Origin of the sequence: Nonomuraea sp. NPDC048916 (genome assembly GCF_040649575.1) — a bacterium.
Taxonomy (GTDB): domain Bacteria; phylum Actinomycetota; class Actinomycetes; order Streptosporangiales; family Streptosporangiaceae; genus Nonomuraea.
In genome coordinates, this window is record NZ_JBEZFS010000035.1 from 1 (window position 1) to 56674 (window position 56674).

The 56674-nt window shown below is 71.4% G+C and carries 55 protein-coding genes (1 of these 55 cut by a window edge); 24 read left to right on the forward strand and 31 right to left on the reverse strand.

The features are described from left to right. A partial coding sequence (locus AB0C16_RS30365; RefSeq protein WP_357687765.1) for a copper-translocating P-type ATPase occupies positions 1–1702 on the forward strand: 1702 nt, incomplete at its 5' end. 197 nt (positions 1703–1899) lie between these two features. On the opposite strand, the gene AB0C16_RS30370 is transcribed toward AB0C16_RS30365, so the two are convergent. Next, complete coding sequence (locus AB0C16_RS30370; protein WP_357687767.1) at positions 1900–3117, reverse strand: amidohydrolase family protein; 1218 nt, start codon at positions 3115–3117, stop codon at positions 1900–1902. 152 nt (positions 3118–3269) lie between these two features. Between AB0C16_RS30370 and AB0C16_RS30375 the strand changes: the two genes are divergently transcribed. From AB0C16_RS30375 to AB0C16_RS30445, 15 genes are all read left to right on the forward strand, one after another. After that, positions 3270–4631, forward strand: a complete 1362-nt coding sequence (locus AB0C16_RS30375) for an amidohydrolase family protein (RefSeq protein ID WP_357687769.1) — start codon at positions 3270–3272, stop codon at positions 4629–4631. Next, positions 4628–5308 carry a hypothetical protein gene (locus AB0C16_RS30380; RefSeq protein ID WP_357687771.1) on the forward strand — a complete coding sequence of 227 codons (681 nt, stop codon included), beginning with the start codon at positions 4628–4630 and terminating at the stop codon, positions 5306–5308. The genes AB0C16_RS30375 and AB0C16_RS30380 overlap by 4 nt, the downstream gene beginning before the upstream one ends. Next, positions 5305–6690, forward strand: coding sequence for a Zn-dependent hydrolase (locus tag AB0C16_RS30385; RefSeq protein ID WP_357687773.1), 1386 nt, complete (start codon positions 5305–5307; stop codon positions 6688–6690). The genes AB0C16_RS30380 and AB0C16_RS30385 overlap by 4 nt, the downstream gene beginning before the upstream one ends. Continuing rightward, positions 6687–8090 (forward strand): dihydroorotase family protein, encoded by a 1404-nt coding sequence (locus AB0C16_RS30390; RefSeq protein WP_357687775.1) that lies wholly within the window; start codon positions 6687–6689, stop codon positions 8088–8090. Before AB0C16_RS30385 ends, AB0C16_RS30390 begins: the two co-directional genes overlap by 4 nt. Continuing rightward, positions 8087–9403 (forward strand): MmgE/PrpD family protein, encoded by a 1317-nt coding sequence (locus AB0C16_RS30395; RefSeq protein WP_357687777.1) that lies wholly within the window; start codon positions 8087–8089, stop codon positions 9401–9403. Before AB0C16_RS30390 ends, AB0C16_RS30395 begins: the two co-directional genes overlap by 4 nt. 89 nt (positions 9404–9492) lie before the next feature. Next, on the forward strand, positions 9493–10059 hold the full coding sequence (locus tag AB0C16_RS30400; RefSeq protein WP_357687779.1) for a hypothetical protein: 567 nt from the start codon (positions 9493–9495) through the stop codon (positions 10057–10059). Continuing rightward, positions 10056–10979 (forward strand): DUF1028 domain-containing protein, encoded by a 924-nt coding sequence (locus AB0C16_RS30405; protein ID WP_357687781.1) that lies wholly within the window; start codon positions 10056–10058, stop codon positions 10977–10979. The genes AB0C16_RS30400 and AB0C16_RS30405 overlap by 4 nt, the downstream gene beginning before the upstream one ends. After that, positions 10976–11941, forward strand: coding sequence for an LLM class flavin-dependent oxidoreductase (locus tag AB0C16_RS30410; protein WP_357687783.1), 966 nt, complete (start codon positions 10976–10978; stop codon positions 11939–11941). Before AB0C16_RS30405 ends, AB0C16_RS30410 begins: the two co-directional genes overlap by 4 nt. Positions 11942–11962: 21 nt before the next feature. Further along, complete coding sequence (locus tag AB0C16_RS30415) at positions 11963–13573, forward strand: ABC transporter substrate-binding protein (protein WP_357687785.1); 1611 nt, start codon at positions 11963–11965, stop codon at positions 13571–13573. 12 nt (positions 13574–13585) lie between these two features. Continuing rightward, positions 13586–14608 (forward strand): ABC transporter permease, encoded by a 1023-nt coding sequence (locus AB0C16_RS30420; RefSeq protein ID WP_357687787.1) that lies wholly within the window; start codon positions 13586–13588, stop codon positions 14606–14608. Further along, on the forward strand, positions 14605–15453 hold the full coding sequence (locus AB0C16_RS30425; RefSeq protein WP_357687789.1) for an ABC transporter permease: 849 nt from the start codon (positions 14605–14607) through the stop codon (positions 15451–15453). The genes AB0C16_RS30420 and AB0C16_RS30425 overlap by 4 nt, the downstream gene beginning before the upstream one ends. Then, the gene (locus AB0C16_RS30430; protein WP_357687792.1) at positions 15450–16232 is read left to right on the forward strand and encodes an ABC transporter ATP-binding protein; all 783 of its coding nucleotides are present in this window, start codon (positions 15450–15452) and stop codon (positions 16230–16232) included. The genes AB0C16_RS30425 and AB0C16_RS30430 overlap by 4 nt, the downstream gene beginning before the upstream one ends. Further along, positions 16213–17127: an ABC transporter ATP-binding protein gene (locus tag AB0C16_RS30435; protein ID WP_357687793.1), complete on the forward strand. Its 915-nt coding sequence runs from the start codon at positions 16213–16215 to the stop codon at positions 17125–17127. The genes AB0C16_RS30430 and AB0C16_RS30435 overlap by 20 nt, the downstream gene beginning before the upstream one ends. Positions 17128–17152: 25 nt before the next feature. Next, a complete protein-coding gene (locus tag AB0C16_RS30440; RefSeq protein ID WP_357687795.1) occupies positions 17153–18328 on the forward strand; it encodes a M20 family metallopeptidase in 1176 nt (391 codons plus the stop codon). A gap of 14 nt (positions 18329–18342) precedes the next feature. Then, a complete protein-coding gene (locus tag AB0C16_RS30445) occupies positions 18343–18927 on the forward strand; it encodes a TetR/AcrR family transcriptional regulator (protein ID WP_357687797.1) in 585 nt (194 codons plus the stop codon). Positions 18928–18964: 37 nt separating this feature from the next. Here AB0C16_RS30445 and AB0C16_RS30450 read toward each other — a convergent pair whose 3' ends face one another. Beyond that, on the reverse strand, positions 18965–20080 hold the full coding sequence (locus tag AB0C16_RS30450) for a serine hydrolase domain-containing protein (RefSeq protein ID WP_357687800.1): 1116 nt from the start codon (positions 20078–20080) through the stop codon (positions 18965–18967). A 198-nt stretch (positions 20081–20278) separates the two neighbouring features. Here AB0C16_RS30450 and AB0C16_RS30455 point away from each other — a divergent pair, with 198 nt between their 5' ends. Both AB0C16_RS30455 and AB0C16_RS30460 read left to right on the forward strand, forming a co-directional pair. Continuing rightward, positions 20279–20836 carry a hypothetical protein gene (locus AB0C16_RS30455; RefSeq protein ID WP_357687802.1) on the forward strand — a complete coding sequence of 186 codons (558 nt, stop codon included), beginning with the start codon at positions 20279–20281 and terminating at the stop codon, positions 20834–20836. 11 nt (positions 20837–20847) lie between these two features. Beyond that, a complete protein-coding gene (locus AB0C16_RS30460; RefSeq protein ID WP_357687804.1) occupies positions 20848–21696 on the forward strand; it encodes an alpha/beta hydrolase in 849 nt (282 codons plus the stop codon). A 69-nt stretch (positions 21697–21765) separates the two neighbouring features. Here the strand turns inward: AB0C16_RS30460 and AB0C16_RS30465 are convergent, their stop codons facing one another. Genes AB0C16_RS30465 through AB0C16_RS30480 form a run of 4 tightly spaced genes read right to left on the reverse strand, consistent with a single transcriptional unit; the run spans position 21766 to position 24615 of the window. Beyond that, the gene (locus AB0C16_RS30465; protein ID WP_357687806.1) at positions 21766–22176 is read right to left on the reverse strand and encodes a hypothetical protein; all 411 of its coding nucleotides are present in this window, start codon (positions 22174–22176) and stop codon (positions 21766–21768) included. Beyond that, positions 22176–22961 (reverse strand): enoyl-CoA hydratase/isomerase family protein, encoded by a 786-nt coding sequence (locus tag AB0C16_RS30470; protein ID WP_357687808.1) that lies wholly within the window; start codon positions 22959–22961, stop codon positions 22176–22178. Before AB0C16_RS30470 ends, AB0C16_RS30465 begins: the two co-directional genes overlap by 1 nt. Beyond that, complete coding sequence (locus AB0C16_RS30475; RefSeq protein WP_357687809.1) at positions 22958–23779, reverse strand: alpha/beta hydrolase; 822 nt, start codon at positions 23777–23779, stop codon at positions 22958–22960. The genes AB0C16_RS30470 and AB0C16_RS30475 overlap by 4 nt, the downstream gene beginning before the upstream one ends. Further along, the gene (locus AB0C16_RS30480) at positions 23776–24615 is read right to left on the reverse strand and encodes a hypothetical protein (RefSeq protein WP_357687811.1); all 840 of its coding nucleotides are present in this window, start codon (positions 24613–24615) and stop codon (positions 23776–23778) included. Before AB0C16_RS30480 ends, AB0C16_RS30475 begins: the two co-directional genes overlap by 4 nt. 189 nt (positions 24616–24804) lie before the next feature. On the opposite strand from AB0C16_RS30480, the gene AB0C16_RS30485 reads away from it, so the two are divergent. Both AB0C16_RS30485 and AB0C16_RS30490 read left to right on the forward strand, forming a co-directional pair. Further along, positions 24805–25971 (forward strand): acyl-CoA dehydrogenase family protein, encoded by a 1167-nt coding sequence (locus tag AB0C16_RS30485; protein WP_357687813.1) that lies wholly within the window; start codon positions 24805–24807, stop codon positions 25969–25971. Positions 25972–25996: 25 nt separating this feature from the next. Further along, entirely contained in the window at positions 25997–26620 is a 624-nt protein-coding gene (locus tag AB0C16_RS30490) for an isochorismatase family cysteine hydrolase (protein WP_357687815.1), read from the forward strand. A gap of 47 nt (positions 26621–26667) precedes the next feature. Here the strand turns inward: AB0C16_RS30490 and AB0C16_RS30495 are convergent, their stop codons facing one another. From AB0C16_RS30495 to AB0C16_RS30570, 16 genes are all read right to left on the reverse strand, one after another. Further along, a complete protein-coding gene (locus AB0C16_RS30495) occupies positions 26668–27570 on the reverse strand; it encodes a TIGR03564 family F420-dependent LLM class oxidoreductase (protein ID WP_357687818.1) in 903 nt (300 codons plus the stop codon). 12 nt (positions 27571–27582) lie between these two features. Next, entirely contained in the window at positions 27583–28386 is an 804-nt protein-coding gene (locus tag AB0C16_RS30500) for an enoyl-CoA hydratase/isomerase family protein (protein ID WP_357687820.1), read from the reverse strand. Then, positions 28383–28877 (reverse strand): MaoC/PaaZ C-terminal domain-containing protein, encoded by a 495-nt coding sequence (locus AB0C16_RS30505; protein WP_357687822.1) that lies wholly within the window; start codon positions 28875–28877, stop codon positions 28383–28385. The genes AB0C16_RS30500 and AB0C16_RS30505 overlap by 4 nt, the downstream gene beginning before the upstream one ends. A gap of 36 nt (positions 28878–28913) precedes the next feature. Next, entirely contained in the window at positions 28914–30422 is a 1509-nt protein-coding gene (locus AB0C16_RS30510) for an AMP-binding protein (protein ID WP_357687825.1), read from the reverse strand. Positions 30423–30593: 171 nt separating this feature from the next. Next, the gene (locus AB0C16_RS30515; RefSeq protein WP_357687827.1) at positions 30594–31454 is read right to left on the reverse strand and encodes a CoA ester lyase; all 861 of its coding nucleotides are present in this window, start codon (positions 31452–31454) and stop codon (positions 30594–30596) included. Next, on the reverse strand, positions 31451–32611 hold the full coding sequence (locus AB0C16_RS30520) for an acyl-CoA dehydrogenase family protein (RefSeq protein ID WP_357687829.1): 1161 nt from the start codon (positions 32609–32611) through the stop codon (positions 31451–31453). Before AB0C16_RS30520 ends, AB0C16_RS30515 begins: the two co-directional genes overlap by 4 nt. Beyond that, positions 32612–33058, reverse strand: coding sequence for a Zn-ribbon domain-containing OB-fold protein (locus tag AB0C16_RS30525; protein WP_357687830.1), 447 nt, complete (start codon positions 33056–33058; stop codon positions 32612–32614). Next, the gene (locus AB0C16_RS30530; protein WP_357687831.1) at positions 33055–34203 is read right to left on the reverse strand and encodes an acetyl-CoA acetyltransferase; all 1149 of its coding nucleotides are present in this window, start codon (positions 34201–34203) and stop codon (positions 33055–33057) included. Before AB0C16_RS30530 ends, AB0C16_RS30525 begins: the two co-directional genes overlap by 4 nt. Beyond that, complete coding sequence (locus tag AB0C16_RS30535) at positions 34200–34676, reverse strand: MaoC/PaaZ C-terminal domain-containing protein (protein ID WP_357687833.1); 477 nt, start codon at positions 34674–34676, stop codon at positions 34200–34202. Before AB0C16_RS30535 ends, AB0C16_RS30530 begins: the two co-directional genes overlap by 4 nt. After that, positions 34673–35173: a MaoC family dehydratase N-terminal domain-containing protein gene (locus AB0C16_RS30540; protein ID WP_357687835.1), complete on the reverse strand. Its 501-nt coding sequence runs from the start codon at positions 35171–35173 to the stop codon at positions 34673–34675. Before AB0C16_RS30540 ends, AB0C16_RS30535 begins: the two co-directional genes overlap by 4 nt. Continuing rightward, positions 35170–36384, reverse strand: a complete 1215-nt coding sequence (locus tag AB0C16_RS30545) for a Rid family hydrolase (RefSeq protein ID WP_357687837.1) — start codon at positions 36382–36384, stop codon at positions 35170–35172. The genes AB0C16_RS30540 and AB0C16_RS30545 overlap by 4 nt, the downstream gene beginning before the upstream one ends. Then, the gene (locus AB0C16_RS30550; protein WP_357687839.1) at positions 36381–37754 is read right to left on the reverse strand and encodes an MmgE/PrpD family protein; all 1374 of its coding nucleotides are present in this window, start codon (positions 37752–37754) and stop codon (positions 36381–36383) included. Before AB0C16_RS30550 ends, AB0C16_RS30545 begins: the two co-directional genes overlap by 4 nt. Beyond that, positions 37751–38992, reverse strand: coding sequence for a CoA transferase (locus AB0C16_RS30555; protein ID WP_357687841.1), 1242 nt, complete (start codon positions 38990–38992; stop codon positions 37751–37753). Before AB0C16_RS30555 ends, AB0C16_RS30550 begins: the two co-directional genes overlap by 4 nt. Beyond that, a complete protein-coding gene (locus tag AB0C16_RS30560; RefSeq protein WP_357687843.1) occupies positions 38989–40023 on the reverse strand; it encodes an LLM class flavin-dependent oxidoreductase in 1035 nt (344 codons plus the stop codon). Before AB0C16_RS30560 ends, AB0C16_RS30555 begins: the two co-directional genes overlap by 4 nt. Then, the gene (locus AB0C16_RS30565; protein ID WP_357687845.1) at positions 40020–40547 is read right to left on the reverse strand and encodes a MaoC family dehydratase; all 528 of its coding nucleotides are present in this window, start codon (positions 40545–40547) and stop codon (positions 40020–40022) included. Before AB0C16_RS30565 ends, AB0C16_RS30560 begins: the two co-directional genes overlap by 4 nt. 155 nt (positions 40548–40702) lie before the next feature. Then, a complete protein-coding gene (locus tag AB0C16_RS30570) occupies positions 40703–43138 on the reverse strand; it encodes a pyruvate dehydrogenase (protein ID WP_357687847.1) in 2436 nt (811 codons plus the stop codon). Positions 43139–43337: 199 nt separating this feature from the next. Between AB0C16_RS30570 and AB0C16_RS30575 the strand changes: the two genes are divergently transcribed. Continuing rightward, positions 43338–44126 carry an enoyl-CoA hydratase/isomerase family protein gene (locus AB0C16_RS30575; protein WP_357687849.1) on the forward strand — a complete coding sequence of 263 codons (789 nt, stop codon included), beginning with the start codon at positions 43338–43340 and terminating at the stop codon, positions 44124–44126. Positions 44127–44147: 21 nt separating this feature from the next. On the opposite strand, the gene AB0C16_RS30580 is transcribed toward AB0C16_RS30575, so the two are convergent. Then, positions 44148–44900: a FadR/GntR family transcriptional regulator gene (locus AB0C16_RS30580; RefSeq protein ID WP_357687851.1), complete on the reverse strand. Its 753-nt coding sequence runs from the start codon at positions 44898–44900 to the stop codon at positions 44148–44150. 43 nt (positions 44901–44943) lie between these two features. Then, positions 44944–45636, reverse strand: a complete 693-nt coding sequence (locus AB0C16_RS30585) for a FadR/GntR family transcriptional regulator (RefSeq protein WP_357687853.1) — start codon at positions 45634–45636, stop codon at positions 44944–44946. A gap of 764 nt (positions 45637–46400) precedes the next feature. Between AB0C16_RS30585 and AB0C16_RS30590 the strand changes: the two genes are divergently transcribed. Continuing rightward, positions 46401–47312: a hypothetical protein gene (locus tag AB0C16_RS30590; RefSeq protein ID WP_357687855.1), complete on the forward strand. Its 912-nt coding sequence runs from the start codon at positions 46401–46403 to the stop codon at positions 47310–47312. Between the two features lie 23 nt (positions 47313–47335). Here the strand turns inward: AB0C16_RS30590 and AB0C16_RS30595 are convergent, their stop codons facing one another. From AB0C16_RS30595 to AB0C16_RS30625, 7 genes are all read right to left on the reverse strand, one after another. Beyond that, on the reverse strand, positions 47336–48517 hold the full coding sequence (locus AB0C16_RS30595) for an acyl-CoA dehydrogenase family protein (RefSeq protein WP_357687857.1): 1182 nt from the start codon (positions 48515–48517) through the stop codon (positions 47336–47338). Beyond that, positions 48507–50300: an amidase gene (locus AB0C16_RS30600; protein ID WP_357687859.1), complete on the reverse strand. Its 1794-nt coding sequence runs from the start codon at positions 50298–50300 to the stop codon at positions 48507–48509. Before AB0C16_RS30600 ends, AB0C16_RS30595 begins: the two co-directional genes overlap by 11 nt. Further along, positions 50300–51031, reverse strand: coding sequence for an ABC transporter ATP-binding protein (locus AB0C16_RS30605; protein ID WP_357687861.1), 732 nt, complete (start codon positions 51029–51031; stop codon positions 50300–50302). Before AB0C16_RS30605 ends, AB0C16_RS30600 begins: the two co-directional genes overlap by 1 nt. Beyond that, positions 51028–51813, reverse strand: a complete 786-nt coding sequence (locus AB0C16_RS30610) for an ABC transporter ATP-binding protein (RefSeq protein WP_357687862.1) — start codon at positions 51811–51813, stop codon at positions 51028–51030. The genes AB0C16_RS30605 and AB0C16_RS30610 overlap by 4 nt, the downstream gene beginning before the upstream one ends. Next, positions 51810–52814 (reverse strand): branched-chain amino acid ABC transporter permease, encoded by a 1005-nt coding sequence (locus AB0C16_RS30615; protein WP_357687864.1) that lies wholly within the window; start codon positions 52812–52814, stop codon positions 51810–51812. Before AB0C16_RS30615 ends, AB0C16_RS30610 begins: the two co-directional genes overlap by 4 nt. Next, positions 52807–53676: a branched-chain amino acid ABC transporter permease gene (locus AB0C16_RS30620; RefSeq protein ID WP_357687866.1), complete on the reverse strand. Its 870-nt coding sequence runs from the start codon at positions 53674–53676 to the stop codon at positions 52807–52809. Before AB0C16_RS30620 ends, AB0C16_RS30615 begins: the two co-directional genes overlap by 8 nt. Before the next feature lie 73 nt (positions 53677–53749). Then, the gene (locus AB0C16_RS30625) at positions 53750–54919 is read right to left on the reverse strand and encodes an ABC transporter substrate-binding protein (RefSeq protein WP_357687869.1); all 1170 of its coding nucleotides are present in this window, start codon (positions 54917–54919) and stop codon (positions 53750–53752) included. A 487-nt stretch (positions 54920–55406) separates the two neighbouring features. Between AB0C16_RS30625 and AB0C16_RS30630 the strand changes: the two genes are divergently transcribed. Together AB0C16_RS30630 and AB0C16_RS30635 are read left to right on the forward strand one after the other, a co-directional pair. Next, positions 55407–56549, forward strand: coding sequence for an acyl-CoA dehydrogenase family protein (locus AB0C16_RS30630; protein ID WP_357687871.1), 1143 nt, complete (start codon positions 55407–55409; stop codon positions 56547–56549). After that, positions 56549–56674 carry the start of an enoyl-CoA hydratase-related protein gene (locus AB0C16_RS30635; protein ID WP_357687873.1) on the forward strand. It continues 558 nt past the right edge of the window, so only the first 126 of its 684 coding nucleotides appear in the window; its start codon is at positions 56549–56551; the stop codon falls past the right edge of the window. Before AB0C16_RS30630 ends, AB0C16_RS30635 begins: the two co-directional genes overlap by 1 nt.

The window sequence follows — 56674 nt, forward strand, 5'->3', positions numbered from 1 at the left end:
CGGCACGGCCGGGGTGCCGGGCATGACGCATCCGTTCGAGCTGACGATCCAGCGTGCCGACGGGTCGGGCAACATCTATCTGGAGGCCGCGGCGGGGGTGACGGCGTTCATCTTGGCCGGGCGTTATTTCGAGGTGCGTGCCAAGCGGCGGGCGGGCGCGGCGCTGCGGGCGCTGATGGAGCTGGGCGCCAAGGACGTCGCGGTGCTGCGGGACGGGGCGGAGGTTCGCATCCCCAGCGACCAGCTCAAGGTGGGGGAGAGGTTCGTCGTCCGGCCGGGCGAGAAGATCGCCACCGACGGCTTGATCGAAGAAGGCACCTCCGCCGTCGACACCTCGATGCTCACCGGCGAGTCGGTGCCGGTGGAGGTGCGCCCGGGCGATGCGGTGACCGGCGCGACCGTGAACGCGGGCGGGCGGCTCATCGTGACGGCCACCCGGATCGGCGCCGACACCCAGCTCGCCCAGATGGCCAAGCTGGTGGAGGAGGCCCAGACGGGCAAGGCGCAGGTCCAGCGGCTGGCCGACCGGATCTCCGGCATCTTCGTGCCGATCGTGATCGCGCTCGCCCTGGGGACGCTCGGCTTCTGGCTGGGCACCGGGAGCGGTGCGGGCGCGGCCTTCACCGCGGCCGTCGCGGTGCTGATCATCGCCTGCCCGTGCGCGCTCGGCCTGGCCACCCCGACCGCCCTGCTGGTCGGCACCGGCAGGGGCGCCCAGCTCGGCATCCTGATCAAGGGCCCCGAGGTGCTGGAGTCCACCCGCAAGATCGACACCGTGGTGCTGGACAAGACCGGCACCGTCACCGAGGGCAAGATGACCCTCACCGGTGTCCATGTCGCCGACGGCGAGGACGAGGCCGAGGTCTTGCGTCTGAGCGGTGCCCTGGAACACGCCTCCGAGCACCCCATCGCGCAGGCCATCGCCAAGGGCGCCACCGCTCGTGTCGGCGAGCTTCCCACGCCGGAGGACTTCACCAACGTCGAAGGGCTCGGCGTCCAGGGCATCGTGGACGGGCACGCCGTCCTGGTCGGCCGCCCCCGGCTGCTGGAGGAGTGGTCGCAGTACCTCACGCCGGAGCTGGAGCGGTCTCTCCGGGAAGCTCAGGCGCTGGGCCGTACGGCGGTCGCGGTCGGCTGGGACGGCAAGGCACGTGCCGTGCTGGTGGTCGCCGACGTGGTCAAGCCGACCAGCGAGGAGGCCGTCCAGCGGCTGCGCGCGCTCGGTCTCACCCCGGTCCTGCTGACCGGCGACAACGAGGCCGTGGCCAAGTCCGTGGCGGCCGAGGTCGGCATCGAGGAGGTCATCGCCGAGGTGCTGCCCACCGACAAGGTGGACGTGGTCAAGCGGCTGCAGGCCGAGGGCAAGGTCGTGGCCATGGTCGGCGACGGCGTCAACGACGCCGCCGCGCTCGCCCAGGCCGACCTGGGGCTGGCCATGGGCACCGGCACCGACGCCGCCATCGAGGCCTCGGACCTGACGCTGGTCCGCGGCGACCTCCGGGTGGCGGCCGACGCCATCAGGCTCTCGCGCAGGACGCTCGGCACGATCAAGGGCAACCTGTTCTGGGCCTTCGCCTACAACGTGGCCGCCCTGCCACTGGCCGCGGCCGGCCTGCTCAACCCGATGATCGCGGGAGCCGCGATGGCGTTCTCCAGCGTCTTCGTGGTCAGCAACAGCCTGCGCCTGCGCCGCTTCAGGTGATCCCGGCCGGCCCGTAGGCGTACCGGCTGTGCCAGGACAGGGGCTGGCGCAGCGTGATCAGAGCGCCCGGAGGTGGTGGCCCACCGCTTCCGGGCGCTCTGCGCCGTCACGCCTCGGGGTCATGCGATGGGGCCGCCTGAGGGCGTCGCCCCAGGGTCAGGGGTGGACGGCCGGCTCTCGCCGGACCGGTGAGTCGATCATTCGCCGGTCCCGATGAGGCCCCTCGGCGCGTCGTGCGGTGCCCGGCCGGGCTCGTAGAGCGACATGACCGTCGGGCGGCCATCGTCGACCATGTGCCTGCCGCGAGCGATGACGTGGGCGATGTTCATGTCAGGTCCGATCACCAGGAGGTCCGCGTCTCCGCCCACGCGGATCCGTCCCTTGCGCGCCTCGAGTCCGAGGGCGCGCGCCGGGTTGACGGTCACGAACGACAGGGCTTGCGTCAGCGGCAGCCCACCCTCGTGGACCAGCTCGACCACGGCCTCCCACAGCCAGGTGAGGCTCTTCTCGTACGTGCCGGGAGTCCCGTCCGGCAAGGTGATCGGGACGCTCGCGTTTCCGTCGGTGGTCATGGTCACCAGGTCGCTGTCGACTCCGGCCTCGAGACTCTGGAGGATCGCCCGCGCCACCGGGACGGCGCGGGGATGCCCGAACGCGGGCGTCAGGATCGGGTTGAAGTCCACGAAGCCGCCGCTCCGGGCGACCTCCTGTGCGGCCCGCATCGTGTCGGGTGTGTAGTTGCAGTGGGTCGCCTGGAACCGCCGCGGTGGGACGCCGGACGCGCGCATGGTGTGGAGCAGCTGGCCCGCCGGGTCCTCCGACTCGCCCAGGTGGGCGTGCATGACGCAGGCCTTGCCGGTGGCCCCGTGCAGCCATTGGAGCTGGGCGGCCAGCTCGATCAGCTCGTGCTCCTGGAAGCGTGACGCGCGGGTCTCTCCCAGCGCGATCTTGACTCCCAGGATCCGCTCGATGGTGAAGATGTCACGAAGCATGGATCCGGTGAAGGTGCGGAACGGCCGCTGGAAGCCTCCCACCATCATGTACGCCGTCACGCCTTCGCTCTGCAGGGCGTAGGTCTTCGCGAGGATTGCCTCGAGGTTCTTGGCCACCATGTCGATGCCGGGTGGAGCCACGACCGTGGTGATGCCCGCCGACGCGAGCTCCCCCACCCAGAGCTCGGGGATCCGGGACGCGTACCCCTCGTTGCCTCCGCCTCCGATGACGTGCAGGTGTCCGTCGACCATTCCCGGGACGGCGCGTCGTCCCGATGCGTTGATCTCCGTCGCGCGCAGTCGTCCCAGGTCCAGGCGCGGTTCGATCGCGACGATCTTCTCGCCCGCGATGAGGACGTCGCGCACGCCCAGGTCCTCCGGGGCGAAGACGTGCGCGTTGCGCACAACGGACAGTTCACTCACTGCAGCCTCCAGATGTGGTAGCGCGGCCCGGTCGACAGGGTTGACGTGACCGCCATGGCGAGTACGGTGCAATGTAATCCGATTACATTTCTTCTGCAACGAGGATCGCGATGTCTTCTCCTGTCACTGCATTGAGAGCTCGCTGGACCGTCGTGCCAGGCTCAGGCGACGGCCTCGACGTCGTTGAGGGCGCGACCGTCCTCGTCCAAGGCAGGCACATCCTTGACGTCGTACGGGGATCGGCCGGCGTGGACGCCCGCCGGGTGGAGCTCGGTGAGGGGATCCTGTTTCCCGGCTTCGTCAACCTGCACAACCACTCGATCAACGGGCCGATCTTCCGCGGGATCGTCGATGACGTCGGGCCCGAGGCGACAGCCGACGACCTGGTCTACAGCATGTTGATGCCGCTCGGAGACCATGCCGGCACGGTGTTGGCCGAGGACGAGATCCGGGCCGTCTACCGCCTCGCCCTGATGGAGGTCCTTCGCAGCGGGACCACCACCGTCCTCGAGATGCCGCGCGCGGTGCACAGGTCGTTCTTCGCCGTGGCCAAGGAACTGGGCCTGCGCGTGTTCGGCGCGCCGTACATCTTCTCCAGGCCCACCCGCGGTGTGGACGCCGCCGGGAACCCGGTCTACGTCGAGATCGACGAGAACCGGTCGCTGAGCGACGCGCTGGAGATCGCCGACGAGTACGACGAGGGGCCCGAAGGTCTCATCCGGGTCGGGTTCGGACCGCACGCCACCGACACGTGCTCACCCGACCTGCTGCGGCGTATCGGCCACGAGGCGAGGGACCGGGACACGATCGTCAGCATCCACGTGGCGCAGAGCCGCATCGAGGTCAACTCGGTCAGAGAGCGCTACGGGCGGACTCCGGTCGAGTTCCTGCACGACACCGGGCTTCTCGGCCCCAACGTCGTCGCCGCCCACTGCGTCCACGCCGAGGCGGGCGATCTCGACCTCCTCCGGGAGAGCGGCACCACCGTCGCCCATTGCCCGCTCACCTTCGCCCGAAGCGGCGTCACGGTGTCGTTCGACCGTTTCCACCGGCACGGAGTGCGGACCGGCATCGGCACGGACGCCTACAACTTCGACTACTTCGCCGAAATGCGCGCCGCGGGGTTCATCTCCAAGCTGACCAGCGGAGACTCCGACACCGGGAACGCGTCGACCTTGCTTCGCGCCGCGACCGACGTCGGCGCCTCCGCGTTGGCGCGGCCCGGGCTCGGACGCATCGAAGCCGGGTGCATCGCCGATCTCGTGGCCGTCGACCTGAGCGGCGCGCATCTGCAGCCGGTCCGGGATCCGCTGAAGAACCTGGTGTGGAATGCCACGCCCGCCGACGTCTCCCTCGTGATGATCGACGGGAAGGTCGTCGTAGAAGGCGGCGCGATCCTCGGATGTGACGAGTCCGGCGCCATCCGATCCGCGACGGCCGCGGTTCACAAGCTCTGGGAGTCGGCGGAGCGTGAGGGAATCCTGGCCGCGCGCGGATGTGGGCTCCGGGCATGACCACGACTCCGGCGTCCCAAGGCGCCACGACCGACTCCCCGACGACCGACCTACGGACGGCTGACTTCCCGATGGCCGACCTACGGACGGCCGATCTCCGGGCGGCCGACTTTTGGAGCGTCCTCGCCAGGGATGAGATGCGGGCGTTCCAGACGGACGAGGAGCGTCGTGCCGAGCTGCTCGCGGACGTCGTGGCGGCCGCCTGGGGGAGCGACGGCCAGTTCGTCGACGCCGACCAGTTTCTGACCAAGCCGACCGTGCTGCGCCGTCTGGCCTCGATCCTCGCGGACCGGGTGCCATCGGACGCCGATCGCCTGATCGGCCGCGAGCCCCATTCGCTCGTGCTGGGCACGGCGCTGGCTCTCGAGACCGGACTGCCCCTGGTGGTGGCGCGCATCGCGGGGTCGCCGACCGGGAAGGAGCTGGTGTGCTCCGGAGAGCTTCATCCGGGTGAGCGGGTGCTCGTGGTCGAAGGGGTGACCGGCACCGGCGCCTCGGCCGTGCAGGCGGTCCGGTTGGCGCGGCGTCGCGGCGCGACGGTCGTGGGGGTGCTCGCAGCCGTCGATCGCGACGCCGGCGCCGCGGCACGCCTCGGTGGCCTCGCGGTCATGCTGGACAACCTGTTCGACGACGTGGAGCTGCGCGCGGCCGCGAGCCGAGGGCGGGAGTCCAGATGACGCAGCCGATCGCCACCCGCAAGGCCGATGCCGACCGCCTGTGGTCGACCCTGCGGAGCATGGCCGCGTTGAGCGAGGATGGCCCCGGCGTCAGCCGCCTCGCCTACACCCGGCTGGAGCGCCGTGCGCACGATCTCTTCGGCCAGTGGATGACGGAGGCCGGCTGCTCCGTGCGTGTCGACCCGGCTGGCAACACCATCGCGACGCGGCCGGGGCGGGCGGACGGCCCTGCCGTCGGCACGGGCAGCCACCTCGACTCCGTCTACAACGGCGGTCGCTTCGACGGCATCGCGGGCACCATGGCGGCGGTCGAGGTCGCGCGCCTGCTGCGCGAGGCCGAGGTAGAGACGGAGTTGCCGCTGCGGTTCGTGGCCTTCGCGGGTGAGGAAGGCGCTCGGTTCGGGCAGGCCTGTTGCGGCTCGAAGCTGGCGGCCGGGCTCTCGTCGCGTCGCGAACTGGACGAGCGGTGTGACAGGGACGGCATCTCGCTGGCCGAGGCGATGGAGAGCGTGGGTCTCGACCCGGACCTGGCCGCCTCGACGCCGTGGTGTCCGGCGGACTGGTCCGCCTTCGTCGAGCTCCACGTCGAGCAGGGCTCCGTGCTCGACAGCGCGAAGATCGATGTGGGTGTCGTCGATCTCATCTCCGGTTCGACCCGGCTCGAACTCGTCGTCACGGGGCGGGCCTCGCACAGCGGAGGAACCCCCATGCGCGGACGCGCGGACGCCTTGGCGGCCGCGGCCGAAGCCGTGCTGGTCGCCGAGCGGCTCGCCCTCGATCCACGCCACCGCGGCACCCGGGCGACCGTCGGCCGCCTGACGGTCGAGCCGGGATCGATCACCACCATCCCCGGCGCGGTGACCTTCTCACTCGATGTACGCGACATCGACGCCGATCGCCAACGCCGTGCGGCGACCGAGATCGTGGGCCGGATGCGGGCCGTGTGCCTGCGACGTGGCACGCGGCTGGCCGTGCGGCTGCTGGCCGACACGTCGGCCGTCGTGCTGCCGGACTGGGTTCGCGACGAGGTGACGGACAGCGCGAACGAGCTGGGGATCCCGTACCGGGTGCTGACCTCCGGAGCCAGTCACGACGCACAGATGATCAACCGCGTGACTCCCACGGCGATGATCTTCGTCCCCAGCAGGGGAGGCCTGTCCCATGTCCCGGAGGAGTGGACCGATCCCGCGAAACTCGCCGTGGGCACCGACCTCCTCGTCGCGTCGATGCTGCGGCTCGACGCCCGCGCCGCGGCGGCCACCCGGCAAGCCACAACCCGGCAAGCCACCACCCCACGAGCGGCCACCCCACGAGCGGCCGGCACGCGCGCGAGTCAAGCGAGTCACGCGGGTGGCTCGGAGTCGAGAGGAGATCAGGCGTGAGGCTTCTGGTCCGCAATGGCACCCTGGTCACGGAGCAGGGCTTGATCGCCGCCGACCTGCTGTGCGCCGATGGCAGGATCCGGGCGCTCGTCGACCGCGGCGAGCCGCAGCCGGCCGACGAGCACGTCGACGCCACCGGGCAGCTCGTCTTCCCCGGCTTCATCGACCCGCACGTCCACTCCCGCGATCCCGGCTCGACGCACAAGGAGACGTTCGCTCACTCGACGCTCGGAGCGCTCTGCGGCGGCACGACGACCGTGCTGGAGATGCCCAACGCGATCCCGGCGGTCACCGACGTCGCGACCTTCGAGAGCCGGCGCCGGGAGCACGCCGGCCGGGCGTGGGTCGACTTCGGCCTGTGGGGGATGGCGCTGGGACCGGCCAACCTGCACGAGGTCGTCCGGCTCCACCGCGCCGGCGCGGTCGCGGTGAAGTTCTTCTGGGGCTACGCGCTGGACAAGGAGACGAAGGGCCTGGTCTACGACTTCGCGGCCGCGCCGCCGGACTCGTTGCTGCTGCCGCCGGAGAACGGCGAGGTCCTGGAGATGTTCCGGGAGGTCGCGTCGTACGGCGGGGTGCTGGCCGCCCACTGCGAGGACCGCCACATCCTGGCCCGGTCCGCCGAACTGCTCGGGCACCCGATCGAGACCTACGACGACCTGCTCCTCGCCCGCCCGGCCGTCGCCGAGGCGACCTCGATCGCGGTCGGAGCGCAGTTCGCCCGGGTGACCGGATGCCGCTTCCACGTCGTGCACATGGCCTCGGCGGCGGGGGCGCGGGTGGTGCGGGAGGCCCGCGCGGCCGGGGCGCCGGTCACCGCCGAGACCTGCCCGCAGTACCTCACGCTGACCGACCGGGACGCCGAGAGGCTGGGACCGGCGATCAAGGTCTACCCGCCGGTGCGTTCCCAGGCCGACCAGGACGCGCTGTGGGCGGCCGTCAACGACGGCACGATCTCGTCGGTGGGCTCCGACCACGCGCCGCACCTCGTCGAGGAGAAGATGCTCGGCTTCGGGAGCGCCCCGGCCGGAGGGCTCGGCGTCGAGACCCTGGCCCCGCTGATGGTGGACGCGATGGCACGCGGCAGGATCTCGGCGACCCGGCTGGCCGAGGTGCTCTCGACCTCGACGGCGAAGCTGTACGGCCTCTGGCCGCGTAAGGGCACGATCCGGCCGGGCGCCGACGCCGACCTGACACTCGTGGATCCGTCGGGAAGCTGCCACATCTCCAACGACCGCATGCACGCCCTCAACCCGGTCACCACATGGGACGGCTGGAACCTCAGGGGCCGGGTGACGGCGAGCGTGCTCGGAGGAGCGCCGGCCATGAAGGACTCCGAGCCGGTGGGCGAGCGCCGGGGGCGGTTCGTCGCCGCGGACCATGACGGGAGGCGGACGTGACCGCCACCCTGGTGACGCGGGTCGAGGCGCTCGTCGCACAGGCGGCCGCGCTGACGCCGTCCGACCTGCCCGGCGAACTCGTCGATCACGTGGGGCTGGTCTTCGCCGACAGTGTCGGGGTCATGTCCGCGGGCGCCCGCTCACCCGAGGTCGTCGCCCTGGCCACCGACCCGTCGCTCGGGCTGACGATCGCACCGGCGCGGTCGTCCTCCGCGCGGGCGCTGGTCCCGGCCGGCGCCTTCGGTGACCCGGCGACCGTCGCCTGGCTCAACGGGACGGCCGGCACCTTCCTCGAACTCGACGAGGGCTTCCGGCCGACCGGCCATCCGGCGATGCACGTGGTGCCCGCCGCGCTGGCGGTGGCGGAGGCGACCGGCGCGCCGGGGGCGGAACTGGTCGCCTCGATCGTGGCCGGTTACGAGGTGGCCGCCCGGCTCTTCGAGTCCTTCGTACTGCCTCGCGCCATGCACCCGCACGGGCACTTCGGCGCGATCGCGGCGGCGGTCGCCGTCGCCAGGCTCACCCGCGCCGACCCCGTGGCCGTGGCGCGGATCGCCGCCACCCAGCCGCTGCTGACCGGGTGGGAGGCCTGCTACGAGGGGGCGACCGCCCGGAACACGTGGAGCGGTCACGCCAACCGGGTCGGGGTGCTGGCCGGCACGCTGCACCGGGCCGGTTTCACCGGGTCGCTGGCGTCGCACCTCTCCGTGATCGAGCCGTACGCCGTGGACACGCCCGCGCTCGCCGAACCCGTCAGGAGCGAAACGCTGCGCATCCGGCGCAACTATTTCAAGTTCCACTCCGCCTGCGCCCTGAACCACAGTGCCCTCGACGCCCTGCGCGCGGCCTGGGCGGGGCTGGCCGTGCGGGATCCTCTGAGTGTCCGCCAGGTCGAGGTGACAACAGTGTCGGCCAATCTCCGGATCGACCGGCCGCCCGAGCCGAACTCGCTGTCCACCCGGTTCTCGTTGCCGTACGCCGTCGCCGCCGCCCTGCTCACCGGCTCGACCGGACCGGCGTCCTTCGCATGGGACGAGCGGATCGCCGACTTCGCGAAGCGTGTCATCGTCACCGCCGATCCCTCCATGGACGCGCGCTGGCCCTTCGGCGCGCCCGCGCGTGTCCTGATCCGGACCTCGGCCGAGACCAGCGAGGCGACGGTGGACAACCCTCACGGCCACCACGCCCACCCGGCCACCCGGGAGGAGCTCCGGGACAAGTTCGTGTCGCTGGCCGGCGACGCGAGCGTGTTCGACGCCCTGGCGGGCCTGGCGGCGGTGGCCGACTGTTCCGAACTACCCCTCCCTCGATAAAGGATCGGAACTTTTCATTATTGAGGTCTAGCCACAACTGGTCAGTCTATGTAATTTGATTACATCACCTCCCGAGAAGGGCCTCTCCGATGACCGCACAGACATCCGACGAGGAAGAGATCCTGCGGCTCCACCGCGATTGGTACTACGCGAACTTCAACATCGACATCCCGCTGATGAGGACGGTGTTCCCCGTCGGCGACGAGAACTTCCTGATGTTCAACCTCAACGACCACCCGTATTTCGGGGTCGATGACCTGGCGAATCTCTGGTCCTTCTACGCCAGGACCGATCGCTGGGGGCTCTGCGAGGACTACGTGCTGAGGGTCGACGTGTCCGGCGACATGGCGTACGTGGTCTCCGAGGGAAACTTTCCCGCCTGGGTGGTCAGGGACGAAGAGGGAAATGCCCTTCCCGAGGACCAGATCATCGACAGGCCGGCCTATTACCGCTCGACGGAGATTTACCGACGTGACGACGGCAATGGCCGGGCGGAGTGGAAGATGTGGCACTTCCACTGCTCGACGCGCCCCGCCGACGACGAGGCGCCCGCGGCCAAGACGGAGAAGGACTCCGCCGCGGTCCGCGGCCTCGGCAACACCCCGTACAGCACCGGGATCCGCACGGAATACGACCAGGCGCTGGAGACGTCGTGACCTTCTCCATCGTCGCCAGAGATGACGCGACCGGCCGGCTCGGCGTCGCGACCGCGACGCACGCCTACGGCGTCGGCATCGTCGCGAACCACGCGCGCGCCGGTGTGGGCGCCATCGCGACCCAGTCGTTCGTCGAGGTCTCGTACGGTCCGCGCGGCCTGGCCCTGCTCGAGATGGGTATCGGGGCGGAGGAGGCCCTGGCCGCGCTGCTGTCGGCGGACCCCGACCGCGACATCCGGCAGGTGGCCTTCGTCGACTCGTCGGGCGCGATCGCGCACCACACCGGATCGCGATGCGTGCCCTCGTGCGGGAGCGTCGCCTCCGGCACGGCGATCGCGATCGGCAACATGCTCGACAACGACCGGGTGCTGCCCGCGATCTCGGACGCCTTCCACGGGGCCGAGGGCGAGTTCGCCGAGCGCCTCCTCATCGCGCTCGAAGCCGGGCAGAAGGCCGGGGGTGACGTGCGTGGGCGGATGTCGGCCTCGCTTCGGGTCGTCGCGGCCGAGCCGGCGGAGCACCCGTGGGAGGGCGGCGTCTACGACCTGCGCGCCGACTTCGATCCCGACCCGCTGGAGACGCTGAGCACGAGCCTGCGGATGAGCAGGGCGTACGACGTCTTCTTCGAGTCCGTCTTCGCGCCCGGACTGGTCACCGGCGCCGAGCCGGTGGTGGGCGACGAGCTGGAGGCCGCGCTCGCCGGACTGCGGGCGACGCAGCGGGAGCTGGGAGACGATCCGGAGCCGACCGCCTGGCAGGGCGTGCTGCTGCTGCGCGCCGGACAGACCGAGCGGGGACGCGAGCTGCTCGCGCGGGCCATCGCCGCCCGCCCCCAGCTCGCGCGGTTCGTCGACGGTCTCGCGCAGGTCGGGACCATCCCCCTGACGTCGGACCACATCCTCGGAAAGGTGGAGAAGTGAGCGGCGACACCCCGTCCGTCGGGTTCGTCCTGGGCAGCGGCTTCCACACCGCGGAGCTCAGCGCCGTGGCGCGAGCGGTCGAGGCGAACGGCTTCGACAGCGTCTGGTCGACGGAGGACTACTTCGCGACGGGCGGCATCGCCGGCGCGGCCGTGATCCTCGGGGCCACCGAACGGCTGCGGGTCGGCACCGGCATCCTCTCGGCCTACGCCCGCCACCCCGCGTTGACGGCGATGGAGGCCGCGACCCTGGCGTCCGCCTATCCCGGCCGGTTCCGGTTGGGGCTCGGCGCGGGCGGGCTCGGCTGGCTCGACCAGCAGGGAATCGGGCACCCTCGGCCGCTGGCCGCCGTACGCGGGAACGTCGAGACGATCCGGTCCCTGCTCGCCGGGGAGGAGGTCTCGGGAGAGTACGGCGGATTCCAGTTCGACGGCGTCCGTCTCGAATTCCCGCCGGAGCAGGCGCCTCCGATCTACATAGGAGCCACGGGCCCCAGGATGACGGCGTTGACCGGTGAGCTGGCCGACGGCCTGCTGCTGTCGGTCTTCAGCTCACCGGAGTTCGTCCGTACCCAGCGCGACCTCATGGGCGGGGCCGGAAAGCCGATCATCACGTTCGCCTTCTTCGTGCTCGCCGAGTCCGTGGAGCTGGCGCGGGCCAAGGCCCGCCCGATCCTGGCCGACTACCTGGCGGACGGCGAGAGCACGGTCATGACGGACGCCATCGGCATCACCGGAGACTTGCGCGCCCTCGCCGCCAAGGGCGGCGCGGCGGCGCTCGCCGCGGACATGCCGGACAGCTGGATCGACCAGCTGTCCGTCTGCGGTGACCTCGACACCTGCGTCGCACGGGTCCATGCGCTCGCCGAGGCCGGCTCCCACGAGGTCGCGCTCGCGCCGATCGCCGCCGACTCCCTGCGAAGCGACATCGAGCAGCTCGGCCTGGCTTTACGAGCCGGTTGAAACAGTAAGAGGAGACCTGCCGTGAAGCACACCCCCCGAATTCTCACCGCGATGACCGCCTCGCTGCTCCTCCTGGCCACGGCCGCCTGCGGAGGCCCACCGCCTCCGCAGGGCGGGAGCGGCGCGGGGGACGTCATCGTCGCGTTCTCGTCGGACGTCGACACCCTCGACCCGCACCAGTTCCGGTCGGTGGCCGCCTACGGCGTCGTGGGCAACATCTACGGAACCCTCCTGCAGGAGGACTACGCGGCACCGGCCGACGGCGTACTCGAATACACCGGGAAGAGCGCCCCCTCCCTCGCGGAATCCGCCACCTGGAACGACGAGCGCACCACGCTGACCTTCAAGCTCCGCGCGGGCGTGACGTTCGCGGACGGCAGCCCGATCACCTCGGGCGACGTCGTCTACTCGCTGCGCCGGGCCCTGTCCGACGTCGGCTACGTGGCCGCGGTCGGCGCTTGGCTCAACATCCCCGACGTGGAGAAGGGCATCGTCGCGGTGGACGAATCCACCGTCGCGCTGCACGTCACCCACTACTCGCCACTGATCGAGCAGTTCCTCGCCTTCCAGATCTTCCCCATCCTCGACGAGTCCGCCGCGGCGAAGACCGCCGACGATCCCTGGTCGGCCGCGTTCTTCGCCAAGGAGGCCACCGAGTCCGGCCCGTACGTCGTCGAGTCGCAGGTCAAGGGGCAGAGCCTCACCCTGAGGAAGAACGACAGATTCACCGCGATGGACATCTCCGAAGCCCCCGGCAGCGTCGTGGTGCAGAACCTGCCCGACCCGCAGCAGGCGTTCCTGGCCCTGCAGAACGGCGCGGTCGATCTCGTCGTCGGGCTGACGCCGGACATCGCGCAGGCCGTCGAGCAGGACTCTCGGCTGAAGCTGTACGAACTGGCCTACAGCGACGTCGTCTATGTCGGCTTCAACAACGAGGACCCGGCCCTGAAGGACGTGCGGGTACGGCAGGCGATCTCGCACCTCATCCCGTACGACACGCTCAGGAAAGACGTGATGAAGGGCTACGCCGGCGCCGCCTACGGCGCGGTGCCGTACCCGATGACGGACGCGCTGGACGAGAAGGGCGACCGGACCGCCTACCCCACGGATGTGGCGGCCGCGAAGAAGCTGCTCGCACAGGCGGGCATCGGCCCCGGCGAGCTCTCGCTGACGCTCTCGGTCCCGGCCACGGAGGTGACGCTCCGGCAGTCCGCGGTGTTCATCCAGAGCGCACTCGGACAGGCCGGGATCACGGTCAAGGTCAACGAGATGAGCGACGCCGAGTTCAACGCGAACCTCGGCAAGATGCAGATGTACGTCGACTCCTGGTACTCCTGGGGTCAGGACTCGGTCTACCAGCTCTACTTCCTGCTGAAGACCGGCCTGTTCACCAACTACACGAACTTCGCCAACAAGGACGTCGACCGGCTCATCGAGAAGGCGATGGCCACGACCGACGTCAACGAACGCCGCGAGTTGTCCCGGCAGGCCCAGCAGATCGTCATCGAGCAGGCGCCGTGGGCGTTCCTGTTCACCCGAGACGTGCTCATCGGCGCCCGCGACGGCGTCTCCGGAATCACCCACTCCAACGACGCCAACCTGCGCTTCGAGCGGTTGCGGGTCGCGAAGTAGGAGGTGAATCCCATGCTCGGCTCGATCCGCAGACGGCTCGGGGTCGCCGCCATCAGCATCGCCGGCGTGGCCGTGCTGATCTTCTTCATCACGCAGTTGCTCCCCGGCGACCCCGCGCGTATCGCGGCAGGCCAGTACGCGTCCGAGGAGCAGGTCGAGCAGATCCGCGCGAGGTACGGACTTGACCAGCCCGTCCTGGCGCAGTTCGGCGGCTACCTGGCCGACTTCGTCCGGTTCGACCTCGGCACGTCGATCCGCACCGACCAGCCGGTGCGGGACGAGCTGCTGGAGCGCCTCCCGGCCACGCTCGAACTGGGCCTGCTCTCCCTCCTGATCGCGATCGTCCTGGGCGTCGTCCTCGGTGTGACGGCGGCCGTGTGCCGCCACCGCGCCGGAGACAAGATCATTCAGGTCTTCGTCATCCTCGCCTCGGCCACGGCGGTGTTCTGGGTGGCCCTGGTGGCGATCTCCCTGTTCGTCAACCAGTGGGGCGTCTTCACCAGCCCGATCGGCCGCCTGCCACGGGGCTATCCGCCTCCGTCCCACGTCACCGGGTTCTACGTGGTGGACGCCCTGCTGGCGGGCGACCCGGCCACGGCGGGCGCGGCGCTGCGCACCCTGCTGCTCCCCGCTCTGCTCCTGGGAACGCTCGCCGCGCCGTCCATCGTCAAGATCGTGCGGTCGTCGACGATCCGCGCGCTGGAGTCGGACTATGCCAGGACATCGCGGTCCTTCGGCTATCCGACCGGCTCGATCCTCTTCCGCGACGGCCTGCGCAACGCGTTGCTGCCCGTCATCACCAACGTCGGTCTCGTGGCCGGGTTCGTGCTGGCGGGTGGCAACGTGCTCATCGAGCAGCTCTTCGCCTGGCCCGGCATCGGCGGGTACGCCTACCGGTCGCTGCAGGAGAACGACCTGTTCGCGCTCCGCGGATACGTGATCTTCATCGGCGTGGCCTACGTCCTCATCAACACGCTTCTCGAGTTCGCCTACCGCTGGGCCGATCCCCGCGTGGCGATCGCGGAGGAAACATGACGGTGATCGGCTCTCCCGTAGCCCTCCGGGGCAATCTCGCCGGGCGGATGAAGCTCGGCGACCCGATGGCGTACGTCGCCTTCGTCACCCTCGGCCTCATCATCGCGCTGGGCGCCGTCGTGCCCCTGATCTTCGGCGACGGCGACGTGGCCCAGGACAACGAGGGGCTCCTGCCTCCGTCGTGGAGCCACCCCTTCGGCACGGACCGCTACGGACGGGACATCCTGCTGCGCAGCCTGGCCGCGGTCCGCATCGACATCTCCCTCGGCGTCGCCGTGGCGCTGTCGGTCCTCGTGATCGGATCGACGGTCGGGGCGCTGAGCGCGACCTTCGGTGGCATGGTGGATGCGGTGATCATGCGGATGACCGACATCCTCCTGGCGCTCCCCGGCGTCGTGCTCGCGCTGATCATCACCGCCTCGCTCGGCAAGAACACCTGGTTCGCGGCGGTCGCCGTCATCATCGCCTTCATCCCGCTGCTGGTCAGACTGGCCCGAGCCAAGGCGCTGGAGGTCAGATCGGCGGACTACATCGCGGCCGCCCGGCTCAGCGGCGCGTCGACCCTGCAGGTCGCGTTCCAGCACGTGCTCCCGAACGCGATCAAATACCCCTTCGTACAATCCACCCTCGTCGCGTCCCTGGCGATCCTCGACTTCGCCGCGCTGTCGTTCCTCGGCGTGGGGGTGCAGCCGCCGACGCCGGAATGGGGCGCGATGATCGCCGAAGGTGTCGGCGACAACCTGCTCGGGGCGTGGTGGCCCTCGTTCTTCCCCGGCCTGATGATCCTGCTCTCGGCCGCCTCCTTCCAGATCATCGGCGACTGGCTCGACAGGAGGCTGCGATGACCCTGCTGAACGTGGAAGGGCTGGCCGTCGACACGCGGGGCGGGCACTCCCTGGTGCGCGACTTCGCCATCGAGGTCGCCCCCGGCGAGGTCGTGGGCATCGTCGGCGAATCCGGCTCCGGTAAGACGATGACCGCGCTGTCGCTGCTCGGCCTGCTGCCCGAGGGCGTCTCCGTCGTAAGCGGGGAGGCGAGCCTGGCGGGCATGCCGTTCCTGCGCGACGGGCGGGTGCTGCGACGGCCGAACGCCACGATGATCTTCCAGAACCCGACGGCCGCGCTGAATCCGACGATGAGGATCGGCGCCCAGCTGGACCGCCTGCTCGCCTTCCTGGGCAAGAAGGGGCGCGGCCGAGCGGAGGAGCTCCTGGAGTCGGTGGGGATCGGCGAACCGCGAGCGGTCATGGGCCGCCACCCGCACCAGCTGTCCGGCGGCATGAACCAACGGGTCGTGATCGCCATGGCGATCGCCGCCGAGCCGAGCCTCCTGATCGCGGACGAGCCAACGACGGGCCTCGACGTCACGGTGCAGGCGCAGATCCTGGAGCTGATCCGCTCCACGGTCGCGACCCGGGAGATCGGAGTGCTCTTCGTCTCGCACGACATGGGGGTGATCGCGCAGATGTGCCGCCGGGTCGCGGTGATGTACCAGGGGGAGGTCCGCGAGTTCGCGGACGTGGATGACATTTTCCACGCCCCCGGCGACTCCTACACCAAAGAACTGCTGGCTTCGGCCGCGGAACAACCTCGGAAGGTCGGCGATGGAACTCGCACTGGATAACGTCACGGTCGTCTACCGCCGCCGCGGCGTCGAGACCCGCGCGGTCCGTGGCGTGAGCCTCCACGTCCGCAAGGGGGAGACGCTCGCGGTCGTCGGCGAGTCCGGGAGCGGCAAGACGACGATCGCCAAGGTCGCCGCGGGACTGCGGAAGGCGACGTCGGGGACACTGTCCTGGCGGACCGCGGCGGGCCTCGACCCGCCACCGGGCGACTCCCGCGGCGGTCGGCGGGTGCAGATGGTCTTCCAGCATCCGGTGCAGTCGCTGGACCCGCTGTGGAGGATCCGGAGAGCGGTGCGGGAGCCGCTGACCCGTGGCGGTCTCCCGCGCGGCGAGGCGGACCGCCTCGCCGCGGAGATGATCACGCGGGTCGGCCTGGATCCGTCCGTCCTCGACCGCTATCCCCGGGAGGTGTCGGGTGGTCAGGCGCAGCGCGTCGCCATCGCCCGCGCGCTCGTCTCGAATCCGGAGATCGTCATCCTCGACGAACCGACCGCCAGCCTGGACCAGACGGTCCGGGCCCGGATCCTCACCCTGCTGTCCGAACTGCAGCGGAGCACCGGCGTCGGCTACCTGATGATCACCCACGACATCTCCAGCGTGCGCCGGCTGGCGACGCGGATCGCGGTCATGTACCGGGGGCTGATCGTGGAGAGCGGACCCGCCGCCACGATTCTGGAGCACGCCCGGCATCCCTACACCCGTGCCCTGATCGCCGCCGTGCCGGTCGCCGATCCGCGCGTCCCGTGGGACGCCACCGCCCACATGGCCCGCAGCCGGGACGGGACGTCGTGGGAAGACCCCTGCCCCGCCGGCGGCGCGCCGTGCGACGAGCACGGCGCGGGGCTGCACCCCGTCGGTCCCCAGCACCTAGTCGCCTGCACAGCGCGGGCCTAACCACCGAGAAAGCAGCGAACAACACGTGATCGACCTCATTGCCCTCCGCCGGCGGTTGCACCGGCATCCCGAGCTGGCCCTGCACCTTCCCGAGACCCGGGAGACGCTCTTGGAGGCCATCTCGTCCCTCGGGCTGCGCGTGGAGACCAGCACTTCGTCCTCGTCGCTCGCGGTCGTCGTGCCCGGAGCCGGACCGGGTCCCACGGTGCTCCTGCGCGCGGACATGGACGGCCTGCCGGTGACCGAGGAGTCCGGAGTGGGCTTCTCCTCGTCGAACGGGAACATGCACGCCTGCGGCCACGACCTGCACATGGCCGCGCTCGTCGGGGCGGTCCACGAGCTGACCCGGCGCCGCGAGGAGTTCGAGGGCGACGTGCTCGCCATCTTCCAGCCCGGAGAGGAGGGAGCCGGGGGAGCCGAGCTCATGATCGCCGAGAAGGTGCTGCTCACTACGGGGCGCAAACCCCTCGCGTCCTTCGGCGTGCACGTGCTGTCGTTCGCCGAGGCCGGCATGTTCTACTGTCGAGAGGGGGCGGTGATGGGCGCCACGATCAACTTCGAGCTCAAGGTCCTGGGGCGCGGCGGGCATGCCGCCCGGCCGCACACCGCTCTGGATCCCATCTCGACGGCCGCGCTGATCGTGCAGGGCATCCAGACCTTCGTCGCCCAGAACAGCTCGCCGGCCGATCCCATCGTCATCACGGTCGGGTCGCTTCGCGCGGGGACGGCCGCCAACGTCATTCCCAACACCGCGCTGCTCAAGGTGAGTCTGCGGGCCACCAGTTCGCAGACCGCGCGCGACGCGTACCGGAAGATCGCCGGGCTCGGCGCCGCGATCGCGGAGGCCTACGGACTGCGGATGACGAGCGAGGTGGGTCCCGACCTCGGCCCCACGGTCAGCGACAAGGAGGGGGTCGAGCTCGTCCGGCAGACCGTCGGTGACCTGTACGGCGCCGGGCGCTACAAGGAGCTGACCGTGCCCGAGATGATCTCGGAGGACTTCTCCCTCTTCCTCGAAGAGACCGGAGGGGCGTTCGTCCTGGTGGGCGCGGCGGTCGACGGGACCCCGCACCAGCTCCCGACCAATCACTCGTCGGAGGCGCGATTCGACGACTCCGTGGTGCCCGAGATCGCTAACCTACTCGCGGAACTGGCCATCAGACGACTGAACATCGCGTCGGAGACGAATAGGTGGGCATGACACCGGATTCGAAGATGCCCAAGGAGCCTGTCAACAAGGCAGACGACTTGCTCGGCCGGATCATCGAGATCGTACGAAGGACCGGCCTCGCCGGATTCTCGCTCGACACCCTGGCTCCCCAGCTGGGGACGAGCAGCCGGATGCTCGTCTACTACTTCGGCAGCAAGGACGAGCTGCTGGGCCGCATCGTCTACGCGCTCCGCGACGACATCGTCGCGGCCCTGGAGAGCCGGCCCGTCGGCACCATCGGCGAGGCCATCGACCTGTGGTGGAACCACTATCGAGCCAACCTGACGGACATGCAGTTCTTCTTCCACCTGACGTCGAGGAGCTTCGAGGAACCCGACAAGTTCAAGGAGTTCTCCAGCACCGCGGTCGACCTGTGGGCGTCGTACTTCTACCGGAGTCTGCAGGACAACACGCGATCTGACGCGGAAGCCCGTTCGATCGCCCGGCTGGTGCTGGCGACCCTTCGAGGACTGACCGTCGACCTGCTGATCACGGCGGACGCGCGGCACGTGGAACAGGCGCTCACGGAGTTCAAGTCACTTCTGCGGGAGAGATACGGCGAAAGGAGCCCGAGCTCCAGCGCGACCTGAACAGGTCGCATCGGAGCCCGGTCCCGGAGGTCGCCGGCTACTCGCCGGTGACCTCCATGTTGATGTCGTCGTCCAGCGCGAACGCTATCTCGGCGACCCGCGCGTGATCGTGCAACCGGCGGGTCACGTAGGCGACCGCGTGGTCGTGCCGGAACGACCACCAGGCGGCGGACCCGCCGAGCCCGCCCAGGCCGATGAACGAGTCGGTGCGCAGGAATCCCGGCGTCCAGTTGACCCTCTTGCCGACGATCTCGTCGTGGTCGCACACCTGGGTCTTGAGGTACTCGGCATGGAGCTCCTGCCCGAGCAGTCGGCGCACCGGCCCGTCCGGGCTGGTCAGGCTCGCGTAGAAGCCGGCGAGGGCGGTGGCGGACGCGTGCAGGTTGATCGCGCCGAAGACGGCCTGGCGCCATTCCGTGGTGTTGAGCCGGGCCGGGTCCAGCAGGCCGGCCGGAACGGCCAGCACCCGGTCGTACGTCGGGCAGACCTCGGCCACGAACTGCTCCGCGCCGCCCGGGAGCGCGTACTCGAGCTCGGCCACCCGGCCCAGGTCGGCCTCCGGCACGCCGAACCAGGCGTCGATGCCCAGCGCCGGCCGGACGACCTCGGCATACACCTGCCCCAGTGAGCGGCCGGTGCCGGCCCGGAGCACGCCGTCGATCAGATGGCCGTAGGTCACGGCGTGCTCGGCGAGCGTGGACCCCGGCTCGGACTCCGGTGGGGACGACGCCAGGGACCGCCGAAGTCCCTCGTCGTCCAGGAGGTCGAGCGACCCGGCCGAGGACGGGAACGCCGGAAGCCCCGCCCGATGGGTGAGGATCTGGCGCAACGTCGTGTCGTCCTTGCCGTGGCAGGCGTACTCCTTCCAGTATTTCCCGACTGGCTCGTCCAGGCCGGGCGCCCCGTCGGCCACGGCCGTCAGGGCGGCCAGAGCGGCGAACGGCTTCGACGTCGAATAGGTGTGGACCAGCGTGTCACTGCTCCAAGGGAGGGTTCGCGCGGTGTCGAGCCATCCCCCGGCAAGCCCGACCACCTCCTTGCCCCCGTGCCACACCGACAGGGCTGCCCCGCTTTCCCGGCCCTCGTCGAACAGACGGGCGAAGATGTCGCGGATCGGCTCATAGCCACTGGTGACGAACCCGCTGACGTTCATACGTGTGCCTCCCGGGGAGAGGTTGTAATCAGATTACGTCGAAACTTCGCACGTCTCCGTGGCCACGTCAAGACTGTGTCGGACCTTTCTGGGGCCGGGGGCTGGCCCCGGCCCGGAACCGTATGTAATCTGATTACATTCCATCGGCTCGGGACGGCGATGCCGCCGATGACACCGGCTCGAACAGAAGGGTTCCCGATGACGAACCAGGCATCCGACGAGGAACAGATTCTCCGGCTCCACCGCGATTGGTACTACTCGAACTTCAACATCAACATCCCGCTGATGAGGACGGTGTTCCCCGTCGGCGACGAGAACTTCCTGATGTTCAACCTCAACGACCACCCGTACTTCGGGGTCGACGACCTGGCGAACCTGTGGTCCTTCTACGCCAGGACCGACCGGTGGGGGCTCTGCGAGGACTACGTGGTCAGAGTCGATGTGGCCGGCGACATGGGATACGTGGTCTCCGAAGGCGTCTACCCGTCATGGGTGGTCAGGGACGACGAGGGGAACCCGCTCCCCGAGGAGATCCCGGTGGTCTTCAACTACCGCTCGACCGAGATCTACAAGCGTGACGACGGCGAAGGCCGGGCGGAGTGGAGGATGTGGCACTTCCACTGCTCGACGCGCCCCGCCGACGACGAGGCGCCCGCGGCCAAGACGGAGAAGGACTCCGCCGCGGTGCGCGGTCTCGGCAACACGCCGTACAGCACCGGAGCGCGGACCGACTACTCCGAATACACCGCGAGTTAGGCGCCGCGACGATGCTTCGCTATGGGACCGTCCGCACGCGCCGGGGGAACGACATCGCCTTCGCGGCCATCGGTCCCGATGCCGTGGACGGCGGGGCGCCGGTCTTCCTGGTGCATCCGATCAACATGCGGAAGGAGAGCTGGCTCGGCATCGTGCCGTCCCTCGCCCGTGACCGGCTCTGCGTCGCGGTGGACCTCGCGGGCCACGGAGAGTCGGGCGACGACGAGGAGTTCACTCTCGAGGGCTGGGCGTCCGACTGCGCCGAGGTTGCCGGCTCGCTGGGTCTGGACCGATTCCACCTCGTCGGCGGCTCGCTCGGCGGCACCATCGCGCTGTGCCTGGCGGGCGAGTTGCCGTCGAAGGTCCTGTCGGTGACGGCGATGGGCAGCTCCATCGGTGGCGAGCCGGACACGGCCGGCGAGCTCGACCCGGCCGGCGCCCAGGGCTCTGACGTCACGGAGATGCTCGCCTCCGGCACGGTCGAGGACCTGTTCGCCATCCTGGCCGTCGAGGCGGTGGCTCCCGGTTCCCCCGCCTCGCTCGTGACGACGGTTCGCCGGCTTACCAACACGCACGGCGCGCCGATCGTCCGCCGTATCCTGCGGGCCGCCCAGACCGCGGACGCGACAGCGCGGGTGCCCGATGTCCGTTGCCCGGTGCTCGTCCTCACGGGCGAGTTCGACACGACCTGCACGCCGCGCATGGGCAGGCGGATGGCCGAGAACGTCGGCGGGCGCCACCATCTGCTGAGCGACGTCGGCCACCTGCCGATGCTCGAAGACGCGGCCGCCGTGTTGCGGCTGCTCCTTCCGCACCTGGAAGCCGCGGAGCCGCCACCGGCGGAACGAGCTCACGCCTGAGACCGGTGGCAAGCGGGTGCGTAGAGGCCGTCCGCGGTCATCGGAGCCTCCTGTGTAGCGATCCGAAGGTCAGGGGCGAGCGGGACGCATCAGCATGACGGCGGTGGCCTCGAGGATCTGGTCGCCGTAGCCGTCGACCGCCGACCACCGGTAGTGCTGGAGGATCTTCCCACTGCCGGTCCGGCTGGACGTGCCGGGCGTCAGGTCGACGCGCAGAGTCGTGCCCGCCTTGAGCATCTTCAGGAAGCGCACCTCGCGCAGCTCGACCAGGGCGATCGCGTCGTCCAGCAGGCCCGACTGCTCGACCAGCCCGCCCGCCAGGAGCAGCACGCCCTGGCCGGGCATCGGGGCGCGGACGCCCTCGGCCAGCTCGTTCGTGGCCGGGTTGAACAGGGGATGGGTGTAGCCGCCGAGGCCGACGAGCCCGTCGATGAGGGGCTGGGTCACCTCGACGGACGGCGTGCTGAACGTCTCGCCCATCAGGTGTTCCCCCAGACCGGCTCGCGCTTCTCCACGTAGGCCCGGTAACCCTCGTCGGCGTCGGCCACCTCCTCGTGGAACCGGGTGAACAGCTCGCGCTCCAGGCGCAGGCCCTCGGCCAGCGACAGGTCCGGAGCCGCGTTGAGGAGCCGCTTGATGGTCGCGGTGACCGTGCGGGACCGGCCGCCCAGCGAGCAGGTGAGGCGGGCGACCTCGTCGTCCAGCTCGGCCAGGGGCACGCTGGACAGGGCGAGCCCCCAGTCGGCCATCTCCGGGCCGGTCAGCCAGCGGCCGGCGAGCAGCAGCGCGCGGGCCCGCTGGTCGCCCACCTTGTGCGGGGCGCGCTGGGAGGCGCCGGCGCCGGGGATGATGCCGAAGTCGCTGTGCGTGTCGCCGACCCGCGCCTCGTCGGCGGCGACCACGAAGTCGCAGGCCAGCAGCAGCTCGAAGCCGCCCGCGCGGGCCAGGCCGTTCACGGCCGCGACCGAGGGCAGGGGGAACGCCTCCAGCCGGTCGAGGAACTCGTGGTAGCCGCGGATGAACGGCACGAACACGCCGGCCGGGTCCCCGAAGCAGTCTCCGAGGAAGCCGATGTCCATGCCGACGCAGAAGGCCTTGCCGACGCCGGTGATCACGATGGACCTGAGCGTGTCGTCCCGCTCGGCGGCGTCGAGGGCGGCGTTCAGGCCGGCGATGACGTCGGGGGACAGGCTGTTCAGCCGTTCCGGGCCGTTGAGGGTGATCTTCATGACCGTGCCTGTCACGTGCGCCTCGACGGTGGTCATGGACGCGGCTCCCTTTCCTCGGAGGTGATCTCGCGGACGAATGTCAGGATCTCGGCGGCGTACCGGTCGGGCGCGCGCAGGTGCGGCTGGCCGGGCAGGCCCGCCAGGCTGACGAGGCGGGCGTCCCGTGCCAGCTCCAGGGCGAGCGCGTCCTTGTCGGCGAGCAGGTCGAACTCGGCGTCGAGCAGGAGCACCGGCGCTCGCCCGGCCGCGAGCGAGGCGGCCGGGTCGTGCCGGAAGGCCGCCTGGTAGGCCCAGTCGTAGCGGTCGCGGGTGCGCATCAGCTCCACCACGGCCAGGTGGAGCATCTCCGGCGGCACGTCCGCACCCCAGATGCGGCGGTAGCGCTCGACGCCCCAGCGGAACTGCGTCCCCTGGTCGTCGAAGGGCACCTCGGGCGTCCACTGGGACAGGTAGGAGGCGCGTTCCGCCACGTTGAAGAGCGGGACGCCGCTCAGCACCAGGCCGCCCGCCCCGCCGGGCAGGGCGGCCGCCGTCTCGATCGCGAGGGACGCGCCGGTGTGCACGCCGCCGAGCACGGGGCGCTCCATCCCGATCCGGCTCGCGGCCTGGGCCAGCACGCGGGCGTAGTCGGGGATCTCGGTGTGGCGGCTCGGCGGCGGGTCCGACGCGCCGTAGCCGGGCGTGTCGAAGGCGATGGCGCGCGCGTGCCGCCCGAGCAGCGGGAGCACGTCCTCGTAGACGCGGGAGGACAGCGGCGACTCGTGGAACAGGCCGATCCACGGCCCGGAGTCGCCGTTGCGCCGGTAGTGGACCTGCCCCCACTCGGTCTCGGCGTATCCGCCGGTCGTCCTCATCGCGGCGAACCCACCTTGACGAGGAGGACGGCGCCGTCGGCGCTGCCGATCGCGGGACCCGGAGCGCCGGCCGGGATGCGCACGAGGGAGCAGGGCTCCAGCGTCGCGTCGCCGGCGGTGATCGAGCCCTCCGTCAGGATGAGGAACCGCTCGCGGTCGGTGGCGGGGACCGGGGCGGCCCAGCCGGGCGGCAGTTGGACGAGCACGGAGGCGCTGCCGGTGCCGGCGTTGCCGCTCAGCGTCTTGGACTTCAGGGGCGCGCCGCCGGCGGCGGTGAGCCGGGTCACCGCGTCGTCGTGGTCGCGCCACACCATGAAGCGGCCCTCCGCCCTGCGGACGTAGCCGCGCGGCCCGATCGGGTCAGCCATGCCCGAGAGGGGATTGTGGCCCGCCTCCTCGTCGGGGCAGACCACCCGGGACACGCGACCGCTGCCTTCGGCGGCCGCCTCGCCCTCCATCATCAGGAGGCACTCGAAGCCCTGGTCGGACACGGCCGCGTGCACCCAGCCGGGCGGGCGCCAGAAGTAGTCGCCCGCCTGGAAGTCTCCCTCGGCGCTGAGGGTGGCGTCGCCGCCGAGGAACAGGGCCTCCTCCACGCTGTCGTGGTACGCCTCGCACAGGTCGCGGTAGCCCGGTTCCGTACGGATGTGGTCGATGCGGCGGGAGCTGGCCGGATCGAGCCAGAGCGACCGCATCCAGTAGCGGGAAAAGAGGTCCAGGACCCGATCCGGGTCTCCGAGGTTGTCCCGGAAGGCCGGCTCCATCGAGTCGTAGACCGCCTGGCCGTTCACCCATGGAAGAGCCGGGCCGTCGACGATCGTCACCTCGCCTGCCACCTGCCACCCCTCTCTGCGTCAAGACGTCGAGCACATATGTCAGACGTAACGATATCCTCGTTCGAGGCGTGGCTGTCAATGGGCCGGAATCGCCCGGATGGAAGCATCTCATCAGGGCAGTATCTGCCAGTGGCATCTCTTGACATTCTGTAGCGCATACATCAGATTTTTGCTGAAAGAGGAGGGGACGTGCTCAACACGAGGCCATTCCAGGAGTCGCCCGAACGCGGAGACCTGCGCGAGCTCGTGGAATCGCTGCTCGGCGGGCATCTGCCCGCCGAACGCGCGCTGGAGATGGATCGTGAGGGGGCGTTCGCCTCGGCGGCGTGGGAGGCGCTCGGGCGGGCGGGGCTGCTCGGCCTGGGCGGCGACGAGCGGTCGGGCGGCTCCGGCGGCACCGTCGGCGACGCCGTGGCCGTCGTGGAGGAGATCGCCCGCGTGCTGCCCAGCCTCGCCGTCGACTACGTGGTCTGTGGCATGGCGATGCGGATGCTGGGCGACGGGGCCGGCTTGCCGGCGGCCGGCTGGATGCCCGCGATCGCCTCCGGTGAGAAGGTGTGCGCGTTCGGGCTGAGCGAGCCCGACGTCGGCACCGACCTGCTGAGCTTGCGCACCTCCGCCCGGGTGGAGGGCGACCGGTGGGTCGTCAGGGGTCAGAAGCTGTGGATCTCGCTCGCCCACGAGGCCGAGATCGCGTTCGTGCTGTGCCGTACGGACCCGCCCGAGGAGGGCCGGAAGTCCCGGGGGCTCAGCGTGATCGCGGTCCCGCTCGACCAGGAAGGGGTCACGGTCCGCCGGGTCCACCTGGCGGGCATGCGGGCCGCCGGGACCTGCGAGATCTTCCTCGACGACGCGGTGGCGCCGCTGGACAACCTCGTCGGCGTACGCGGGCGGGCCATGTCGATCCTGGGCAAGACGCTGGACGTGGAGCGCGTGCTCGCGGCCGGGCTGAGCCTGGGCATCGGGCGGGCGGCCCTGGATCTGCACGTGTCGCACCTGAGGGAGCGGGAGGCGTTCGGGCGGCCGATCGGCGGGTTCCAGTCGCTGCAGCACGCCGCCGCCGACTCCATCGCCGACCTGACCGCCTCGCGGGCGCTGGTCAACACGGCGATCCGGTCCATCGAGGACGGCGAGCCGTCGCTGGCGATGTCGGCCATGGCCAAGCTCGTCGCCGCCGAGTCGACCGCGCGGATCGTCGATCGCGGCATGCGGGCCATGGCGGCGTCCGGCCTGGCCGAGGAGTCGGCGATGCAGATGTACTTCCGGGACGCGCGGCTCCAGCTGTTCAGCCCGGTGAGCAACGAGATGATCCGCAACATCCTCGGCGAGTCCATGGGCCTGCCGCGAAGCTACTGACACCGACCCACAGCTAGGAGACCTGGTGGACATCACTCGCGAGAACACGGCACTGCTGGTCATCGACATGCAGAACGGCTTCATCGAGGCCAAGGGCTCGATGGCCGCGATCGGCATGCCGTACGGGGAACTGCGCCCGGCGATCGCGGGCTGCGGGACGCTGATCGAGGCCGCCCACCGGGCCGGCGTGCCGGTCATCTACACCCGCTACGTCTACCACCCCGACTACACCGACGCCGGCCTGCTCCCCACGGTGCTGGTGCCGGCCATGAAGGAGGTCAACTCGCTGGCCGCGGGCTCCTGGGACGCGGAGATCATCGACGAGCTGGCCCCGGCCCCCGGTGACATCGTCATCGACAAGGCGCGGCCGAGCTCGTTCTACGGCACCCGCCTGGAGCCGATCCTCACCTCGCTCGGCATCCGGTCCCTGGTCATCGCCGGCGTGACGACGAACATCTGCGTCGAGACCACGGCCAGGGACGCCGGCCAGCGCGACTACTACGTGCACGTGGTCCGCGACGCGACCGCCGAGTTCGACCAGGCCCGGCACGAGCACGCGCTCACCACCATCGGCTTCACCTTCGGCTGGGTGAACTCGATGGACGAGGTGCTGCGCGCCTGGGACCCGGAGCCGGCCGAGGCTGAGTGACAGTGTGAACGGGCCGCCCCCGAGAGGGCCCGGTCCGCGTCCGCGGGCTACCGGCGGACGGCGGCCAGCCTGGCGACGAGCTCGCGGGTCGCCGCCCGCTCCTCGTCGTCGCCGAAGATGTGCGCGGCGAACGTGGTCACCCCCAGCCCGGCCAGGCTCTCGATCTCGGCGGCCACACTGTCGGCGTCGCCGATGACGGCCATCTGACCGGGCGTCTCGTAGCCCTCCCGGTCCAGCATGGACCGGTAGGACGGCAGCGTGCCGTACCACCGCAGGTTCTCCTCCGCCCGCGCCCGGGCGGCGGCGGGGTCGCCGGTGACACAGACCGGCAGCGGCACGACGATCTCGGGCTCCGGCCGGCCGGCGGCCGCCGCGGCCTCCCGGATGGCCGGGATGGTCAGCTCCTTGAGCGTGCGCGGGCCGACCATCCAGGTCACGGTGCCGTCGGCCAGCGAGCCGGTGATCTCCAGCATCCTGGGGCCGAGCGCGGCCACCAGCACCCGGGGCACCGGGGCGCCCGGGATGTCCAGGTCGCCGCGGGCCGTCAGCACCTCGCCCTTGAACCGCACCTTCTGGGTCAGCGCGCCGGTCAGCGCCTGCAGGTACTCGCGCATGTAGCGGGCGGGACGCTCGTACGACAGGCCCCAGCACGGCTCCACCACGGACGGGTGCGACGGGCCGATGCCCAGGGTCAGCCGCCCGCCGACGAGCAGGTTGGTCGTCAGCGCCTGCTGGGCGAGCGCCATCGGGTGCCGGGGGTGGACGGGCACCACGGCGGTGCCGACGCGCAGGCCGGGCAGGTCGCGGGCGACCGCGCCGATCACGTTGAGCGTGTCGGTGCCGAACGCCTGGGTGATCCAGTAGCTGTCGACGCCGTCGGCGGCGGCCGATCGCAGGTCGGCGGTGATCTGGTCGATGCTCTCGACGTGGCCGAAGATTCCGATGTCCAAGACGGGCCTCCTTCAGGACGGGGACGAGCCGGGAGCGGGCTCGCGGAAGGAGAGCAGCGTCCCGCGCCGCCCGGCGTCGGTGGAGACGCGGGCGAGCAGGGCCAGGCCGAGCGCCTCGGCCCGGGCGCGCTGGTCGTCGACCGCGGTCCAGATGGTCTCCAGGCTGCTCGCCAGCAGGTGTGACGGATGCCGGGCCACGGTGTGCGCGATCTCCATGGCGCGGCCGGTCAGCTCCGCCCGCGGCAGCACCTCGGTGACCAGGCCGAGCTCGCGGGCCCGTTCGGCGCCGAGCCGGTAGGAGCGCCCGCTCACGACCATGCGCAGCACCTCGGTCAGCGGCAGGCGGCTGAGCAGCCCGACCGCCTCGACCGGGTTGGCCAGCCCGACGTCGACGTGGGTGTCGAAGAAGGTGGCGTTGTCGGAGCAGAGCACGATGTCGGCGTCGTTGACGAAGTGCCAGCCGCCGGCGCAGCAGAAGCCGTTGACGGCCACCACGACGGGCTTGTTCACCCCGAGGTCCCGGTGGGTGATCGCGACCCGGCCGTCCTCGTCGAGTGAGGGGCTGGCCACGCCGGTGGCGAGCGTGTCGTCGACGTCCAGGCCGGTGGAGAAGCCGCGGTCACCGGCGGCCGTCAGCACGGCGACCCGCAGGCCGTCGTCGTCGCGGAAGGCCCGCCAGACCGTGCGCAGCTCGGCCACCATCCGCCCGTCGTAGGCGTTGAGCACCTCGGGCCGGTCCATCACCACGAGCAGGACCCGGTCCTCGCGGCTCACCTGGAGCGTGGCGAAGGGCAACCGCTCGACGGGGACGGTCACGCGGGCTCCTCGATGGGCTTGAGCAGGTAGCCGCGGCGCATCCGCAGCACCGCCGTGCCGTCCTGGTTGCGCAGCATGTCCTGGACCTCGCCGAACAGGGCCGAGCCGCCGGGCGTCGGCTCGAACCGGGTCACCTCGATGTCGACGGTGATCGTGTCGCCCACGTAGACCGGGGCGAGGTAGCGGACCTCGTCGAGGCCGAGCGCCGCGTGGCAGTCGACTCCGGCGGCGGCCCAGCTCGCGTACATCGTGTTGGAGGTGAGCCCGGCGGTGATCGCGACCAGGCAGGGGCCGCCGAGGATCCGGCGGCCGAAGGAGGTGGCGGCCATGTACTGGCCGTCGGTGTGCAGCGGGCCGTTCTCCCACGTGACGTTGATGATCGCGGAGAAGTCGCCCTCCGTGAGAGTCCTCCCGGGGGTGCGCAGGCGGGCGCCCTTCGCGAACGCCACGGGCAGCACCGGCCGCGGCGAGCCGGGCAGATCGGTCGTCATGGGTGTTCCTCCCGGCTTGGGGGTGGTGTCGTCAGGTCAGCTCTTGTACGTGTCGCGCAGGACCCGCTTGAGCACCTTGCCGTTGGCGTTCTTCGGCAACTCGTCGACGGTCTGCCACACCTTCGGCGCCTTGTAGGCGGCCAGGTGCTCGCGCACGGTCGCGTCGAGGGCGTCGAAGTCCACGTCGTGGCCCTCGCGGGGCACGACGAACGCCGCGACGCGCTCGCCCCAGGTCTCGTCGGGCAGCCCGACCACGGCGGCCTCGGCGACCTCCTCGCAGGTCTGGAGGATGTTCTCGACCTCGCGGGGGTAGATGTTCGCCGCGCCGGAGATGATCATGTCCTTCTTGCGGTCGACGAGGCGGATGAACCCCTCCTCGTCGCGCACGGCCACGTCGCCCGAGGTGAGGAAGCCGTCGGGCCGGATGGCCTCGGCGGTGGCCTCGGGGTCGTCGAGATAGCCGATCATGTTGTACGGCGAGCGGCCGAACAGCTCGCCCGGCTCGCCGGCGGGCACCTCCCGGCCGTCCTCGTCGAGCAGCTTGACCTCGGTCATGAACCAGGGATGCCCCACGGTCCCGGCCTTGCGCAGCGCGTCGGCGGGGCGCAGGTTGGACACGATGCCGGCCTCGGTCGACCCGTAGAGCTCGTGCACCCCGACGCCCGGGAACGTCTCGACGACCCATTCCTTCAGCGGCACCGGCAGGGCGGCGGCGTTGAAGTAGAGGGTCTCCAGGCTGGACAGGTCGTACTTGCGCGACGACCCCTCCATCACCTGGCGCAGCGTCAGCGCGTGGGTGGGCACCAGGAAGATGGTCTGCAGCCGGTCGCGCTCGATCAGGAACAGCAGCTCCTCGGGGTCCCAGCGGCGCAGCATGGACGTCTGCCCGCCCATGAACGGGCCCGCGTAGGCGAAGGCGAACCCGGCGCCGAGCGCCATCGGCGCGACCGCCGCGGTGCGCTTGCCCGGCCCGACGCCGAAGTCGACGGCGCAGCCGAGCATGGTGAGAACCCGGGAGCGGTGGGTGAGCAGCGCGCCTTTGGGCAGGCCGGTCGTGCCGGAGGTGTACTGCACGCAGAACGGGGAGGTCTCGCTGACCCGGACCATCGGGTCGGCCGAGCGCGCGCCCGCCAGGGCCTGCTCGTACGGGCGCCCCCAGTCCTGCTTGCCGAGGGACAGGGCGAGCGGCAGGATCTCGGCCACCTCGGGCACGCTGGCCTCGAAGGCGTCGTCGGCGATCAGGCCCTGGGCGCCGGAGCGGGAGATCAGGGAGGCGTGCTCCTGGGCGGTGCCGCGGGGGTTGAGCGGCACCATGGCGACGCCCGCCTTGCCGGCGGCGGCGGCGATCTCCACGTATTCCATCCGGTTGCCGCACAGGACGGCGACGCGGTCGCCCGGCTTGAGCCCGGCGTCCACCAGCAGGCCCGCGACCCGGTTGCTGCGGTCGTCGAGCTCGGCGAAGGTCAGCCGCCTGTCACCGTCGACCACCGCCGTGGCGCCCGGTGTGCTGATCGCGAACTCGCGGATCCCGCCGGCAATGTTCATGTCCGCCATTGCTGCCTGCCACTCCTGTTCCTCTTCATGTACGAGCCCTGACCCACCGCCGCCAGATTATCGTCTGATCTTTCGGCTTAGCTAGCCGCAAAACTGTTGACAGCAACTCACTTAGGCGACGGAAGGGCACGACACATATATGTCAGATCTATTTCTCGGTGATTAACCGGCCGAGACCGTGCCGAGCGTCCGGCGGGCCAGCCGGATCACCGCCGCGTCGAGCATGAGGCCCTGGGAGTCGAGGACCACGCCCGAACCGGCGGCCGTGGCCCGCTCGAACGCGGCCAGCACCTCCCGGGCCTCGGCGATCTCCTCGTCCGACGGAGTGAAGACCTGGTGCACGATCGGGAGCTGAGCGGGATGGATGCACGCCCGCCCGACGAAGCCCTGCCTGCGCACCCGCTCGGTGGAGAGCGTCAGCGCCTCAGGATCGCCGGTCAGGCGGGAGACCGGGCCGACCGGCGGGTCGATCCCGGCCGCCGCGCTGGCCAGCACGACCATGCCGCGCGGCCAGGCCAGCTCCGCCTCGTCCGGTCCGGGCAGCAGTCCGGCGTCGGCCGTGAGGTCAACCTCGCCGATCTGCAGCCGGTGCACCCGGGGGGCGCGGGCGATCTCCCGGGCGTCCAGGATCGAGCCCGCGGTCTCCAGCAGCGGCATCAGCAGGGTGTCGTCGTCGCCCGCGGCGCTCAGCAACTCGGCGACGGTCGCCACCTCCGCCGCGTCCTCCGCCTTGGCCAGCACCAGCCCGGTCAGCGCGGGGATCCCGGCCAGCTCGCGGACGTCCGCCACCCGCAGGTGGCCGCTGTTGACCCGGACCCAGAGCTGGGCGCCGCCCGTCTCCAGGCCCGAACGCAGCCAGGCGACGACGGCGCTCCGCGCCTCCTCCTTGCCCTCCGGCGGGACGGCGTCCTCCAGGTCGACGATCAGCGCGTCGGCGCCCCGCCCCAGCGCCTTGGCCAGCTTGCCGGGCGCGTCGCCGGGGACGAACAGGTAGCTGCGCGGCAGCGCGCCGGCGAGGCTCACCGCACCACCGTCTCGCCGCTGAGCACCGACTTGGCCACCACCGTGCGCAGGATGTCGTTGGTGCCCTCGCCGATGCTCATCAGGATCGCGTCACGGTAGAGCCGCTCCACCTCGTACTCGGTGGAGTAGCCGTAGCCGCCGTGGATCTTCATCGCGTCGATCGACGCCTCCAGGGCGACCTCGGAGCAGAAGATCTTCGCCATGCCCGTCGCGCCGTCGGCCCGGCCCGCGCGGACGGCGTCGGCCGCCCAGTACGCCATCAGCCGGGCCGCCTGGATCTGCGTCGACAGGTTGCCCAGCTTGAGCTGGATCGCCTGGAAGTCGGCGATGGGCTGCTGGAACGCCTTGCGCTGCTTGGCGTAGGCGAACGCCTCGTCATGGGCGCGCTGGGCGATGCCGACCGAGCGGGAGGCGATGTTCACCCGGCCCCACTCCAGCGCCGAGAGCGCGTGCTGCAGACCCTTGCCCTCGACGCCGCCGAGCAGGTTCTCCTTGGGGACGCGCACGTTGTCGAGCACGACCTCGCACGACTCGGTGCCCTTGTAGCCGAGCTTCGGCAGGTCCTTGGTGACCTCGTAGCCCTCCAGGCCGGCGTCCACCAGCAGGATGCTCATGCCCTTGTGCGCCGGGGTGGTGGTCGGGTCGGTCTTGACCAGCACCGGCAGCGGATCGGCGTAGCGGGCGTTGGTGATCCACGTCTTCGTTCCGCTGACCACGTAGTGGTCGCCGTCGAGCCGCGCCGTCGTGCGGATGCCCTGTAGGTCGGTGCCCGCGTCGGGCTCGGTCAGGCCGATGCCGGTGCGGCGGACGCCGGCGGCGAGGCCGGGCAGGTACGTGCGCTTCTGCTCCTCGGTGCCGCGCATGGCGATCATCCGGCAGGCGAGGGAGTGGCTGCCCAAGATGCCGGCGATGCCCATCCAGCCGCGCGCGATCTCCTCGAAGACCAGGGCGAACGAGACCGGGTCGAGGTCGAGGCCGCCGTACTCCTCCGGGATGGTGATCCCGAACAGGCCCATCTCGCGCATGCCGTCGACGATCTCCGTCGGGTAGCGGCCGGAGTGCTCCCAGTCGCGGGCCACCGGGATGATCTCGCGGTCGACGAACTCGCGCAGCAGCGCGCGGAACTCGCGCTGCTCCTCGTTGAACTGGAAATCCACTTAGCTGCCTCTCTGCTCCGGAGCCGTCTCCGGCTCCGCCGTGGGTGATGGGCCGGCGGGGATGAACACCGGCAGGGCGCGGCCGTCGTCGAGGTCGACCCAGGTGACCCGGACGCGGTCGTCGATGCGCCACGTGTCCGGATCGCGGCCTTCGAGCCGGGTGAGCAGGAGGACGCCCTCCGCCAGCCGGACGCGGGCGATGACGTACGGGACCTCCAGCTCCGGCCGGGGCGCGCGGTGCACGACCGTGAAGGAGTCGACGACGCCCAGCCCGGCCGAGCCGGACCAGCCCAGGGCGTCATGGCCGCAGTGGACGCACAGCGCCCGAGGCGGATGCTGCGCGCCGGAGCAGCGGGCGCAGGTCTGCACCAGCAGCCGGTGCTCCCCGGTGGCCTCCCACCAGGGCGCGGTGATCTCGTCGGGTGCCGGGACTTCGGGCGCGATCACACGTCCACCCCCAGCACCACCGTGGCGTGCGTGGACAGGATGCCTCCCGTGCCGTGGGCGAGCGCGAGCCGCGCGCCCGGTACCTGGCGGGCTCCCGCCTCGCCGCGAAGTTGCGCCACCGCCTCGATCAGCAGCAGGATCCCGAACTGGCCCGGATGACAGTAGGACAGGCCACCGCCCGAGGTGTTGAGCGGGAAGCCGCCGCCGGGGCGGATCCGGCCGCCCGCGATCCAGTCGAGCGCCTCGCCCCGGCCGCAGAAGCCCAGCGACTCCAGGGTCAGCGCCACCGTGATCGTGAACGAGTCGTACACCTGGACCACGTCGATGTCGGCCGGGGTGACCCCCGCGCGGGCGAACGCGTCCGCCCCGGAGCCCGCCGCGCCGGTCACGGTCAGGTCGGGCACGGCGGTCATGGACGTGTTGGTGGTCCGCTCGCCGTAGCCGAGGATCTCGACCGGCTTCTTGCGCAGGTCGCGGGCCCGTTCCAGGGTGGTCAGCACGATCGCGCCGCCGCCGTCGGTGACGAGGCAGCAGTCCAGCGCGGTGAGCGGGCTGGAGATCGGCTTCGCGCCGGCCACCTCGCCGACCGTCAGCGGGCGCGTGCCGTAACGGAAGGCGGCCGGGTTGAGCAGCGCCCACTCGCGCGCCGCGACCGCGATCTCGGCCAGCCCCTCATGGGTGCCGCCGTAGGCGTGCAGGTAGCGCTGCGCGGCCATCGCGTAGTAGGAGAGCGGGTAGAGCGGGCCGTACGGGGTCTCGAACTGCGCCTCCGGCGTGTGCTCCTCGACCACGCCGCCGAGCGAGCGGGAGCGGGCCGAGCGCTGATTGGAGGCGAAGCTGATGACGACCGTCTCGGCCTGCCCGGCCTGGATCGCCTGCGTGGCGCGGGCCACGAACATCTCGAACGCCGAGCCGCCCGCGAACGTCGAGTCGGTCCAGCGCGGCTGGAGGCCGAAGTAGTCGGCCAGCTGGGTCGCCGAGAACCTGGAGACCCCGGTCGTGGCGATGCCGTCGACGTCGCGCAGGCTCAGCCCCGCGTCGTCGAGCGCCCGGCCGACCGCCTGCGCCTGCAGCCCGAGGATCGACTTGCCGGTGACGCCGAGGTCGCACTCGGCGGCGCCGGCGATCGCGACACCCGTGCTCATCGCGCCCCCGCCTCACCCGGAGTCGCGCCCGGAGTCGCGCCCGGAGTCGCGCCCGGTCCGTCCGGTGTGCCGAGCAGCACCCTGGCGTGCGCGGGGCCCGCGGCGACCCGGTCCACGCCGCCGTCGGGGCCGACCACGACGACCCGCTGCTCCAGCACCAGGTAGTCGTCGCCCACCTCGGTCACCGTGCCCTCGCAGCGGACGGTCTCCTCGGCGAAGACGAGCGCCTTGAAGGAGAAGTCCAGCTTGTGCACGAAGCACCGCGGGCCGAGCCAGTCCTGGATCTGCTCGACCAGCAGCGCGCCGAACACCTGCCCGTCGACGACCGGCGCCGGGAGCCTCTGCCGGGCGACGAACTCGGGGTCGTAGTGCAGGCGGTACCAGTCCCAGGTGGCCCCGGCGTAGGCGATCATGTCCGCCAGCCCGATCCTGCGCTCGAGCGGAGGGAGCGCCTGTCCGGTCTCGTAGGTCATGAGCCGGCCCCCAGCGATACGAAAATGATGGTCTCCTCGTTCTCCGCGAGCACCTCGTCGTGCTGGTTGGCGTACGTGGCCCGCGAGGTGATGATCAGCATCGCCGAGCCGGACCGGGTGGTCTTCTCGGTCGCGTCCGCGATCTCCCAGGTGGCGGTGATGACGTCGTCGGGACGGATGCGGCGGTGGAAGGTGTAGGAGTTGCCGCCGCGCACCTTGCGGGTGCCCGGGATCTCGATGCCCCAGTTGTGCCCCGCGTCGCCGTCGGGCGTCAACGGCAGGTTGGCGTACTGGTTGGTCTCGCAGATCAGGGTCGGCGGCGCGGTCACGCCGGACAGGCCCTGCGCGCGGGCGTACCCGGGGTCGGAGTAGAGCGGGTTGTGGTCGCCGATCGCGATGCCGAAGTAGCGGCCCGCCGCGGCGCCGAACTCCTCCGGCGCCGTGTAGACCTTCGTGCGGCCGACGAGCGCCCGGATGTCGTCGGTGAGCAGCGTCATGACGCGTCCTCCGGGTAGAGCGCGGTCGGGAACACCTCGAGCAGGAACTCCGGCCGCAGCAGCCCCTTGCAGATGGCCCCGGTCGAGGCCGGCCACGGCGGCGACAGCAGCCGCTCGCGCACCGGCGCCACCACGCGGTAGTCGGGCAGCGCCGACTCGACGCAGAACTCGATGGTCGACAGCAGGTCGGCCGGGCCGAGGCCCGCGTAGGAGAGCAGGCGCAGGATCGCGCCGTACGTCTCCTCGGCCTGGGCCCGCAGGTCGCCCGGGTGCAGCGCCTCCTGGGTCTCCATGTCGAGCGCCGCGAACCCCGACATGAACAGGGTCCGCCCGGCACGGACGCCGGGGGCGTAAGTCAGCGTGTCGTAGCGGGACCAGCCCGGGTTCACCAGCTCCAGCGGGTGCCGCGAGGCGGTCACGTCGATCGCGACCAGCGCCTCGGGGTGGTGCAGGCGGCTCACCAGGATGCCGCCGGCCCCCGGGTAGACGCCGGCGCCGCCGAGCCGCTCCTTGCGGACCCGGTGGCTCCTGCGGTAGACCTCGCGCGTCGCCGGGGTCGAGTAGTCGTAGGTGGTCACCGCGTTGTCGAGCGACAGCCCGGCCTCGCGCAGCAGCGCGTCGGCCCGGTCGAGGCAGTAGGCGTACTGGCCGGCGAAGTCGCCGGGGCTGACCACGTCGCCCGACTCGTCGATCGGCACCATGGTCGGCAGGTGCACCGTGCCGTCGTGGCCCTCGCGCACCGGCGAGGACACCCACGTGCCGGCCTCGCGCGGCTCGCTGGCCGCCAGCAGCTCCGCCCCGCCGCCGGGGACGGCGTGCAGCTCGATCTCCAGCAGGGCGGCCGAGCGCACCAGGCGCTCGACGACGACCGTCGTGACGGTGGGCCGGTGGGCGCCGAAGACCTCCTCGCGCACGGCCGCGGCCGCCGCATAGTCGGCCAGGCCGGCGACCGTGACGTTCTCCGTCACGTGCACGACGTCGTCCGGGCCCAGCCCGGCGGCCTCGATGATGGTCAGCACCTTGCGGTAGGCGATGCGCGCCTGCTCCCGCATGGTGCCCGAGACGGTCATCTTCCCGACGGCCTTGTCGTGCGCGGCGGCCGTGTGGCCCGAGGACCAGGCCACGCCGTCCTCGGTCAGGCCGAGGCAGAAGGTGAACCCCTCGTACGGGAACCAGGGGAACTCGGCGGGTTTGATCGCTCGCAACGTCATCGGAACTCCTGCCTGCTGTGGATGAACCTCTCCGCGGCCCGCATGACCGCGGCGGCGTCCGGCTGCTCGCCGAGCGCCTCGATCGCGTCGACCAGCTCGGCCGCCGGGCCGCCCGCGTTGCCCTCGAACTTGGCGATCAGCGAGGCGCGGCTGAGCGGGTTGCCGCCGCCGCCCTCGCTGCGCCGCACGGCCCCGGTCAGCTCGCGGCCGTCCCTGAGCGTGACGGTGACACGGCCGGGGGCGTCGGCGGCGACGACACCGGGGAATCCGGTGACCTCCCAGTGGACCCGGGCGGCCAGCTCGCGCACCTCGGGCCGGGCGATCGAGCCGGCCTCGAAGGTGCCGAGGCTCAGCCCGCCGTCGGTGACCAGCGCCGCCACGCTCCACGGGAGCGAGAACTTGGCGGCGTACGGGCTCGCCGGGCGGGTGAGGTCTCGGGAGGTGTCGCAGACCACCGAGGCCGAGTCGGGGTGGACCTGGGCGCGGATCTCGGCGACGTCGTCCGGGCCGAACGCCTCGCGCGCCATCGCGTCCAGCGTCGCGCCGACGGTCGCGTGCGAGAGCTGGCAGGCGGCGTACGGCTTGATCCCGATCCGGGTGGTCTCCCAGCGCTCGCCGAGCCCGGCGACGATCGACGGCAGGTCGGCCGGGGCCGCCGAGAGCGCGTCGAACACGCCGTGCGGGCCGTCGAGGACCGTCTCGGGCCCGGTCGCGCCGGCCGCGGCCAGGCGGGCGGCGATGATGCCGGACTGCGAGGCGAACCCCGGATGCAGCTGCTTGGTCGAGGCCCCGGTGCCGAGGAAGGCCAGCAGGCCGCCCGCCTGGCTGCCCGCGATGCCCAGCGCGTCGACCGCCTGGCCGGCGCCGAGGCCGAGCAGCCGCGCGGTGATCAGGGCGGAGGAGAAGACGCCGGCGACCATGGTGGCGTGCAGGCCGCGGGCGTGGAAGCCGTGCGGGGCGGCGGCGGCCACCCGGCAGACGGTCTCGTAGCCCACCACCGCGGCGTCGAGCACCTCCCGGCCCGTCGCGCCGACCTGCTGGCCCACGGCGAACGCCGCCGGCAGCACGACGGCGGTGGCGTGCACCAGCCCGCCCGCGTGCGTGTCGTCGAAGTCGAGGGCGTGCACGAGCGTGCCGTTGGCCAGGGCGGCGGCGGGCGCCGAGAGCAGCTCGCCGGTGCCCAGCACCGCGGCCTCGGGCGGGCCGCCGAGGCCGCGAGCCACCTCGATCGCGGGCGCCGCGGCCCCTGTGCGGTAGGCGCCCAGCGCGGTGCCGAACCCGTCGAGCAGATGCCGGACGGCGGCCTGGCGCACCGGCTCGGGGATCTCGGTGACGCCGAGACCCCACGCCGCCAGCTCCCGTGCGATCATCGCGCGGACGCTTCCGCCTGGAGGCCGGGCACCTTCTCCGGGTCGCCGAACGCGCCCTGAGCCGTCAGCTCCCCGACCGTCGCCTCGTCGTAGCCGGCGATGTCACGCACCACCAGCTCGAAGTCCTCGTTGCGGAGCGGCGCCCGGCGGTAGGACGCCGGCTGGTCGCCGACCCGCACGGGGGAGGCGATCTGCTCGACCGTGCCGAAGCGCGGGTGCTCGGTCGTCACCCGCAGGCCGCGCGCCTTGGTGTGCTCCTCCTCCATCGCCTGGGCCACGTCGTTGATCGGGCCGCAGGGGATGGCGGCCGCGTAGAGCACCTCCAGCCACTCGGTCACGGTGCGCCGTCCGAAGATCTCCTCCAGCAGCGGGAGCAGCTCGGCGCTGTTGCGCTGCCGGTCGGCGAACGTGCCGAACCGGGAGCCGGGCTCGGCCCACTCGGGGTGGCCCACGACCTTGGCGAGCCGCGCCCAGAACTTCTCCTTCGCGCAGCCGACCACCAGCCAGCCGTCGCTCGCCTCGAACGCCTGGAACGGCACCAGCGAGGGGTGCGCCGAGTGACGGGTGCGCACCGGGGTGAATCCGGCGTTCAGGTGCCAGGTCGCCGGATAGGTCAGCAGCCCGAGGGCCGTGTCGTACAGGCTGACGTCGCAGTCCATGCCGACGCCGTCGCGGCGGGCCGCGTGCAGCCCGGCCAGCAGCGCGATCGCGGCGACGAACCCGCCGGAGTAGTCGACCAGGGACAGCCCCGACTTGGTGGGCGGCCCGTCGGGCTCCCCGGTGAGGTCCATCCAGCCGGCCAGGCCCTGGAGGATGTAGTCGTAGCCCGGCTCCTTGCTCCTCGGGCCGGTCATGCCGAACCCGGTGAGCGAGCAGCAGACGATGGCCGGGTTGAGGTGCTTGAGATCGTCGTAGGTGATGCCGATCTTCTTGGGCACGTCGCCGCGCAGGTTGGAGTAGACCACGTCCGACACCTTCACCAGGTCCTCGAAGACCCTGCGGCCGGCCGGCGTCGACAGGTCGAGCGACAGGCTGCGCTTGTTGCGGTTGAAGGTCTCGAAGAAGAGGGAGTCCTCCTCCTCGCCGTAGGGGGGAACGTAACGCCCGACGTCGCCGCCCGCCCGCGGGTCCTCGATCTTGATCACCTCGGCGCCCAGGTCCGCCAGGTGGACGCTGCCGAACGGCCCGGCGCCGTACTGCTCGACGGCGATGATGCGAACGTCTTCCAGTGGCTTCATGAAGCGCTCCCTGTGAGGTCTGCCATGAGTGACAGGAGCTCGTCCTGCGCCGCGCGCGTCTCGGCGGTGGTGAGGCCGTGGGTGGGCGGGCTGAGCTTGACCGAGTCGGCCTTGCCCTCGTACGCGGCGATGCGCTCGGCCACCTGGTCGCGGTCGCCCGCCATGGTGAGCGCGTCGACCATGTCGGTGGAGACGGAGCCAGCGAGGTATTCGGCCCCCTTGCCCTGGCGGAACGCGTCGACGACGGCCTGCTGCTGGTCGGCCAGCCCGTGGAAGGCGAAGAAGTCGGCATAGGTGCGGACGCTGGCGTAGAACCCGACCAGGCCCGTCACGCGGCGGACGGCCGTGCTCCGGTCCTTCGAGACCGAGCAGCAGGCGGAGACGACGACGTCGACGTCCTCCCGTTTCCTGCCCGGCACGCCGGCGATCCCGGTCTCCAGCTCGGGCAGGATCCGCTCGCTCAGGTAGCGCGGCGAGCAGAGCTCGTGGCTGATCCAGCCGTCGCCGATGGCGCCGGTCAGCCGGGTCATCGCGGGGCCCATGGCGGCCAGGTAGATCGGGATGTCCGTGCGGTGGACGCCGAAGGGCCGCTCGTAGCCGCGGATCCGCATCGGTTCGTACTCGCCTGGCAGGTCGATCTGCTCCCCGGTGGTGCACTTCTCCCAGAAGTGGCGGATGTTGCGCACGGTCTCCCGCATGTGGCCGACCGGCTTGCCGAAGCGGGCGTTGTGCCAGTCCTCGTTCAGCCGCTGCACGCCGGTGCCGAGGCCGAGCACGAAGCGCCCGCCGGACAGCTCGTCGACGTCCAGCGCCTCCAGCGCGGTGATCATGGGGCTGCGGGTGAAGGCGAGCGCGATGGCGGTGCCGATCCGGGCCCGGCTGGTGGCCGTGGCCAGCGCGGCCGCGGCCACGGTGGCGCTGCGGTGCAGCTCGGGAACCCAGATGACCTCGGCGCCCGCGGCCTCCGCGCGCCGCGCCGCGTCCATGAGCTCCGGCAGGGTCTCGCCCCACGGGGCGAAGGTGATCCTCACGAGCCGTCCTCGGGCGTGAAGGGCTTCTTGGCCGTGGGGAAGATGTTCTCCAGCTGCTCGGCGCCCCGCTTGTAGACGTAGAAGGTGCGCTTGAAGGAGCACACCTCGTCGCCGTCCTGGTTGAGGGTGCGGGTGCGGATGGAGACGATGCCGGCGTGCGGGCGGCTCTTGGACTCGCGCTTCTCCAGGACCAGCGACTCGCTGTAGAGGGTGTCGCCGGCGAAGACCGGGTGGGTCATCTTGATGTCGTCCCAGCCCAGGTTGGCGAACGCGTTCTGGGTGGTGTCGGTGACACTCTGCCCCACCGCGATGGCCACGGTCAGCGTGGAGACGACCAGCGGCCTGCCGAACTCGGAGCGCGCGGCGTACTCGCTGTTGAAGTGCATCTGGTTCGTGTTCATCGTCAGCAACGTGAACCAGGTGTTGTCGGTCTCCGTGACGGTGCGGCCGAGCGGATGCCGGTAGACGTCACCCACCTCGAAGTCCTCGAAGAATCGTCCTTTCCACCCATCCTTGGCCGTCATCGGCTTCCCTTCGCTTCGCACCATGAAAGGTTAAAGTCAGACATATCGAGTGTAGAGCATGCCAGTCGGCTCTGTCCAAGCATGGGAGTGACCTGGCCTGTGCTGTATCGGCACTTCACTTCGTTCTGCCCCAGGGTCTTGGGCTCACCGGTAGCTTATACATCTGAGGAATAAAGGTCGAGGGCGGCCAGGGCGGCGTTGACGATGCTGCCCGGTAGCAGGTCATGCAGCTCGTACAGGTCCCGCACGGTCCCCGACTGGCCGAACTCGTCGACTCCGAGCGGGACGCCGGGCACGCCGAGGGCCGTGCCGAGCCACGACATCGCGTGCGAGGCCGCGTCGTGCACCGTCACCACCGGAGCCCGCGCCGGGAAGGCCGCGCGCAGCGCGCCGGGCGCGGGCCGCGTCGTGGCGGTCCGCACGCCGTGCCGCAGCGTGCCCCGCCACGCCCGGTAGAGCCGGCCGGCCGAGGTGACGTCGACCACATGGGCGGCGATCCCCTCGTCGGCGAGCTCCGCCGCCGCCTCCAGCGCCTCGGGCAGCACCGCCCCCGAGGCCGCCAGGTGCACCACGGGCGCGCCGCCGTCACGCAGCTCGGGATGGTCGTGGTGAGCGTCCTTGATCTGGTACGCGCCCGCGAGCACCTGCCGCCGGACGGCCTCGTCGCCCAGCCGCGACCGGGCGGCCTCGAAGGGAGCCTGGTCGACGGGCCGGGTGCTCAGCCGGAAGTAGTAGGCGCCCTCACCGCCGTCGCCGTCGCCGTCGCCGTCGCCGTCGCCGTCGCCGCCGTCGTCCTCGCCGCTCCGCCCGCCGGGGTCGGCGGCGATGCGCCCCAGCGCGTCGCAGAGCAGCCAGTCCAGCGCAGTCGCGTAGGCCGGCTCGACGAACGTGACGCCGGGCAGCTCCATCCCGACCGAGGCGGTGATGGTCGACTGGTGGGCGCCGCCCTCGGGGGCCAGCGTCACGCCCGAGGGGGTGCCCGCCACGACGAACCGGGCCCCCGAGTAGACGCCGTGGATGAAGGCGTCGAGGCCGCGCAGCACGAACGGGTCGTAGACCGTGCCCACGGGCAGCAGGGGCTGGCCCGACAGGTCCCACGACAGTCCGAGCTGCCCGAGCAGCAGGAAGAGGTTCATCTCCGAGATGCCCAGTTCGATGTGCTGGCCCGCCGGGTTCTCCGACCAGCGCAGCACCCGGTCCTCGCTCCACGCCCGGCGCCGCGCCGGCGAGAACACGCCGGTCTTGTTGATGAAGCCGGCCAGGTTCGTCGAGGTGGCGACGTCCGGAGCGGTCGTGACCAGCCGCGGCAGGACGGCCTCGTCGCGGGCGAGGTCCGTCAGCACCCGGCCGAACACCTCCTGGGTGGAGACCGGCCGCGTCGCCCGTGCGCCGGTGGCCACGGGCACCTTGACCGGCGCGGCCGGCCGGCGCGGCGCCCGGGTCAGCTCCGCGCGCCGCCTGCCGACCCACGCGCCGGCGGGGGAGCCGGGGTCGAGCCGGTCCCATTCGGTGGCGAGGTCCAGGCCGGTACGCGCCCGCAGGTCGTCGATCTGCTCGCCGGACAGCAGGGCCGAGTGGTTGCGGGGGGCGCCCGCCATCGGCAGGCCCCAGCCCTTGACCGTGTAGGCGAAGACCACGCTCGGCCGGTCGCGCACGGCGTCGCACTCGGCGAACGCCTCCAGCATGGCCGCGAGGTCGTGGCCGCCCAGGTCGGTGACGAGCGGCGCCAGCTCCTCGTCGGTGAAGCCGGCGGCGAACGCGCCGGCCTCGGGGGGCGCCCCGTCCAGGAACCGGTCGCGCAGGGCCGGGCCGTCGAGGCCGAACAGCGACTGGTACTGCTCGTTCGGCATCGCGTCGATCCAGGCCCGCAGATGGCCGCCGCCCGGCCGGGCGCAGACCTCGCGCAGCCGGTGCCCGTACTTGACCTCCACCACGTGCCAGCCGGCGGCCTCGAACTGCCCGCGCCACTGGTCGATGCGGATGCCGGGCACCACGCGGTCCAGGGACTGGCGGTTGAAGTCCACCAGCCACATGACGTTGCCCAGCCCGGCCGTGGACGGATCGGCCACGGCCTCCCAGATGTTGCCCTCGTCCAGCTCGGCGTCCCCGATCAGGGCCACGAACCGGGAGGCGGGCCGCTCGCCGAAGTGGGCGTCGACGTACCTGCGGGTGACCGCGGCGAACAGCGGGGCGGCGGCGCCGAGGCCGACCGAGCCGGTCGAGAAGTCGACCCCGTCGGGGTCCTTGGTGCGGCTGGGGTAGGACTGCAGGCCGCCGCGGGCCCGCAGCCGGGTCAGGTACGAGCGGTCCAGGTTGCCCAGCAGGTACTGGATGGCGTGGAAGACGGGAGAGGCGTGCGGCTTGACGGCGACCCGGTCCTCGGCGCCGAGGTGGGCGAACCAGAGCGCGGTCATCGCGGTGACGAGCGACGCGCTCGACGCCTGGTGGCCGCCGACCTTCACGCCGTCGCCGGTGTCGCGCTCGCGGTTGGCGGCGTCCACGATGCGCGTGGCCAGCCACAGCACGCGCCTCTGGATCTCGTCGAGCACGGCCGGGTCCGGCGGCCGCGGGGGGACGCTGAGCTCGTTCATGGCATCACCTCGCCGATCATGGTCCGGACAGAAGTCCTCGATATGTCAGATTTTTATCTGACCGGAGCGTGAATGTCACGTCGTCCGGCTGTTCGGGGGGCGATGTTGCGCCGTATGCCGTCCATCCCCGATACTCGGCCGAGGATACGTCAGAGATATTCAGGCGCAGAGTCGGGCAGCAGTGGAAGGGGCTGGGCGCGTGGGAACGTACGAGACCATGACGCTGGAGGTGGCCGGCCGGGTCGGGCGCATCACGTTCACCCGCCCCGAGTCGCTCAACAGCCTGACCGAGCAGGTGCTCGACGACCTGGAGTCGGCGCTCGACGCCGTCGAGGCCGACCCCGAGGTGCGCGCCCTGATCATCGGCGGCACCGGCAGGGCGTTCACCGTGGGACTCGACCGGGCGCTGCTCGACCGGGCCTTCGCCGACGCCGCCGTCTGGGAAGGCGTCATCAGGAGGCTGGCCGCGCTCACCCTGCGGCTCGAACGCCTGCCGATGCCGGTGATCGCGGCGGTCAACGGGCTGGCCCGGGCCGGCGGGTTCGAGCTGATCCTGGCCTGCGACCTCGTGCTGGTCGCCGGCTCGGCGCGGATCGCCGACGCCCACACCACCTTCGGCGTGATCCCCGCGGGCGGCTCGACCTCCCGGCTGCCCAGGATCGTCGGCAGGCAGCGGGCCAGAGAGATCTTCCTGACCGGGCGATGGATCCCGGCCGCCGAGGCGGTGGAGCTCGGGATCGCGCTCCGGATGGTGCCGGACGACCAGCTCGGCGAGGCCGCCGACGAGCTCGCGGCCCAGTTCGCCGGCAAGTCGCGCGCCTGTCTGGCCGCGCTGAAGCGGCAGCTCGCCGCGGCCGAGGGACTGGGCGTCGAGGAGGCGCTGGGGCCCGAGATCGAGGAGTTCGTCGCCTACGTCACCCCCGCGGACTCCGACGCCCAGGAGGGGTATCGGGCGTGGCGGGAGAACCGCGCGCCGTCCTGGAGCTGAACGCCGTGGACGCCGGCCCGCTCAGTCGGTGTCATGGTAGACGCCGCGCAGGGCGCCCAGATGCCGGCGCATGGCGTCGGCCGCCAGATCGCCCTCGCCCCGCTCGATGTGGCGCAGGATCTCCACGTGCTCGCCGTCGACCTCGGGCCAGAAGCTCCCGGGGATGTCCGGCCGCACGAACCGGGTCTCGAGCACCTTGAACACGGGCTCGGTCATCACGTTCAGGAGGTCGTTGCCCGCGGCGGCGACGATGAGCTTGTGGAAGTGCTGGTGCTCCTTGAACTTGGCCTCACGGCCGTGGCTGTGCGCCCCGCGCTCCAGCGCGGCGCGCAGGAGCGCCAGGTGGTGCTCGTCGCGGCGGCCGGCCGCCAGCCGGGCCGCCGGGATCTCCAGGATCTCGCGCGCCTCCAGCATGGCGGCCATCGAGATGCCGTCGGGGCCCGACATGAGCCCGAGGCTCGTCTCCAGGTAGTCGCTCACCTGCGACGGCTCCATCTGGTTGACGAAGCTGCCGCCGGGACCCATGGTGATCAGGCCACGCGTGGCGAGCAGCCCGAGGGCCTCACGCGCGGTGCTCCGGCTGACCCCGAACATGCCGGCCAGCTCGCCCTCGGCGGGCAGGCGGTCGCCGGGGGCCAGACCGCCGCCGATCACCAGGTCGCGCAGCTGCTCGGCCATCTGCTGGTAGGCGGGACGGATGCGGCTGACCGGCAGGACTCCCGCGCGTGAGCCGTCGCCCGCGGCGGACGTCCGGGCTCGCGGTGTCGTCTTCACGTCTCGTTCGCTCCCCAACTCGTCGAGGTCGGCCCGGCCGGTGTCAGCCTTCGTGGTAGGCGTCGCGGATGTGGCGCAGGTGGCTCTGCATGGCCGCGCTGGCGCCCTCTCCGTCGCCGGCCTCGATGCGATCGATGATCGCCTCGTGCTCCCGGTCGACCCGGGCCCAGAACTCGGGCGGGGCCTCCGGGCTGAGGAAGCGGGACTGCAGCACCCGGAACACCGGCTCGGTCATCATCGAGAGCAGGCCGTTGCCACTGGCCTCGATGATGATGCCGTGGAAGTGCCGGTGCTCGTGGAACTTCACGCTGCGGCCGCGGCTGTGCTTCTCGCGCTCCACCGCGGCCCGCAGCGCGTCGATGTGCCGCTGCTCGCGCCGCTCGGCCGCCAGGGCGGTGGCGGGGACCTCCAGCAGCTCGCGTCCCTCGAGGATGTCGGCCAGCCGCAGGGCGGAGGAACCGGACATCAACCCGATGCTGGTCTCGAGGTAGTCGCTGATCTGGTCGGGCTCGATCCGCGAGACGAAGGTGCCGCCGGTGGTGCCCCGGACCGTCTTGACCAGCCCCTGGGAGGCGAGCACGCGCAGCGCCTCGCGGACCGTGCTCCGGCTCACCCCGAAGTTGCCGCCCAGGTCGCCTTCGGGCGGCAACCGGTCACCCGAGGCCAGCGAGCCGTTGAGGATCAGCTCCCGAAGCTGGTCGGCGACCTGCTGGTATGCCGGGCGCAGCCGGCTCACCGGCAGTGTGTTAGACGTCGGGGGAGAGGTCACGCGCTCGGCGTTGCTCTCCTTCGCACTGGACGTGTTGCCCTGCCCCATGGTCTCGCCTTCGTGAATCGTGATTAATGCGGAGAAGTCGTGTTAGTGACCTGTTCAAAAGCCGGTTCTTCCGCGTATTCCCCGTATTGCCCCGCTGCTTTGCGACCCGTGGGCCGCTGTGCCGTCCGTGCCTCTGTCAGGTGGCCGATCACATAGGTCTGACATCAAGAATACGCAGCCTTGCCCAGCAGCTCCAGGGTCGTGGGTCATTGTTCCACAGCCGCCACGAACCGTGAGCCGCCATCGCCGTCAAACGCGCCGTAAAGGATACGCGGAAAGGCCGGAAAGTAAACATCAGACCTACCCGGGAGCCGTTCCGTCGATCCGTTGACACGGGCGCGCCCCCACGTGTGCCGGCGAGCCTTCCCCGCCGATGAGTGCATGGTCCGGTGATGGATGGACGCGTCCAGGCGCCGGGCGGCGGGCGAACGCGCCCTCGTCCGCACGTCCGTTCTGCCGGGAAACGGGTTGATAAAAGTCGGATGAAAGTTGGTTTGGCATGGGAGGTCCTGGTGAAGAAGGGAGTCCGTGAAGGTGGGCGGCCCGCCCCCCGGCGTGCGCCGTGATGAGGGCGCGAGCGGCCGGCCCAGCTTGACAGGCCATGAAGCAATACATCAGACTTATCTGCGCCGAGCTGTGCTGCCGCCCGCGCGGCGGCACCGGACCGATGAGGAGTCAGCCTGATGTTCGACGGTATCGACGTCGTGGTCCTGCCGGTGGCCGACACCGGCCCGCTACGGCGGCTGTACGTCGACGCGATGGGCTTCGAGGTCATCGAGGCCGGGCCCGTACGGGAGCCCGAGCCGTGGGCGCGGATCTGGGACCTGCCGCTGCCGCCCGAGAGCTCGCTGCTGCTCGGCAAGCCCGGCAGCCAGGGCGGGTGGATCAGGCTCGTCGGCGTGCCCGGCCTGCCGTCGCCCGGCCCCGCGGGGATCCCCGACCGCCCCGGGCCGTACGCGCTGGACTTCTACCTGCGCCGGCCCGGCGAGACCGAGGCCGCGATCGAGGCGGAGGGCTGGCGGTTCGTCAGCGACCCGGTCGACTACCTGCTGCCCGGCACCGAGCACCCGGTCAGGGAGCGGATGCTCGACCAGACCTCCTCGGGCCTGCTGCACGCGTTCGTCGGCTACCGCGAGGGCCGCACGCGCTGCGTGCTCGGCGAGCGGCCCGAGGTGGACGTGAGCGAGGTCAACGCCGTGGTGTTCGCCACCGACGACCTGCCCGCGGCGCGGGCGTTCGCCGAAGAGGTCCTCGGCGGCCGCATCTACTTCTCGGGCCGGTTCGAGGGCGAGGCGCTGGAGCGGCTGCTCACGCTCGACCCCGGCGAGGGCTTCGACGCCGTCCTGACGCGCGGCCCGAGGTCGCGCAACGCCCGGCTGGAGTTCATCCGGCACCTGCCCCGCCGCGAGCCGCGCCCGATGACCGGCGCGCCCAGGGTGGTCGCCGAATGCGCCATGGACGACCTCGCCGAGCTGGCCGGACGGCTGGCCGGCGGCTCCCACGGCGAGTCCACCGGGATCGTCGCGACCGCCGAGGGGCCCCGGCTCGGCCTGCGCTCCCGCTACGGCGCGCACTTCTCCTTCCGGCAGCGCTGACCCGGCCACCTCCGGCGGCCGGGTCACATCAGCCGCGCGATCTCGTCGAGCATGACCTCCGTCGAGCCGCCGCCGATGGCGAGGAACCGGGCGTCACGCGCGATCCGCTCCACCTCCGAGCCGGTGACGAAACCGGAGCCGCCGCTGAACTGGACGCATTTGTAGACCAGCTCGTTGACGAGCTCCGGGATCGACGCCTTCAGCATCGCGGCGTGCGTCCGGGGGTCCTCACCGGCGTCCGCCCTGGCCGCCGCGTGGTAGAGCATGGTCTTGGCGGCCGACAGCCGCGCGGTGAAACGCGCCAGCTCGTGCCGGAGCGCCTGCAGGTCCCACAGCGTCCTGCCGTACGCCGGCCGCTCACGCAGCCAGCCGACCGTCCGCGCCAGGGCCGCCTCGCCCAGGCCGACCGCCTGGGCCGACAGGCCGATCCGCTCGTGGTCGAGCCCGCGCATCATCCACCGGAACCCCGAGCCCTCCTCGCCCAGCCGGTTGCGCGCCGGGACCCGGCACCCGTCGAACACCAGCTCCCCGGTGTCGGCGCTGTGCCAGCCGCTCTTGGTGAACGTCCGCCCGTTGGACAGGCCGGGCGTGCCGCGTTCCACGACGAACAGCGACAGGCCGTGCCGTCCCGAGCCGGGCTCCCCGGTGCGGGCGACGACGAAGAACACATCGGCGATGTTGGCGTTGGAGATGAACGTCTTGCGGCCGTCCAGCACGTAGTGGTCGCCGTCCCTGCGGGCGCGCGTCGCGAGGCGGGTGAGGTCGGAGCTCACGTCCGGCTCGGTCACGGCGAGCGCGCAGACGCTGCGCCCGGCCAGGATGTCCGGCAGGAACCTCCGGCGCTGCCCGTCGTCGCCCGCCCGCGCCAGGTGCAGCGCGGAGAAGTCGGTGTGCACCGTGATCGAGGTGGCCACGCCCCCGTACGTCGAGCGCCCGAGCTCCTCGTTGAACACGACCGCGCCGCGCGTGCCCGCGCCGCCCCCGCCGCACTCCTCGGGGAACGACAGGCCGAGCAGGCCCAGCCCGCCCAGCTCCCGGAACACCTCGCCGGGCACCCGCAGCCCCGCCTCCCAGTCATCGGCGCGGGGGACGATCCGTTCGGTCACGAACCGCCGCAGGACGCCGCGGAGGGCCCGGTGCTCCTCGTCGAGGAAGGTGTCGTCGAGCCGGAGCGAGTCGATGACCCGGTTGGTGTCAGCGGCCATGGCGGGCGAGGGAGTTCATGGAGGTGATCAGCCTTTCGTCGTCGCCCGGCGCGGCCACCCACTGCAGGCCGACCGGCAGCGCGGCAGAGCCCACGCCGACCGGCTGGGTCGCGCAGGGGAGCGCGGCCAGGTTCGCCAGGACGTTGTAACGCAGGTGCGCCTCGGCGATGCTCACCTGGGCGCCGCCCACCGGCAGCGTGCCCTCGCCCACGGCGTCGATCCGGGGCGCGACGCACGGCATCGTCGGCATCGCGAGCACGTCGACGCCCGACAGCGCGGCGAGCGCCTCCGCGCGCAGCGCGTGCCGCAGCCGCTGGGCCCGCACGTACGCTCCGGCGGGGACCCGCTCGGCCAGGTCGAGCATGGCCCGCACGTCGGCGCCGAACAGCTCGTCGCCACCGTCGCGGCGGCGCTCGCGGTGGTAGTCGAGGCACTCCGCCAGGATGATCGTCATCCCGGCGGCGACGGCGGCCCAGCCGTGCGGGATCTCCACCTCGACGATCTCGCCGCCCAGCGCGCGGACCGCGGCGAAGGCGCTCTCGACCGCCTCCCCGACCTCCGGGTCGATGGGCTCGTCCAGGGCGCCGGCGGGGACGCCGACCCGCACCCCCTCGAACGTGGCGGGCCCGTCGAGGTCGATCAGCGGGCTGATCCCGAGGGCGTACGCCGACAGGGCGAGGTCCTCCACCGAGGCGGTGATCAGGCCCACCCGGTCCAGCGACCAGGCCAGCGGCAGCACGCCGTCGCCGGGCAGCCGCCCCGGTGACGGGACCAGCCCGACCGTCCCGCAGTAGGAGGACGGGATCCGCACCGAGCCCGCCGTGTCGCTGCCGAACGCCACCCGCACGTGCCCGGCCGCCACGGCCGCGGCCGAGCCGCCCGAGGAGCCACCCGGGATGCGGGCCGTGTCGTGCGGGTTGCGGGTGGGGGGAGTCGTGCCCCCGAAGGCGTACTCGTGCGTGGTGGTCTTGCCGACGATCACCGCGCCGGCCGCGCGCAGCCGCGCCACGCAGCCCGCGTCGGCGGCCGGGAGCCGTTCGCGGCCGGGCCCGGACAGGTGGCGGGAGCCGCCGCCCGTCGGGACGCCGGCCACGTCGATGAGGTCCTTCACACCGACCGGGATGCCGTGCAGCGGCCGCCCGGCCCAGCCCGGCTCCGCCGGGTCGCGCTCCGCCGCCGCGTGTCCTGTCGTCGCGTGCCCCGACAGCGAGCGTTCTGCCATCAAGCGTTCCGCCGCGGCGCGTGCGCCGTCGGTGTCGACGCGCGCCCAGGCGCGGATCTCACCGTCGGAGCCGGCGATCCGCTCCAGCGTCCGGTCGAGCAGGTCGGCCGGGCTCAGCCGCCCGTCGCGCAGGGCCGCGCCCATGCCCAGCACGGACTCGTCCTCACCGCCCGCTCGCCGGTACGGCGCCGTCCGGTCGTGCGGTTCGCCCGTGGTAACCGGCGCGGCCCCGTACGGCGCCGTCCGGCCGCCCGGTTCGCCCGTGGGGACCGGCGTGGTCCCGTACGGCGCCGTCCGGCCGCCCGGTTCGCCCGTGGTAACCTGCGCGGCCCCGTACGGCGCCGTCCGGTCGTGCGGTTCGCCCGTGGGGACCTGCGCGGCCCCGTACGGCGCCGTCCGGTCGTGCGGTTCGCCCGTGGGGACCGGCGTGGCCTCGTACGGCGGGTCGCCCTGGTAGAGGGCGCCCGGCAGGCCCAGCTCGCCCAGCCCGAGCCGGCAGAGCCGTTCGTCGAGGTCGCGCAGCAGGTCGCCGGAGAGCGGCGCCCCCGTACCGGAGCTCATCACGCCCCCAGGTAGGCCGAGCGGACGACGTCGTCGTTGGTCAGCTCGTCGATGCTGCCCTCGACCACGACCGCGCCCTGGCGCATGAGGTAGCCGCGGTCGGCCAGCTCGAAGGCCAGGGGCGCGTTCTGCTCGATCAGCAGGATCGACAGGCCACCCTGACGCAGGGAGGCGAGCGCGTCGAACACCTCGCCGGTGATCTTCGGCGCCAGCCCCATGGACGGCTCGTCCAGGATGAGGATCTGCGGCTCGGCCATCAGCGCCCGGCCGATCGCGACCATCTGCTGCTCGCCGCCGGACATGGTCGAGGTCCGCTGGTGCGCCCGCTCCCTGAGCACCGGGAACAGCGTCATGATCTTCTCCAGCCGTTCCCCGACGGTCGCCTTGTCCAGGCCGCTGCGGTAGCAGCCCAGCTCCAGGTTGGTCGTGACCGTCTGCTCGACGAACAGGTGGCGGCCTTCCAGCACGCTGCCGATGCCCTGGACCACTACGTCATGGGGGCTCCTGGGCAGGGGCTCGCCGCCGATCAGCACCTTGCCCTTGGCCGGGCGGTACAGGCCGCCCGCGACCCGGGCCAGCGTCGTCTTGCCGGCGCCGTTGGGACCGATGACGCAGACCGCCTCGCCCTTGCGCACGCTCAGGTCGACCTCGCGCAGCGCGCTGATCGCGCCGTACTTGTAGACGATGCCCCGCAGTTCGAGCAGGGCGCTGTCCTGTGCCGGTGCGGTCATGCTGTAGACATTCCTTCCAGGTCCTCCGGGATGACGGCGTCGACCTCGCTGGCCCGGTGGTGCTTGCCCCCGAGGTAGGCCTCGAGGACGGCCGGGTCGCGGGTGACCTCGTCGGGCGTGCCCCGGCTGATCACCTTGCCGAAGTCGAGCACCGTGCAGTGCTGGCAGACCGCGTGGACGAGGTCCATGTGGTGCTCGACCAGCACCACGGTGACCCCGGAGTCCCGCATCGCGTGGAGGGTGTCGGCGAGTTCGCGGCGCTCCTGCGGGTTCAGGCCGGCGGCCGGCTCGTCGAGCAGCACCACCGCCGGGTCGGCCACCATCACGCGGGCCAGCTCGACCCGCCGCTGCAGGCCGTAGGACAGGGCGGTGGCGGGCTCGGCGGCCAGCGCGGTCAGCGCCAGCCGGTCGAGGGCCCCGTCCACGCGGGTCCTGGCCTCGGCCGGCCCGGCGACGATGCGGGCGGCGATCATCAGGTTCTCGTGCACCGACATGCTGGAGAAGAGGCGTACGGTCTGGAAGGTCCGGACGAGCCTCGCCTTGGCCACCAGCTTGTGGCTGGGCCAGCGGGTGACGTCGTCGCCGCCGATGACGACCGAGCCCTGGGTGGGGCGCTGCAGCCCGCTGAGGATGTTCAGCAGGGTCGTCTTGCCCGCGCCGTTGGGGCCGATGATCCCGTGGATCTCGCCGGCGCCGACGGAGAAGCTCACGTCGGAGACGGCGGTCAGCCCGCCGAAGCGCTGGGTGACGCCGCGCGCCTCAGCCGTGCCTGGTGTCCTCACTTCGAGCCTCCGGTGATCGAGCCCTCCGTAGTGCGCCCGCGCAGTCTGCCGAGCAGCGACCTGGCCAGCTTGGGCAGCCCGGACAGACCGTCGGGCAGGAGCGCCATGAAGGCGATGACCACCATGCCGAGGATGGTCAGCGCCCAGGAGCCGTTGCCGGGGACGGCCGCGATCAGCCAGGTGACGAGCGCGGCGCCGAGCACTGCGCCGTAGATGTTGCCCAGTCCGCCGAGGATCACCATGACGAACATCTGGATGGACACGGCCGGTGAGTAGAGCGACGGGTCGATGGCCGTCTGCAGCGGGCCGTTGACGCCGCCGGCCACGGCTCCGATGACCGCCGAGAGCGCGAAGATCTGCACCTTGCGGGCGGTGATGTTGACGCCGACGGCGCGGGCGGCCACCTCGTCGTCGCGGATCGCGGCGAGCTCCTTGCCGCCTCGCGAGGCCAGGAGCCAGTTGGAGACGAGCAGCACGAGGATCAGCGTCACCGCGACGAGCAGGTACTGGTCGACGGGGTCGATGAACTTGTGGCCGAAGATCTCCGGGAACGGGATGGGCGCGTAGCCGTTGGCGCCGCCCAGCTCGCCGGGCAGCACCAGCAGCGCGTAGATGCCGCTGCTGACCGCCAGGGTGGCCATCGCGAGGTAGTTGCCGTGCAGGCGCAGCGCGATGTAGCCCACCAGCGCGCCGATGACCAGCGCCAGCAGGACGGCCGCGAGCAGCGCCCAGAGGAACTGCACCTCGTGGGCGAGCATCAGGTAGGCCGTGCCGTACCCGCCGATCGCCATGAAGCCGGCCTGTCCCAGCGAGAACTGTCCCGCGCCGCCGATGGCCAGGGTCAGCCCGACCGAGGCGATCGCGGCGACCGCGATGTTCACGCCCAGGGCCAGGCCGCTGGGGCCGGGGTCGGTGAAGACGAACCCGATGAGGATCACCGCGGCGATCAGGGTGGGAGCGAGATGCCGCCCCGCCCTGACGGCGAATGCTTTGTCAGGCAAGTCGCTGCCTCCTCAGGCCGAACAGGCCGTTCGGCATCAATAGCAGAATGATGACCAGGGCGATGAACACGACCGGGTCGACGTTGCCGTTGGGCAGCACGGCGGCGAGCTGGCTCTCGACCACGCCGAGCAGGAGCGCGCCGAGCACCACCCCCTTGGTGCTGTTGAGCCCGCCGAGCACGGCGCCGGTGAAGCCCTTGATCGTGAGGGCCGTGCCGATGGAGCCGCCCGCGAGGGTGATCGGCGCGACCAGCACGCCCGCCAGCGCCGCCAGCCCGAACGCGAGGGCGAACGACAGGGCGCGCATGCGGGAGACGTTGATGCCCACGGCCGTGGCCGCGAGCGGGTCGGTGGCGGCGGCGACCATGCCGCGGCCGGTGCGGGAGCGGCCCATCAGCAGGGCCAGCCCGACGCCGACGGCGACGACCACGGCCCAGATCACCATGCTCTGGTAGCTCACGCGCAGCGGACCGAGCTCGATGCCGCCCTCGAAGACCGGCGGGAACGGCTTCGGGTCCGGCCCCCAGACGAGGTGGTGGCCGTGGGCGAGGACGAGGGTCATGCCGACGGTGGCGGCCATGGCCGCCAGGGCCCCGTTGCGCTGGGTCGGCAGGATGACGATCGCGTCGTAGGCGATGCCGAGCAGGAGCCCGGCCACGACGACGAGCAGAAGGACCACCATCACGGTGGACAGTCCCTGCTGGACGAGCGTCAGGCCGAGCAGACCGCCGATCACGACCTTGTCACCCTGGGCGAAGTCGATGATCCCCGTCATCTTGAAGACGAGGTGGAAGCCCAGGGCGACGAGCGCGTAGATGGAGCCCAGCGTCAGGCCGGACACGAGAAGGTCAAGGATGTGCACGGGCACCTTCCTGCGAAGCGGAGGGTGACCGGGCCACGTGCGGCCCGGTCACCGGCGTCTCTGCTGGACCGGATCATTCGGCCGGAGCCGCGAACTCCCCGTTCTTGAAACTGACGGGCTTGAACGCGTCCGCGGTGGGGCCGCCGCGGTAGGTGTCGGTGAACTCCATCTTGCCGACGACGCTCTCGTAGTTGAGCGACTGGATCGCCGCGGAGATCGCCGGGCCCTCGAACTTGCCCGCCTTCTCGATGCCGGCGGCGGCCAGCTTGACCGCGACGTACGCGTACACGCTCAGCACCGTGGGCGTCTCGTTGTTGTACTTGGCCTTGTAGGCGTCGATCAGCCTCTTCGTCTCGCCCTCGGGCGCGCCGTAGTTCACGGCGGTCAGGGAGACGACCGTGTCGGCGGCCTCACCGGCGGCCTCCGGGATGGTGGAGGTGGAGTAGGTCAGGTCGCCGATGACCTTGCCCTTGTAGCCGGAGGCGCGGACGGCCTTGAGCACCAGGGCGTCGGCGGCGCCGCCGGCGCCCCACAGGAAGACGGCCTCGGGGTTGGCGCTCGCGACCTTGCCGGCCTGGGCGGTGAAGTCGAACTTGGCCGGGTCGAAGCCCTCGGAGTTGACGATCGAGATGCCGGCGCTCTTCGCGGCGGCGGTGATGTCGGTGTTGCCCGCCTGGCCGTACGGGTTGTTGGCCCAGATGATGGAGGCGTTCTTGACGCCCTTGGACGCGGCGTACTTGACCACGGCCTCGGCGTTGGCCGTGCCGGGGAGGGGGACCTCGAAGACGTTCTTGGTGCCGTTGGCGACGGCGGGCTGGGCGACGAGCAGGATCTGCGTGACGTCGTACTGGTCGGCGAGGGGGGCCACCGCCTTGGCGGTCGCCGAGATGCCGGGGCCGATCACGACGGGGACCTTGCTGGAGGCGGCGAGCTTCTTGAAACCGGCGGTGGCCAGGTTGACCGAGCCCTGGTCGTCGACGGTCTCGAGCTTGAGCGGGTGGCCGTTGACACCGCCCGCCGCGTTGATCTCCTCGACGGCGAGGTCCATGCCCTTGGCTTCCTGCTGGCCGACCGCGCCGAGCTCGCCGGTCGTCGAGTTGAGCACTCCGATGGTGTACGTGCTGCCCGCACCGTCACTGGATGCGTCAGACTTATTCGACTCGGACGTGCCGCAGGCGGATGCCGTAAGGGCCACGACGGCGAGTACCGCGAGGACCGAGCGGCCACGCATAGGTGCTCTCATGCTGTCTCCTCAATGAACGCCGGGTCGTCGACTCGTCGACCTCGCGGCCCCGCGAAACCCGGATGTGAATACGTCAGATCTTGCAGCATAGGTTTCGGTGAAGACAAGCCCCTGGCTGTGACGGTTATCGGCCTGACATACGCGCGAAGATCCCTTCACGTCAAGTGGTCTCCGGTCGCGCGATCTCCGCCATGCCTGCGGGGCAGGGCCTCAGCGGTTTCCGGGGATGGGAGAAACCCCTGTTTGGGGGAGGTCTGGGCAGCGTGTGACGGTTCGTTAAATTTCTGTTTCGGCGGCTCCCACGACCCACTCTCCGGGCGCTTCGAGCTGCGTAGGACGCCTCTCGACCGACTGTCGCCCGTCCAGTACGATGCAATACGTCAGGCTTTTACGGGTGAGGTGCCGTGCGCGCACTCCCGGATCACGGCCGCCGTTCGCGAGGGAGACGACTCCCCTCGCGCCTACCGCCCACCAGGAGGGACGTAACGTGCTTCGCACACCCGACACCCACGGCGAGGAGCTCGCCGACCTACGGGAGAGTGTCCTGCGGAGCTGCCGCGACTACGGACACGACTACTACGTCCGGTCCAGCGAGGCCGGTGACAACGCCCGGGAGCTCTGGCAGTCCCTCGGCCGGATCGGCGCGCTCGGCGTGGGCATCCCCGAGGAGCACGGGGGAGGCGGCGCCGGCATCGAGGCGCTCGCCGTCGTGGCCGAGGCGGTGGCCGAGGCCGGCTCGCCCATCATGCTGCTCGCCCTCTCCCCGGCCGTGTGCGCGACCATCGTCGGCAGGTTCGGCTCCGACGAGCAGCGCGCCGAATGGCTGCCCGGGCTGGCCGACGGGTCCAAGGTGCTCGGCTTCGCCATCACCGAGCCCGACGCCGGGTCCAACACCCACAACATCAGGACCAAGGCCCGCCGCGAGGGCGACGAGTGGGTGCTGTCCGGCCAGAAGTACTACGTGTCCCACGTGGACAACGCCGACGCCCTCCTCGTCGTCGCGCGAGCCGAGGACGCCGAGCTGAAGGCCTTCCTCGTGCCGACGGACGCGCCGGGGATCACGACCAGCCCCATCGAGGTCGAGATCGTCTCCCCGGAACGCCAGTACTCCGTCTACTTCGACGACGTCCGGGTGGGCGCGGGCGCCGTGGTCGGCCCCGACGCCGGCCTGGCCGTCCTGTACGCCGGGCTCAACCCCGAGCGGATCGTGAGCGCCGCCCTGCTGAACGGCATCGCCAGGTACGCCATCGACATCGCGGCCGACTACGCGCGCAAGCGCACGGTCTGGAACGTGCCCATCGGCGCCCATCAGGCCATCTCCCACCCGCTGGCCAAGGCCGAGACCGCCCTGGCCGGCGCCCGGCTGCTGACGGCGTCGGCCGCCCAGGCGTTCGACCGGGGCGAGCCAGGGGGCATCCAGGCCGCGATGGCGAAGCTGTCCGCGTCCGAGGCGGCCTCCATGGCGCTCGACAGCGCCATGCAGACCCTCGGCGGCAACGGCATGTCCCGCGAGTACGGCCTCGCCACCCTGTCCGGGCTGGTCCGGTTGTTCCGCATCGCGCCGGTGAGCACCGAGATGCTGCTCAACCACATCGCGCACAAGCGACTGGCCCTGCCCCGGTCCTACTGATGGCCGGGGGGATGCGGGTCCGGCGCGAGGGCGCGCTGATCAGAGCGACCCTCGACCGGCCACCGGTCAACGCCCTCGACTGCGCGACCTACCGGCGGCTGGGCGAGATCTGCGCGGCGGCGCGA

Excerpts from the sequence above, each read along its gene's own strand:
- AB0C16_RS30380 (WP_357687771.1), top strand. The coding sequence starts at position 4,628 with ATGACCACGACTCCGGCGTCCCAAGGCGCCACGACCGACTCCCCGACG.
- AB0C16_RS30385 (WP_357687773.1), top strand. The coding sequence starts at position 5,305 with ATGACGCAGCCGATCGCCACCCGCAAGGCCGATGCCGACCGCCTGTGG.
- AB0C16_RS30400 (WP_357687779.1), top strand. The coding sequence starts at position 9,493 with ATGACCGCACAGACATCCGACGAGGAAGAGATCCTGCGGCTCCACCGC.
- AB0C16_RS30420 (WP_357687787.1), top strand. The coding sequence starts at position 13,586 with ATGCTCGGCTCGATCCGCAGACGGCTCGGGGTCGCCGCCATCAGCATC.
- AB0C16_RS30425 (WP_357687789.1), top strand. The coding sequence starts at position 14,605 with ATGACGGTGATCGGCTCTCCCGTAGCCCTCCGGGGCAATCTCGCCGGG.
- AB0C16_RS30430 (WP_357687792.1), top strand. The coding sequence starts at position 15,450 with ATGACCCTGCTGAACGTGGAAGGGCTGGCCGTCGACACGCGGGGCGGG.
- AB0C16_RS30435 (WP_357687793.1), top strand. The coding sequence starts at position 16,213 with ATGGAACTCGCACTGGATAACGTCACGGTCGTCTACCGCCGCCGCGGC.
- AB0C16_RS30445 (WP_357687797.1), top strand. The coding sequence starts at position 18,343 with ATGCCCAAGGAGCCTGTCAACAAGGCAGACGACTTGCTCGGCCGGATC.
- AB0C16_RS30450 (WP_357687800.1), bottom strand. The coding sequence starts at position 20,080 with ATGAACGTCAGCGGGTTCGTCACCAGTGGCTATGAGCCGATCCGCGAC.
- AB0C16_RS30455 (WP_357687802.1), top strand. The coding sequence starts at position 20,279 with ATGACGAACCAGGCATCCGACGAGGAACAGATTCTCCGGCTCCACCGC.
- AB0C16_RS30460 (WP_357687804.1), top strand. The coding sequence starts at position 20,848 with ATGCTTCGCTATGGGACCGTCCGCACGCGCCGGGGGAACGACATCGCC.
- AB0C16_RS30465 (WP_357687806.1), bottom strand. The coding sequence starts at position 22,176 with ATGGGCGAGACGTTCAGCACGCCGTCCGTCGAGGTGACCCAGCCCCTC.
- AB0C16_RS30470 (WP_357687808.1), bottom strand. The coding sequence starts at position 22,961 with ATGACCACCGTCGAGGCGCACGTGACAGGCACGGTCATGAAGATCACC.
- AB0C16_RS30475 (WP_357687809.1), bottom strand. The coding sequence starts at position 23,779 with ATGAGGACGACCGGCGGATACGCCGAGACCGAGTGGGGGCAGGTCCAC.
- AB0C16_RS30505 (WP_357687822.1), bottom strand. The coding sequence starts at position 28,877 with ATGACGACCGATCTGCCCGGCTCGCCGCGGCCGGTGCTGCCCGTGGCG.
- AB0C16_RS30510 (WP_357687825.1), bottom strand. The coding sequence starts at position 30,422 with ATGAACATTGCCGGCGGGATCCGCGAGTTCGCGATCAGCACACCGGGC.
- AB0C16_RS30530 (WP_357687831.1), bottom strand. The coding sequence starts at position 34,203 with ATGAGCACGGGTGTCGCGATCGCCGGCGCCGCCGAGTGCGACCTCGGC.
- AB0C16_RS30535 (WP_357687833.1), bottom strand. The coding sequence starts at position 34,676 with ATGACCTACGAGACCGGACAGGCGCTCCCTCCGCTCGAGCGCAGGATC.
- AB0C16_RS30540 (WP_357687835.1), bottom strand. The coding sequence starts at position 35,173 with ATGACGCTGCTCACCGACGACATCCGGGCGCTCGTCGGCCGCACGAAG.
- AB0C16_RS30545 (WP_357687837.1), bottom strand. The coding sequence starts at position 36,384 with ATGACGTTGCGAGCGATCAAACCCGCCGAGTTCCCCTGGTTCCCGTAC.
- AB0C16_RS30550 (WP_357687839.1), bottom strand. The coding sequence starts at position 37,754 with ATGATCGCACGGGAGCTGGCGGCGTGGGGTCTCGGCGTCACCGAGATC.
- AB0C16_RS30555 (WP_357687841.1), bottom strand. The coding sequence starts at position 38,992 with ATGAAGCCACTGGAAGACGTTCGCATCATCGCCGTCGAGCAGTACGGC.
- AB0C16_RS30565 (WP_357687845.1), bottom strand. The coding sequence starts at position 40,547 with ATGACGGCCAAGGATGGGTGGAAAGGACGATTCTTCGAGGACTTCGAG.
- AB0C16_RS30570 (WP_357687847.1), bottom strand. The coding sequence starts at position 43,138 with ATGAACGAGCTCAGCGTCCCCCCGCGGCCGCCGGACCCGGCCGTGCTC.
- AB0C16_RS30590 (WP_357687855.1), top strand. The coding sequence starts at position 46,401 with ATGTTCGACGGTATCGACGTCGTGGTCCTGCCGGTGGCCGACACCGGC.
- AB0C16_RS30595 (WP_357687857.1), bottom strand. The coding sequence starts at position 48,517 with ATGGCCGCTGACACCAACCGGGTCATCGACTCGCTCCGGCTCGACGAC.
- AB0C16_RS30600 (WP_357687859.1), bottom strand. The coding sequence starts at position 50,300 with ATGAGCTCCGGTACGGGGGCGCCGCTCTCCGGCGACCTGCTGCGCGAC.
- AB0C16_RS30605 (WP_357687861.1), bottom strand. The coding sequence starts at position 51,031 with ATGACCGCACCGGCACAGGACAGCGCCCTGCTCGAACTGCGGGGCATC.
- AB0C16_RS30625 (WP_357687869.1), bottom strand. The coding sequence starts at position 54,919 with ATGAGAGCACCTATGCGTGGCCGCTCGGTCCTCGCGGTACTCGCCGTC.